The sequence below is a fragment of the Proteus sp. PR00224 genome, assembly GCF_016238105.1.
Taxonomy (GTDB): Bacteria; Pseudomonadota; Gammaproteobacteria; order Enterobacterales; family Enterobacteriaceae; genus Proteus.
Genome location: NZ_JAEHQU010000007.1, coordinates 173015 through 228485, shown reverse-complemented (window position 1 = coordinate 228485; position 55471 = coordinate 173015). Strand labels below are relative to the sequence as shown.

The window sequence follows — 55471 nt, the reverse complement described above, 5'->3', positions numbered from 1 at the left end:
TATTTAGGGGCGTAGTTCAATTGGTAGAGCACCGGTCTCCAAAACCGGGTGTTGGGAGTTCGAGCCTCTCCGCCCCTGCCAGTTACCAATTAAGTAATAACAAAATTTATACTTCTTTGTAGCCCAGTTAATTAACTGGGCTTTTTGTTATCTATATATTCTCAATACTTACTGCACTAAATTCCCACCGACTAACCTGCCAATGAGCTTCTTTTACCAATATCTATTAGTAATATTCCCTGTTATATGTAATAAAAATTCTAGAGATGAAGCTTAAACCCAAGAGTGATTCGTTAATATCATGAATAACTATAGCGTGGATTTAAGCTTTATTGATGATTTATTGGCTGTTTTAATAGCTGTTGTATCAATACTTGTTGATCACTCGTATTTAGCCAAACCGCAAATAAAGGTTTTTGAATAATTTCTGTTGAGGCAGGGGCTAGATCTGAATAGAGATCTAGCCAATGCGTAGGTAAAAATGCAACTGCTTGTGTTGTTTTCATTAACTGATAAGCAATCATTGCGGAGTTAGTGGTTAAAATAGGATCAATTTTTTGCACTGCACCATTAGAAAGAAAAGACTGAAAATCAGCACTCCATTCAATTTTGATAAATTGTGCTATCTCTTCGGTTTTATTTGATGCGATTTTCATCAACTGAAAAGTAATATCACCAATAATTTTACTTTCTAATTCATCCATCTTTGGTGCTTCAGTCGTAAAAAGAAGATCGAGCTCTCTTGCATGAAGTTGTTTTACAAGAGATTGCCTTGTAGAGACTCTAGATTCGATTCTGAGCTCTTCTCTTTCTAGATAAGATTCCTGCAACCAAGATGTCAGATATGCTTCCCAGAGTGATGCTGTGGCGCCAATTGATAGCTCTGAATGTTGAGAAGCATGGCTAATCTCTTTTTTAGCGAGAAGCCATGTATTCATTAACGATTCAGCATAAGGGATCAGCCTTTCACCTGCGACAGTTAGACGAATATTATTACGATGGCGAGTAAATAGATTTGTGCCTAATTGTGTTTCCAGTTGTCGTATTCTAAAACTAACCGCAGACTGAGTTAAATAAAGAGATTCAGCGGCTCGCCCAAAGTGTCTAGTCTTACTGACTTCCAAAAAGGTTTTCAGTAATTCGGTATCCACATATATCTCCAAAAAAATTTGTCGTTACGATTTAAATATTTTGTTTTACAGAACCGCATGACTATCTAATACTCCGCGCCATAAGTATGATGATAGAGAATTAGGAGTGTGTCAGATGGCAGAAAGTTTTATCACGACTAATCGTTTTTTTGACAATAAACATTATCCGCGTGGTTTTTCTCGTCATGGCGATTTCACTATCAAGGAATCCCAGATATTGGAACGTCATGGTCAAGCCTTTAACGAGCTTGATTTAGGTAAACGAGAGCCTACAACTGAAGCGGAAAAATTATTTGTTGCCATGTGTCGTGGCGAACGAGAAGCAGCAACGGTTGAAGAAAAAATTTGGAAGAAATATACGAGTCGTATAAGTCGTCCAAAACGTTTTCATACATTATCGGGTGGAAAGCCGCAGCTCGATCCATCTGATGACTATACCGACTCTGATGATTAATATCATTAGTTTTAGTCAAAAGGAGCGTTTTTTCGCTCCTTTTTATTACCCATCTAGTTGTTTTTGTAAATAGATCATTAATCTATCCATTGCACGAAAGCTTAATGCTTCAATTAAATGATTTCTCTGTATTTTCTCTTCATTTGCAAGATCTGCAATAGTCCTCGATACTCTTAAAATTTTATGCCAAGCTCGTATCGATAATCCTAATTTATTAAGCGTATCTTCAAGAAAAGTTGCATCACTGGTATTCAATGAGCAATAGCATTCAATCTCTTTTCCAGTTAAATAAGTATTTACTTTTCCACATCGTGCAAATTGTCTTTCTCTTGCCTTTAGAACACGTTCTCTAATTGTCGTACTATTTTCTGTAGTAAATGTAGGATGAATAAGCGCGCCTTGGGGAAGAAGTGGCATTTCGACAGATAAATCAAACCTATCTAAAAAAGGTCCAGAAACCTTGCTTAAATAGCGTAGGATTTGCTTTATTGGTACTCGGTTGTGATTACCTTGATAATGTCCTGTTGGGCTTGGATTTAATGCACCGACCAATAATACATTGGCAGGGTAGCTTATTTTGGCTTTTGCGCGTGAAATAGTAATTTCCCTAGCATCTAGAGGTTCACGTAATGCATCGAGTACTCGGCGCTCGAATTCTGGTAATTCATCTAAAAATAAAATACCGTGATGTGCTAATGTAATTTCTCCAGGTTTAGGAAGAGAGCCTCCTCCCGTTAAAGCAACAGCAGAGGAAGTATGATGTGGAGCTCTAAATGGTCTTGTAGGCCACTTTCTTTCATCAAATGTCACTCCTCTTAAGCTACTAATGATTAATACATCAAGTGCTTCTTTAGCAGTTAAAGGCGGAAGAAGCGTACTTATTCTTTGCGCTAACATTGTTTTGCCTGTTCCTGGTGGCCCAAGAAATAAAATGTTGTGATTTCCTGCGGCTGTGATTTCTGCTGCCCTTTTTGCATTATTTTGACCAATTATATCGCTCATATCTTTATTATTTTGATTTTCAATTTCATCATTAATAATAAAACTTTCTGTTTCAATTAATGGCGTATTATTTTCTAGATGATGACAAATCTCTAAAAGATGAGAGGCTAATAAAGCCGATTTATTGGGTAATAATGAAACTTCAGTTTGATGTTCTGTTGATACAATACATATTCGATGATCTTTTGATGCACTAAGAATTGATGGAATAACCGCATTAACTCGTTGTAATTTTCCAGAAAGTGCAAGTTCTCCAATAAACTCATAACACTCTAATTTATTTGATATTAATTGTTCTGATGCAATGAGTATTGCTAGTGCAATAGGTAAATCATAACGCGCACCTTCTTTGGGTAAATCGGCAGGTGAAAGATTAATCGTTATTCTTTTTGCAGGATAAGTATATCCGCTATTAATTAATGCACTCCTTACTCTATCTTTTGCTTCTTTTACGACAGTTTCAGGTAATCCAACTAATGTTAATCCAGGTAATCCCTGACTAATATGAGCCTCGATAGTAATAAGCGGAGCTGATATTCCTAAAGAGGCACGCGTATATATTATTGCTAATGCCATTTTTTATTCTCCATTATTTTTTTCTTTTTAAATTATTTTTTCTTTTGTGTTAAATGAAGAGTTAAATAAATGCGAGATATCTCGAAAATAATATAACATATTGAAATATAATGATTAATTTTTTAAATAATTAATTTAATAAATTAATATAAATATAATGAAAATTATCATTGTTTTTTAACTTGGAATAATAAAATGCAATAGCAGAAAAAACAAAATAACGCGTTCTTTCTTGGTATTAATAACTGAAAAATAAATATTTTATAGATGAATATTCTAATTGGTGTTTGCGCTATAAAAAACATATAAAATTCATCATGTTATAATTATTTTTAAAATAAACATTGTCAATTCTAAAATATCATGATAACTCTAAAAGGACAGAGTGAAAGAAAACACAACACAACATTACAAACATACATTTTAAATAAGAAAAGAAGTTATAAAACTATGAATACTATCGTCCTAGTGATTAGCCTAATTATTGTCAGCGTGGTGGTGATTATTAACCCACCGTGCGGGGCTGCACTAGGACGAAGAAAGGCTAACTAAACTAGCCGGATCTCTTAAAAACCCCCGCACCGAAAGGCGCGGGGGTTTTTTTTGAGCCTGAGTTTGAAAAAAAGATTAAATAGAAAATAAATTCAAATTAAACAAGAAGTTAAGATGGCATGGTGAAAGAATGAATGGAGCACAGTGGTTAGTACAGGCATTACGAAAACATCAAGTCGAAACAGTCTTTGGTTATCCTGGCGGTGCTATCATGCCTGTTTACGATGCCCTTTATGATGGTGGTGTTGAACATGTTTTATGTCGCCATGAACAAGGTGCTGCAATTGCTGCTATTGGTTTTGCTCGCTCTACGGGTACGACAGGTATTTGTATCGCGACATCAGGCCCAGGCGCTACTAATGTCATCACTGGACTTGCTGATGCATTGTTAGATTCTGTGCCTGTTGTTGCTATCACTGGGCAAGTTGCTTCCAATTTAATTGGTACTGATGCATTCCAAGAAATTGACGTTTTAGGTCTTTCATTGGCGTGTACGAAACATAGTTTTTTAGTTTCGACGGTTGATGAATTACCAAGAGTGTTATCAGAGGCATTCTCTATCGCATCTCAAGGTCGCCCTGGCCCTGTTTTAATTGATATTCCTAAAGATGTTCAATTGGCGGATGCTTCTCATTTATCAAGCTATGAATTACCAGAAGAGCAAGAATTTTCTTATCCAACACAAGAGTTAAATCAAGCTAAGCAGATGTTAGCGAAGGCACAAAAACCGATTTTGTATGTAGGTGGTGGTGTTGCCATGAGCAATGCAGTGGAAACGTTAAGAGCATTTGTGAAGCAAACAGAAATGCCCGTTGTTTCCACTTTAAAAGGGTTAGGCTGTGCCGATGCATTAGATGCTAACTATTTAGGCATGTTAGGTATGCATGGCACTAAAGCGGCAAATTATGCTGTTCAGCGTAGTGATTTATTAATCGCTGTTGGTGCTCGTTTTGATGATCGCGTTACTGGGCGATTAAATACTTTTGCACCTAATGCCAAGGTTATCCATATCGATATCGACCATGCAGAATTAAATAAATTGAAACAAGCGCATGTGGCGTTATTAGGTGATGCGAAAGTGTTGTTACCTGCTTTGTCTCAGCCATTATCTATCGCTGCTTGGCAACAAGAAATACAAGAATTAAAAGCCGAACACGCGTGGCGTTACGATCATCCAGGCTCCGCAATTTATGCCCCATTATTATTAAAACAATTATCAGATGCGAAACCTGAAAATACGATTGTGACAACAGATGTAGGCCAACATCAAATGTGGTCGGCACAACATATGACATTTGATGCACCTGAAAACTTTATCACCTCAAGTGGTTTAGGCACCATGGGATTTGGTATCCCAGCAGCAGTGGGCGCTCAAATTGCTAGACCTGATGCATGTGTTATCTGTGTGTCTGGTGATGGCTCTTTTATGATGAATGTACAGGAATTGGGCACAATTAAGCGTAAGCAATTACCTATCAAATTGGTGCTATTAGATAACCAACGTCTTGGTATGGTTCGTCAATGGCAAGAGTTGTTTTTTGAACAACGTTATAGCGAAACGATTTTAACAGATAATCCAGACTTTGTTGCCTTGGCAAAAGCTTTTGATATCCCTGGGCAACGCATCACAGAAAAAGCACAGGTTGCTGATGCAATAAAATGTTTATTAGAGAGCGATGGTCCTTACTTATTACAGGTATCTATCGATGACGCAGAAAATGTCTGGCCTTTAGTCCCGCCGGGCGCAAGTAATGATGAGATGATGGAGAAATCAAAATGAACCAACACAATATCACAATTGAAGCCCGTTTTTGTCCAGAGATCTTAGAACGTATCCTGAGAGTTATTCGTCATCGTGGTTTTCATATATGCTCAATGAATATGAATATCACTGAAAGTAATAATATCAATTTAAGCCTGACGGTGAGTAGTCAGCGGCCATTAGAACTTCTGTGCAGCCAGTTAACAAAATTAGCTGATGTTGCAGGTATTCAAGTATCACATCAACAGAAAGAAAAATTACGATTCATGAATGCACTAAGTGCCATGTAAGGATAAAAGAATGACAAAGCAAGCTGATTATATTTGGTTTAACGGTGAAATGGTTCCTTGGGCTGAGGCAAAGGTTCATGTTATGTCTCATGCATTACATTATGGAACCTCTGTGTTTGAAGGTGTGCGTTGTTATGATTCTCATAAAGGCCCTGTGGTCTTTCGCCATCGTGAACACATGCAACGTTTACATGATTCAGCAAAAATTTATCGTATGCCTGTTGAGCAAAGTGTTGATGAGTTAATGGAAGCCTGTCGTGAGACCTTACGTAAAAATAAATTAGTCAGTGCTTATATTCGCCCATTAGTTTTTATTGGTGATGTCGGTATGGGTGTTAATCCACCAGCTGGTTATAAAACAGATGTGATCATTGCTGCATTTCCATGGGGAGCTTACCTCGGTGAAGAAGCGTTAGATAAAGGTATTGATGCAATGGTTTCTTCTTGGCATCGTGCTGCACCAAATACTATTCCAACAGCAGCAAAAGCGGGTGGTAACTATTTATCTTCACTATTAGTGGGAAGCGAAGCTCGCCGTCATGGTTATCAAGAAGGGATTGCATTAGATGTGCATGGCTATTTATCAGAAGGTGCAGGTGAAAACCTATTTGAAGTAAAAGACGGTGTTATTTTTACACCTCCATTTACTTCATCAGCACTGCCGGGGATCACGCGTGATGCCATTATCAAATTAGCAAAAGATCTCGGTTATGAAGTGCGTGAACAAGTCCTTTCTCGTGAATCACTTTATCTTGCAGATGAAGTCTTTATGTCAGGTACAGCCGCAGAGATAACCCCAGTACGTAGTGTTGATGGTATTCAAGTCGGTATTGGACGTTGTGGCCCTGTGACCAAAGCAATTCAAAAGGCGTTCTTTGGTCTGTTCACAGGTGAGACAGAAGATAAATACGGCTGGTTAGATCCAATCAATTCATAAACATAATCAAATAAATTTGTTTAGCGGGTAGCTCGTTCCCTACTCGCTTTCTTTATCGCAGGAGTGTGAAAAATGCCTAAATACCGTTCAGCGACAACGACACACGGTCGTAATATGGCGGGAGCCCGTGCCTTATGGCGCGCAACGGGAATGACTGATGCTGATTTTGGTAAACCCATTATCGCTGTTGTGAACTCATTTACGCAATTTGTACCGGGTCATGTGCATCTGCGGGATTTAGGAAAACTGGTTGCTGAGCAAATTGAAGCCGCTGGTGGTGTCGCTAAAGAATTTAATACTATTGCGGTTGATGACGGTATCGCAATGGGGCACGGTGGCATGCTTTATTCTTTGCCATCGCGTGAACTTATCGCAGACTCTGTTGAATATATGGTTAATGCGCACTGTGCTGATGCGATGGTGTGTATCTCAAACTGCGACAAGATCACCCCAGGAATGTTAATGGCGTCTTTACGCTTAAATATTCCTGTTATTTTTGTTTCGGGTGGTCCTATGGAAGCAGGTAAAACGAAGCTTTCAGATCAACTGATCAAATTGGATCTGGTTGATGCCATGATCCAAGGAGCAAATCCCAATGTTAGCGATGCGGATAGTGAGCAAATTGAACGATCTGCTTGTCCGACTTGCGGATCGTGTTCAGGTATGTTTACCGCAAACTCCATGAACTGTTTAACCGAAGCTCTGGGATTATCTCAACCCGGAAATGGCTCATTATTAGCAACACACGCAGATCGTGAAACGCTGTTTATCAACGCAGGTAAGCGAATTGTTGAATTAACCAAGCGTTATTATGAAAAAGATGATGAGTCCGCATTACCGCGCAATATCGCTAAAAAAGAAGCCTTTGAAAATGCGATGATCTTAGATATTGCAATGGGTGGCTCGACAAATACGGTTCTGCATTTATTAGCTGCTGCACAAGAAGGTGAAGTTGACTTCACCATGGAAGATATCGACAGGCTTTCTCGCCAAGTCCCTCATTTATGTAAAGTGGCACCAAGTACACAAAAATATCATATGGAAGATGTTCACCGTGCAGGTGGAGTTATGGGTATTTTAGGTGAATTAGACAGAGCCGGATTACTTAACCGTAATGTGGATAATATCTTAGGGCTAAGCTTGCCAGAAACATTAGCGCAATATGACGTGATGTTAACGCAAGATGAGCAAGTAAAATCGATGTTCCAAGCAGGTCCTGCGGGTATTCGTACCACGAAGGCATTCTCTCAAAATTGCCGTTGGCCAACCTTAGATACCGATCGTGAAAACGGGTGTATCCGCAGTAAAGAACATGCTTATAGCCAAGATGGTGGATTGGCCGTGTTATCAGGTAACTTAGCAGAAGATGGCTGTATTGTTAAAACTGCGGGCGTTGATGAAGATAACTTGATTTTTAGCGGTCCTGCAAAAGTATATGAAAGCCAAGATGATGCTGTTGAGGCCATCTTAGGTGGAAAAGTAGTGGCAGGCGATGTGGTCATTATTCGCTATGAAGGTCCTAAAGGTGGGCCAGGTATGCAAGAGATGCTGTATCCAACCTCATATTTAAAATCAATGGGATTAGGTAAAGCTTGCGCACTTATCACTGACGGACGTTTCTCTGGGGGAACATCTGGCTTATCTATCGGGCATGTTTCACCTGAAGCAGCAAGTGGTGGTGTAATTGGTTTAGTGGAAGAAGGTGATATTGTCTCTATCAATATTCCAACTCGTGAGATCTCATTAAAGGTAGATGATAAAACGTTATCTGCACGTCGTGATGCACAAAATGCTCGTGGTGATAAAGCGTGGACACCACAAGACAGACAGCGCCAAGTCTCTTTTGCCTTACGTGCTTACGCCTCTTTAGCAACCAGTGCTGATAAAGGTGCTGTGCGCGATAAATCTAAATTAGGGGGCTAAGAAATGGCTGCCTTTAGACCTTTAAATTCAGCACCAAGTAGCGCTGAATATTTAAAAGCGGCGCTGAGCGCACCTGTTTATGAAGCGGCAATTGTCACGCCACTTCAAGAGATGACAAAAATCTCTGAACGCTTAGAAAATACGATTTTAGTTAAGCGTGAAGATAGACAACCTGTTCATAGTTTTAAATTACGTGGTGCTTACACCATGATTGCAGGGTTGACTCCTGAGCAAAAAGCGAAAGGCGTTGTAACTGCTTCGGCGGGTAACCACGCCCAAGGCGTTGCGTTGTCAGCGAATCGAATGGGTGTAAAGGCATTAATCGTGATGCCAGTGGCAACAGCGGATATCAAAGTCGATGCGGTTCGCCAATTTGGTGGAGAAGCATTGCTTTATGGTGCCAACTTTGATGAAGCAAAAGCGAAAGCTATCGCACTATCTGAAGAGATGGGATACACCTTTGTTCCGCCTTTTGATCACCCCGCTGTGATTGCAGGGCAGGCAACATTAGCAATGGAATTATTGCAACAAGATGTTCATCTTGATCGTATTTTCGTACCTGTAGGTGGTGGAGGTTTAATTGCTGGAGTGGCTGTATTAATCAAACAGCTTATGCCAGAAATTAAAATTATCGGCGTTGAAGCAGAAGATGCAGCATGTTTAAAAGCAGCATTAAAGGCAGGACACCCTGTTGAATTAGCTCGCGTAGGCTTATTTGCAGAAGGTGTTGCCGTTAAGCGTATTGGTGATGAAACTTTTCGTTTATGCCAGAAGTATGTCGATGATGTGATTACTGTTGATAGTGATGAAATTTGCGCTGCTGTAAAAGATTTATTTGAAGATGTGCGTGCGATTGCTGAGCCTTCGGGCGCATTGGCATTAGCTGGGCTTAAAAAATACGTAGAAGAGCACCAGATCAAAGGTGAGCGTCTAGCGCATATACTTTCTGGTGCAAATGTGAATTTTCATGGCTTACGTTATGTTTCTGAACGCTGTGAACTAGGCGAAAAACGTGAAGCGCTATTCGCTGTGACTATTCCTGAGCAAAAAGGCAGTTTTTTACGTTTTTGCCAAATCCTAGGTCAACGTGTGGTCACTGAATTTAATTATCGTTATAGCGATGCTGATCCTGAAAATGCACGTATTTTCGTGGGCGTACGTTTAAGTCAAGGACTTATAGAGCGTAAAGAAATTTTGCGGGAGCTTACGACTGCAGGTTATCAAGTTGCTGATCTTTCTGACGATGAAATGGCAAAACTGCATGTGCGTTATATGGTCGGTGGTCGTCCTAATAAGCCGCTTAAAGAGCGTCTATTTAGTTTCGAGTTTCCAGAATCACCGGGTGCTTTAATGAAGTTTTTAAAAACGTTAGGCACTTATTGGAATATCACACTATTCCATTATCGCAGTCATGGTACTGATTATGGTCGAGTGCTGGTGGCATTTGAATTGCCCGAAACAGAAGGGCGTTTCGAGCGACATTTAGATGCATTAGGCTATGAATATCATGATGAGACAGGAAATCCTTCTTTTCAGCTATTTCTGTCACCACAAACGACAAGCTTAGTCGTGGAGTAATCGCCAAAAAGCACTGATCACAGGCTCTTGAAGGCGTTTGTGTAATCCGCAAACGCCTAATTCGAAAGGTTCTACCATTGAAATATTATCCAATGAAGAGATGCGATTACGCACAGGCTCTGGACAATTATCAACGACGACCTGTGGAATAAGCGCGATACCACAACCTAACGCAACCATTGAGACAATCGCTTCATGCCCTGAAACAGTCGCATAAATTAAGGGATTATGGATACGGTGGCGCTTAAACCATAATGCAATTCGTTGTCGCGATGGGCCATGTTCAGGAATGATAAATGGAATATTGAGCCAATCGGGTTTCTCTTGTGTTGCAAGATGACGAACATTACAAGGCAGAGCGGGCGCAATCAGTACTAATGGAATTTCGCCTATTTTTTCAAAACAGATATTTTCAGGAAGCTTTTCAGGTTTTCCTGCAATACCTAAATCGGCCTCATCAGATTGCACTTTATCGACTGCATCAGCTGCATCTCCTGTGGTGAGTTTTATTTCAACTAATGGGTGTTCAGCACGAAAGCGATCAAGAATAGAGGGTAAATGGCTGTAAGCCGCTGTTACAGAACAAAATAGGCGTAATTCGCCAGAAAGGCTTGGGCTATTTTGATTTAACGTGTGCTTAAGTTGCTTATATTGCAATAAGGTTTGTTGAGCATAGCGTTTTAACTGCTCGCCAGCATCGGTGAGAGTCACTTGTCTGTTATCACGTAAAAACAGAGGATGACCTAAGCTTTCTTCAAGGCGTTGAATTTGACGAGAGAGCGTTGAAGGGCTGACGTGCATTGCCTGCGCTGTCTTGGTGAAGTGGCAACTTTCAGCTAAATGCAGGAAGAGTTTGAGATCACGAATATCCATTGTCAGCCACCCATTGTGATAAAAAAGTACGTTGCATTTTTTGCAACACTATCTTGTAAATATATCAATTTAAGCAATGGCTTTCATCCCATATAGTAAAGTCATGCAACACCTCACTGAGAGTGAGGATAATAACAGCAAACACATACACAACGATTTTGGAGTCTTCTATGGCAAATTATTTTAATACATTGAATCTGCGTCAGCAGTTGTCGCAATTAGGTAAATGTCGCTTTATGTCACGCGAAGAATTTGCTGATGAAGCAAATTACCTGAAAGGCAAAAAAGTCGTTATCGTTGGTTGTGGCGCTCAAGGTCTTAACCAAGGTTTAAATATGCGTGATTCAGGTTTGAATATTGCGTATGCCTTACGCCAAGAAGCGATTGATGAGAAACGTGCATCATGGCGTCGCGCGACCGAAAACGGCTTTGAAGTTGGCACCTATGAAGCGTTGATCCCTCAGGCAGATTTAGTGGTTAACTTAACGCCAGACAAACAGCACTCTGCTGTTGTTCAAGCTGTTCAACCACTGATGAAATCAGGTGCAGCATTAGGCTATTCTCATGGTTTTAATATCGTTGAAGTTGGCGAAAAAATTCGTGATGACATCACTGTTGTGATGGTTGCACCAAAATGCCCAGGTACAGAAGTTCGCGAAGAATATAAGCGTGGTTTTGGTGTTCCAACACTGATTGCTGTTCACCCTGAAAATGATGCGAAAGGCGAAGGAATGGCTATTGCTAAAGCATGGGCAGCGGCAACAGGTGGTCATCGCGCTGGTGTTTTAGAATCTTCTTTTGTTGCTGAAGTCAAATCTGACTTAATGGGTGAGCAAACCATTCTGTGCGGTATGTTACAAGCAGGCTCATTGTTATGTTATGACAAAATGGTTGCCGATGGTGTTGAACCAGGCTATGCAGGTAAGTTGATTCAGTTTGGTTGGGAAACCATTACAGAAGCACTGAAACAAGGTGGTATCACCTTAATGATGGACAGATTATCTAACCCTGCGAAAATGCGTGCATATGCATTATCAGAGCAACTGAAAGAGATCATGGCTCCACTGTTTGCGAAACATATGGATGATATCATTTCAGGTAAATTCTCTGAAACTATGATGGCAGATTGGGCAAATGATGATAAAAACTTGCTGACATGGCGTGAAGAGACTGGAGCAAGCGCATTTGAAAATTACCCTGAATATGAGGGTAAAATCAGTGAGCAAGAGTACTTTGATCACGGTGTATTAATGGTTGCAATGGTTAAAGCTGGTGTTGAATTAGCGTTTGATACCATGATTGAAGCAGGGATCTTTGCAGAGTCAGCTTATTATGAATCACTGCATGAGTTACCATTAATCGCGAATACCATCGCTCGTAAGCGTTTGTATGAAATGAATGTGGTTATCTCTGATACGGCAGAATACGGCAACTATTTGTTCTCATTTGCGGTTGTGCCGATGTTGAAAGAATTTATGACAACATTGCAAAGTGGCGATTTAGCGAAGAAAGTTCAAGATAATGGAACAGATAATGCGCAATTGCGTGATATCAATGAAGCAATTCGTCAGCACCCAATTGAAGCCGTAGGTAAAACCTTGCGCGGGTATATGACGGATATGAAGAAAATTGCTGTAGGCAACTAATTTTCCGATTTTTCGTCGCTCTTTACGCGATAAGTGCGTTGGCTATGCTCGGTTATCCTAGTCACATACTAATTTTTCGTCGCCCTTTACGCGATAAGTGCGTTGGCTACACTCGGTTACCCAAGTCACATACTCATGTATGCTCCTTGGGATAACCTCCTTTGCCGCCTTCTTCTCTCGCAAATAGCTTAGAAAAATAAGCGTAAGATTCAATTTGTTGAAAACCGTGTTTCTTAATGAAATACGGTTTTTTGTTTTTTGGTCTAAATATCTAAGTTTTTGAATAAATTATTAGCGCCATCAATATGAAAAATATCAATATTTTTATCTGTTTTTATAAAAGTGATTAATGTCTTTGGATTAGGTTCAAACTTATTCTTCTTTATGTATTTATTAATATTTTTTTGTTTTCTGTTCATCTTGTTATGTTCAAATTGATTTATGTCTGCAATATATTCCTATTTCGTTGAAATAGTATACAAAGTTTAAACTATATAAATTTAATTTTCTTATCGAAAATGATCTCCAAATCCTAAAACCGAACCATCTTTCTATGCACTTTCTGCTACAATTATCCCCCGTTATGTTCTTGGTTAATGAAGTTTGGAAAAAGTATGCGATTAAATCCCGGTCAGCAAAAAGCAGTGGAATATGTGTCAGGCCCTTGTTTGGTCTTGGCAGGTGCGGGATCGGGTAAAACACGGGTTATTACCAATAAAATTGCACATCTTATTCGTCAATGCCAATACCCAGCAAAGCAGATTGCGGCGGTTACGTTTACTAATAAAGCCGCGCGTGAAATGAAAGAGCGTGTTGCTCAAACCTTAGGTCGCCAAGAAGCGAAAGGATTAATGATCTCAACGTTCCATACCTTGGGATTAGAAATTATTAAACGTGAATATAAAGCACTAGGTATTAAAGCTAAATTTTCATTGTTTGATGATCAAGACCAATCTGCATTACTTAAAGAATTAACGGCTGATTTATTAGAAGAAGATAAAGATTTGCTGTCTCAGTTAAAGAGCCAAATCTCTAACTGGAAAAATGACATGCTCACGCCAGAGCAAGCAATAGGAATAGCGAGATCGCAACAAGATCATACTTTTGCCGAATGTTTTCGACGTTATGAACAACATCTGCGTAGTTGTAATGTGCTCGATTTTGATGACTTAATTAGTCGACCAACTATGTTATTGCGCACGAATGAAGAAGTGAGAGAGCGCTGGCAAAGACGCATCCGTTATTTGCTGGTGGATGAATATCAAGACACCAATACCAGCCAATATGAATTAGTGAAATGGTTGGTGGGTGAAAGAGCGCGTTTTACCGTTGTGGGCGATGATGACCAATCTATTTATTCATGGCGTGGTGCTCGCCCTCAAAATTTAGTGTTGTTACAAAAAGATTTCCCTCAACTTAATGTCATTAAACTTGAGCAAAATTATCGATCTTCGGGACGTATTTTAAAATCTGCCAATATCTTGATTGAAAATAATCCCCATGTTTTTGAAAAACGCTTATTTTCAGAGTTAGGTTATGGTGATGAACTTCGTGTTTTAACGGCAAATAATGAAGAGCACGAAGCAGAGCGTGTCGCGGGCGAATTAATTGCGCATCACTTTATTAATAAAACCAATTATAAGGATTACGCGATACTTTATCGTGGTAATCACCAGTCACGTATTTTTGAAAAATACTTGATGCAAAATCGCATTCCTTATCGTATTTCGGGTGAAACCTCCTTTTTTTCACGAGAAGAGATAAAAGATATCCTTGCCTATTTACGAGTCATTACTAATCCTGATGATGATGCGGCATTTTTACGTATTGTGAATAAGCCTCGTCGTGAAATCGGCCCTATGACAATTCAAAAATTAGGTGAGTGGGCAAAAGTTCGAGATAAAAGCTTATACAATGCCTGTTTTGATTTGGGGCTAAGCCAAACATTAACAGGTCGAGGTTTGAATTCATTACAAGCATTTTCGCAATGGATGTCGCGTATAGTACAAAAATCAGAGCGAGAACCACTGTTAGCTGTACGTGATTTATTGCATGAAATGGATTATGAAAGTTGGTTATATGAAACCTCAAGTAGCGCAAAAGCGGCTGAAATGAGGATGAAAAATATTAATCAGCTATTTTTATGGATGAGTGAAATGCTTGAAGGTGATGAATTGCATGAACCGATGACGCTTTCTCAAGTCGTTAATCGTTTTACCTTGCGCGATATGATGGAGCGAGGAGAAACAGAAGAAGAGTTAGATCAAGTTCAGTTAATGACATTACATGCCTCTAAAGGTCTTGAGTTCCCTCATGTGTTTTTAGTGGGAATGGAAGAGGGCATATTGCCACACCAAAGCAGTATTGATGAAGATAATGTAGACGAAGAAAGACGTCTTGCTTATGTGGGCATTACTCGAGCACAAAAAACACTCACGTTTACGTTATGTAAGGAAAGGCGCCAATACGGTGAATTAATCAAACCTGAACCGAGCCGTTTTCTTTATGAATTACCTCAAGATGATTTGAATTGGGATACCAATAAAAAGAAAGTGTTAAGTGCTGAGGAAAAACAAGAGAAAGGGCAAAAAGGTGTTGCAGGATTAAGAGCTATGTTGGCAAGGCATAAACCTGAATAGCATAGAGAGTTGTCGATAAAACTAACCCCTTGGCATATTGATGTCCAAGGGGTTTTATTTTTGTATAAATAAAAAAGTTAACTTATACGAGAGCTATTTTGTTCTTCAATCATTAAAGACCAATGGACATAACTCTGAAGTTGGATCTCTTCTTGGAGATTTTCAGCACGTAACGGATGCTCATTAAGCCATTGATATGGCAGTGTAATAATGAGCTTCTCATCTTCAGTGCGTAATCGTAATGCAGGAAGCGTATCATCACGGCGACGGCTAGCAAAAATGATGGCTAATCGCAGTAAACGCACCAGTCGATTGGCTTGAGTTATCGGTAGGGCATTTTGATGATTAAGAGGTGCAAGATCGATGATCCCTGTTTGGTTTTTTAGCAAAGAAGCTAATAAACGTCGTTGCGCCGGTGTATATCCTGGTAAATCAAGATGAGAGATCAGATAGCTTGCATGTGAAGGTGCTTGGCGGAAATCAACACTTAGGCCAATTTCATGTAATGCACTAGCGCTATTAAGCAACTCGCGGCAACGATTATCTAACTGCCAACTCTTGCTGACTTGGATAAAAAAGTGTTCTGCAAGTTGTTGAACTCGGTGTGCTTGCTCAATATCAATCTGAAACCGACGCTGGACATTACGAAGAGTACGTTGGCGAATATCTTGCTCAATAGGAAGATGCAACATTCCATAGACTAAGCCTTCTCGTAATGCACCACCTGCTAAGATCATATTGTCGATATGCAGTGTTTCAAATATGGCGATTAAGATAGCAAGCCCACTCGGAAACACTAAGGCTCGTTCAAAAGTAAGCCCTTCAATTTCCAATTCTTCCAGTTTTCCACATTCAATGGCTTTGTGTTTGAGCCGCTCAAGCTTAGGTAAGGTGATTAATTCATCCATACCTTGAGCAATCATGATCTCTTGCAACGCCTGTACAGTACCAGAGGCGCCCACACACACTTGCCAGCCTTGCTCAATTAATTTATCCGCCACTGGGGCGAGTATCGCTTTGGCTGCGTCTTGCGCTTTAGCAAAATTTTCTTGAGTTAAAGAGCGATCAGTAAAATAGCGCTCTAACCAAGTTACACAGCCCATACTTAAGCTCATTAATTGTGTCGTTTTAGCACCAGTACCTGTAACCAGCTCTGTGCTGCCACCACCAATATCGACAACTAAACGTTGCTCTGCACCACCAGTGGTATGTGCAACGCCACGATAGATAAGGCGTGCTTCTTCCTCACCACTAATAACATGAACAGTATTGCCCAATATTTCAGACGCTTTTGCGACAAAAATATCTGCATTTTTAGCAATACGTAATGTGGCTGTTGCTACGACTCTGATTTGTTCAGTCGGAATATCACGTAGATATTCAGAAAAAAGTCGTAAACATTGCCAACCGCGTTCCATTGCCTGCTCTGACAATTCATTTTCACTGTTTAGGCCAGCAGCGAGTCGAACTTTACGTTTCACGCGGGAAAGAACTTGTATAGAGCCCGCGATTTCTCGAACGACTAACATATGAAAACTGTTAGAACCTAAATCAATAGCAGCATAAAGTGATGAGGATTTCAGCATAATTTATGGATGACTCGGGCGTTTATTTCGGTTGTTACGTTGAGTATTATTTCCTCTATTATTTCGCACTGGCGCATTATTGCGACGAGGCTGACCTTGGCGAGGACGGTGACGGCGTTTAGGCTCAGGAAGATCAGCTAATAACGCATCACTATTATATTTACTCACAGGAATAGCATGTTGAATATAAGTCTCAATTGCAGGTAAATTCAGTGCATATTCTTCACATGCAAGACTGATTGAGTTACCACTATTTCCAGCACGCCCTGTTCTACCAATACGGTGAACATAATCTTCACAATCATCAGGTAAATCATAGTTAAAAACATGCGTTACTGATGGAATATGAAGACCTCTAGCAGCAACGTCAGTGGCAACCAGAATATCAATATTACCTTGGGTAAAATCTTCTAAAATGCGTAGACGTTTTTTCTGAGGAACATCACCTGTTAATAAACCAACGCGGTGTCCATCTGCGGCAAGGTGTGCCCAAATGTCATCACAACGATGTTTTGTATTGGCGAAAATGATACAGCGATCTGGCCATTCTTCTTCAATTAATGTTTGAAGAAGACGCATTTTCTCTTCATTTGAAGGATAAAAGAGTTCTTCTTTTATGCTAAAACCTGTTTTTTGTTCAGGTTCAACTTCAACATATTCAGGGTTATTCATCTGCTCAAAAGCCAGTTCTCTGACGCGGTAAGAAAGCGTTGCAGAAAACAGCATATTCATACGCTCAGCTGCAACTGGCATACGACGGAAAATCCAACGAATATCTTTAATAAAGCCGAGATCGTACATTCTGTCAGCTTCATCAAGTACCACAACTTGGATTGCGCTAAGGTTAATATGGCCTTGTTTAACGTAATCAATTAAACGACCTGTTGTGCCAATAACAATATCGACACCATTACTTAATACTTTGAGTTGTTCGTCATAGCCATCGCCACCGTAGGCGAGACCCATTTTAATCCCTGTATTTTGCGCAAGCTCTTTAGCATCAGAATAAATCTGCACGGCTAATTCGCGTGTTGGCGCCATAATAAGTGCACGAGGTTGATTGGTTTCATGCCCTTCTTTAGCAGGGTGTGTTAAAAGATAATGAAACGTTGAGGTTAAAAACGCCAACGTTTTGCCTGTTCCTGTTTGGGCTTGCCCGGCAATGTCTTGACCTTTCACAGTGATAGGTAACGTCAATGCCTGAATTTGTGTACAATTAGAGAACCCTTTTTTCTCAAGGGCTTCTATCACTTTTGGATGCAAGGCGAAGTCGGAAAACTTCTTTTCTGTCAAATATGTTTTGCTCATAATGTAATAGAATATCAGTTATGGGTTGCATTACAAAAGTTTATCCGCTGAAATGCAGACAGACTTTTGTTATTTAATGTTACACTGGTACGGTCAATATTATTCTTTGGAGTAGAACAATGAGCGATAAAATCCTTCACTTATCTGACAGCAAATTCGATGCTGATGTATTAAATGCAACCGGCCCTGTGCTCGTTGATTTCTGGGCTGAATGGTGTGGCCCATGTAAAATGATTGCTCCTATTCTAGATGAAGTTGCAACAGAATACGCTGGTAAATTAACAGTTGCTAAGCTAAACATCGATCAAAACCCGCTGACAGCACCAAAATACGGTATTCGCGGTATTCCTACACTGATTTTATTCAAAAACGGTGCAGTTGCTGCGACTAAAGTAGGCGCATTGTCAAAAACTCAACTGAAAGAGTTTTTAGACGAAAATATCTAATTTGATTTAGATATCAAAAATAAAAGTAGGACGTTTAGACCTTGTCAGTATTTCTGTTATTGACAGCTAGACGTCCGCTTCGAAGCATGATAAGTTAGCGCCACTTACTTACATAATATATCGGATCTACTTGTCAATATGATTAGACACGATTAAATAAGTCTGAGATATTGAATATCAAGCGTGCAAAGTAATAGAATTGAATAACATGATATGATATTTAATCTAATATGATATTTAATATAAGTAATCTGAATTCATCTAACCAGTCAAGTTGCCTTAGAATAATCTATAGTATTCAGGGAATATAAATTTTTCCAAAGTATGTTCCTAACCCATAAGTTGAAAGTACACTCATACATCGCGAAAATGAATGTCACTTTTCTGGGATAAAGCAGACTGGTCTAATAGTATTAACACTCTCTAACATTATCATTTTAGTTATACCCTTATGTTAGAAAGTTATAATCTGTAATTTTACACATGACGAAACTGACAGCGATTCGCTGTTATACTATTCACGTTCATAGTTCGAGAGTTACCCCGAGTTATTAAGAACCCACCATTATGAATCTTACCGAATTAAAAAATACGCCGGTATCAGAACTGATAGCACTTGGCGAAAATATGGGGCTAGAGAATCTGGCTCGAATGAGAAAGCAAGACATTATTTTCTCTATCTTGAAGCAACACGCGAAAAGTGGAGAAGATATTTTCGGTGACGGTGTGCTGGAAATATTGCAGGATGGCTTCGGCTTCCTACGTTCCGCAGACAGTTCCTACCTTGCTGGTCCCGATGATATCTACGTTTCTCCAAGTCAAATTCGCCGTTTTAACCTTCGCACTGGTGACACCATCGCAGGGAAAATTCGTCCTCCTAAAGAAGGTGAACGCTATTTTGCCCTCCTAAAAGTTAATGAAGTTAACTTTGATAAGCCAGAAAATGCCCGCAGTAAAATCCTCTTTGAAAACTTAACACCTTTACATGCTAATAATCGTTTACGCATGGAACGTGGTAATGGTTCAACAGAAGACTTAACCGCGCGTGTTCTTGACTTAGCGGCACCAATTGGCCGTGGTCAACGTGGTCTTATCGTTGCTCCACCAAAAGCGGGTAAAACCATGTTGCTGCAAAACATTGCAGCAAATATTGCTCATAACTACCCAGATTGCGTATTAATGGTACTTCTGATTGATGAACGTCCAGAAGAAGTGACAGAAATGCAACGCTTAGTAAAAGGGGAAGTTATTGCTTCAACCTTTGACGAGCCAGCTTCTCGCCACGTACAAGTTGCAGAAATGGTGATTGAAAAAGCGAAGCGTTTAGTTGAGCATAAAAAAGACGTTATCATCCTGTTAGACTCCATCACACGTTTAGCGCGTGCTTATAACACAGTTGTTCCTTCATCAGGTAAAGTGTTAACAGGTGGTGTGGATGCAAACGCATTACATCGTCCTAAACGTTTCTTCGGTGCGGCTCGTAATGTTGAAGAAGGTGGTAGCTTGACTATCATTGCAACAGCATTAGTCGATACGGGTTCTAAGATGGACGAAGTTATCTACGAAGAATTTAAGGGTACAGGTAATATGGAATTACACCTGTCTCGTAAAATTGCTGAGAAACGTGTTTTCCCTGCGATTGATTACAATCGTTCTGGTACACGTAAAGAAGAGTTACTGACGTCTCAAGATGAGCTACAAAAAATGTGGATCCTGCGTAAAATTATTCATCCAATGGGTGAAATTGACGCAATGGAATTCCTCATTAACAAGTTAGCAATGACTAAGACAAATGAAGAATTCTTCGACTTTATGAAACGTTCATAAAGGGTATTAGCAAAGTGATTGAGCTGAGAATAGGATATAAAATATTAAAATAGTGTGCTCTGTTACAGAATAAGTAATATCACCTCAATTTATATGCTGTTAAGCTCATTTACTTTGTAAGAATGACGATATGATGAAAACGCCACAATAGTTGTGGCGTTTTTTTGTTTTTTATGGATGTAATTCAATTTTAGATTGCAATATTTTAGCGCGATGTTGGTATATATATTGCATGTTTTGGTAATTGATAAAAATAGCGATGGCATCAATAAAAATAGTTAAGGAAAACTTATAATTGATGAAGGGTGGTGGGTTTTGAATGAACTCGTCGTGGTGAGGCTGGAAAAAAGAATAAAAACACATGGAAGCGTAAAATAACCAGCTATATTTATTATAGAGAACAAGTACTGTGGATATACTAAAAATGAGCACAAGCATTTTTTATGTGTTCTTATTTTCTTTCGCTTTTTTATTTTTGGCTCGTAAAATTGCAAAGAAAATTGGACTCGTGGATAAACCGAATTATCGTAAAAAACATCATGGATTGATCCCCTTAGTTGGCGGAATATCAGTCTATTTTGGTATTGTTTTCGCATTTTATATTGCAGATATCTATATTCCTCATAAGGAACTGTATCTGGCTTGTGCGGGACTTCTTGTTTTTATCGGTGCTTTAGATGATCGCTTTGATATTAGTGTCAAAATTAGAGCTACAATTCAGGCTTTTGTTGGGATCGTAATGATGGTGGGTGCAGGGTTAAAACTTGACACTCTGGGTCATGCTTTTGGTCCTTGGGAAATGCATTTAGGGCCTTTCGGCTATATTGTTACACTTTTCGCTGTTTGGGCAGCAATCAATGCCTTTAATATGGTTGATGGTATTGATGGGTTATTAGGTGGTCTTTCTTGTGTCTCTTTTGGCGCGCTTGGTATTTTATTATATCAAAGTGGCAATTCAGCTCTTGCATTCTGGTGCTTCTCATTTATCGCGGCAATTCTACCTTATATCCTTTTAAACTTAGGGTTATGCGGTAAAAAATTCAAAGTCTTTATGGGAGATGCGGGAAGCACACTGATTGGATTTACCATTATTTGGTTATTGGTCGCATCAACACAAACTCAACCTCGCCCTGTTAAAGCGGTAACCGCATTATGGATAATTGCTATCCCTCTTATGGATATGGTGGCAATTATGTACCGTCGTTTACGCAAAGGGATGAGCCCTTTCTCACCAGACCGTCAACATATCCACCACTTGATTATGCGTGCAGGGTTTACCTCTCGCCAAGCCTTTATTTTAATTACGTTGGCGGCAGCTTTATTAGCCGCAATTGGTATTATCGGTCAAAACCTATCATTTGTACCTGAATGGTTTATGTTGGCATTATTCTTGCTTGCATTTGTTATGTATGGTTATTGTATTAAACGCGCGTGGCGAGTCGCTCGTTTTATTAAACGACATAAGCGTCGCTTACGTAGAGCAACACAACAGCATTAATATAAGCAGAGGTTTTTTAACGTGATGAACTCGGAAAATAACGCCTCCCGACAGGGTGAACAGCCAGATAATGAACTCGATATTCGAGGTCTTTTTTGTGCACTTTGGTCAGGAAAAAGCTGGATTATAGGGTTCGCTCTGCTTTTTGCAGTGATTGCACTCGGTGCATCTTATTTGATGCAACCTAAATGGAGTGCAATTGCAATGACAGAGAAACCAACGATTAATAACTTAGGCAGTTATTATTCGCAATCTCAGTTTTTGCGCAATCTTGATACACAGATTAATCCTGCTGCACAAACCTCAGCTTTAACTATTTCAGATGAAGCTTATCAAGAGTTTATTACTCAAATCGCGGCGTTTGATACACGTCGTGAATTTTGGTTGCAAACGGATTATTTTAAACAGCGCAAAGAGAGTGATGAACAGGCTAATGCTGCGTTATTGGATGAGTTAATTAACAATATTCAATTTACGCCTGCCGATGAGAAAAAATTAGTTAATGATCAACTAAAACTTATTGCGGAAACATCAAAAGAAGCGAGCCAATTATTAAATGAGTATATTGCTTTTGCTAATAAGAGAGCAGCTACCCATCTTAATGATGAAGTGATAACAGCTTGGGCAACTAGAACTCAATCAATGAAAGCGCTAGTTAAACGTCAAGAAATGGCGGCTCAATCTGCGTATCAACGCCAAATTAACTTATTAGAGCAATCAATCAAAGTGGCTGAGAAACAAGGTATTTCTCAAAAACAAACCTCGATTGCGATTGATGAGTTACCAGATTCTAAACTGTTTTTGTTAGGTGTCCCGCTGTTGCAATCACAGCTAGAAACTTTAGTTGCAACAGGTGCTGATTTTGATAGTGATTATGATCAAAATACGGCAATGTTAGCGACCCTTGCTGTGGGCGCCAAATTACAAGACAGCTTCCAAACTTACCGTTTTCTACGTACCCCTGAAGATCCTGTGAAACGTGATAGTCCTCGCCGTGCCTTTATGATGGTACTTTGGGGCGCTATTGGTATTTTAGCGGGTGCAGGTGTTGCATTAGTAAGACGCAGTTCATTAAAAAAATAATAATTAAATTTTGTCATTGATGACAATAACGAGACATCAGGTGTTTCGGCACTTGATGTATTGAGAATAAGGGCATATTGCTTTCCCAAAAATAAGCGATATAACAATGAAAAAAAAGAGAGCCACTGTGAAAGTGTTGACTGTTTTTGGCACACGCCCTGAAGCGATAAAAATGGCACCTTTAGTGCACGCTTTAGCAAATGATGATTCGTTTGAAGCGAAGGTATGTGTTACGGCCCAACATCGAGAAATGCTTGATCAGGTATTAAATCTTTTTGAGATCAAACCAGATTACGATCTCAATATTATGAAACCAGGACAAGATTTAACGGATATTACCTGTCGTATTTTAGAAGGGTTAAAACCGGTATTAGCGTCATTTCAACCTGATGTTGTTTTGGTACATGGTGATACAACAACGACCATGGCAGCAAGTTTAGCCGCATTTTATCAACGAATTCCCGTTGGTCATGTGGAGGCTGGGCTACGTACTGGCAATCTTTACTCCCCTTGGCCTGAAGAGGCAAACCGTACTATTGCAGGTCATCTTGCAATGTATCATTTCGCACCAACAGAAACTGCAAAATTAAATTTGGTACGAGAAGCGGTTGCGGATAAAAATATTTTTGTCACGGGGAATACGGTAATTGATGCGTTGTTTTGGGTAAGTGACAGAGTGATGGGCAATCAAACACTCTTAAATGAGCTTGCTGTAAACTATCCATTTATTCAGCCTGATAAGAAAATGATCTTGGTAACAGGACATCGTCGAGAAAGCTTTGGTGGTGGTTTTGAACGTATCTGCCAAGCTTTAGCTGAAATTGCATTAGCACACCCTGATGTAGAAGTTGTTTATCCTGTTCACTTAAATCCTAATGTGAGTGAGCCTGTTCAACGGATCCTTCATGGTATTGATAATATTAAGCTGATCCAGCCACAAGATTATCTCCCATTCGTTTACTTAATGAACCATGCTTACCTTATTTTGACCGACTCTGGTGGAATTCAAGAAGAAGCTCCTTCATTAGGTAAGCCTGTTCTTGTAATGCGAGACACAACAGAACGCCCAGAAGCTGTTGAGGCGGGCTCTGTTCGTTTAGTCGGAACAGATACTAAACGTATTGTTAGCGAAGTAACTTCTTTATTGACAGACGAAAACGCGTATCACCAAATGAGTAAGGCGACAAACCCTTACGGTGATGGTCATGCCTGCCAACGTATTCTTGAAGCATTGAAAAAAAATCAGGTGACATTATGAGTTTTGAAACTATTTCTGTTATCGGCCTCGGCTACATTGGTTTACCTACAGCGGCAGCTTTTGCCTCTCGTAAAAAAAGCGTCATCGGTGTTGATGTTAATCAGCATGCAGTTGATACGATTAATAAAGGTCAAATTCACATTGTTGAGCCTGATCTTGATAAAGTCGTTAAACAAGCGGTTGAAGAAGGTCATTTAAAAGCCTATACCACGCCACAACCAGCAGATGCTTACCTTATTGCTGTACCTACACCATTTAAAGGTGAGCATGAGCCTGATTTGGCTTATGTTGAAGCAGCTGCCCGCTCTATCGCACCTGTACTGAAGAAAGGTGATCTTATTATTCTAGAATCAACCTCACCAGTTGGTTCTACTGAAAAAATGGCAGAGTGGTTAGCAGAAGCTCGCCCAGATTTAACTTTCCCTCATCAACAAGGTGAAGATGCTGATATCGATGTTGCTTACTGCCCTGAGCGTGTATTACCGGGTCAAGTGATGATTGAACTTATCCGCAATGACCGTGTTGTCGGTGGGATGAACCGTAAATCTTCAGAACGTGCGAGTGAGTTGTACAAAATTTTCCTTGAAGGTGAATGTGTTATCACCAATGCACGTACCGCAGAAATGTGTAAGCTGACTGAAAATAGCTTCCGTGATGTTAATATTGCGTTTGCTAATGAATTATCACTGATCTGCGCTGACCAAGATATTAATGTGTGGGAGCTAATTAGCTTGGCGAACCGCCATCCTCGCGTCAATATTTTACAACCAGGTCCAGGCGTTGGCGGACACTGTATCGCTGTTGACCCTTGGTTTATCGTGTCACAAAATCCAAAACAATCTCGTTTAATTCACACTGCGCGTTTAGTCAATGATGGCAAACCAGTGTGGGTTATCGATCAAGTTAAAGCCGCTGTTGCAGATTGCCTTACTGAAACAGGTAAACGTGCAAACGAAATTAAAATTGCCTGCTTTGGTTTAGCCTTTAAGCCTAATATCGATGACTTACGTGAAAGCCCAGCAATGAATATCACTAAACAAGTTGCTGATTGGCACAGTGGTACTACGTTGGCGGTTGAACCTAATATTCATGAATTACCAACAAAACTGAAAGGGATCACAGAGTTAGTATCAACAGAACAAGCTCTGAAAGACGCTGATATTGTCTTAATGTTAGTTGATCACCAACAATTTAAAGCGATCCCTGGTAGTAAAATCACTCAAAAATGGATTGTAGATACTAAAGGAGTATGGCGTTGAAACGCATTCTAGTGACAGGCGGAGCCGGTTTTATCGGCTCTGCTGTTGTTCGACATATTATTGAAAACACCAATGACAGCGTTGTTGTGGTGGATAAACTAACTTATGCCGGTAATTTAGAGTCATTAGCAACTGTAGCCGACAGTGAACGTTATGCTTTTGAGCAAGTCGATATCTGTGATAGAGCCGAGCTTGACCGCTTATTTGCTCAATATCAGCCAGATGTTGTGATGCACTTAGCGGCAGAAAGCCATGTTGACCGCTCTATTGATGGTCCTGCTGCGTTTATTGAAACCAATATTGTTGGCACTTACACCTTATTGGAAGCAGCTCGCCACTTTTGGCAAGTTTTACCACAAGAAAAGAAAACGGCATTTCGGTTCCACCATATCTCAACAGATGAAGTGTATGGCGATTTAGAAGGTACAGACGACTTCTTCACTGAAACAACGCCTTATGCACCAAGTAGCCCATATTCTGCTTCTAAGGCCTCAAGTGACCACTTAGTGCGTGCTTGGTTACGGACTTATGGCTTACCAACTGTAATTACCAATTGCTCAAATAACTATGGTCCTTACCATTTTCCTGAAAAATTAATCCCATTAATTATCTTAAATGCGATTTCAGGAAAACCATTACCTGTTTATGGTAAAGGTGAACAGATCCGTGATTGGCTCTATGTTGAAGATCATGCTCGTGCGCTTTATTTAGTCGCAACAACGGCAACACCGGGTAAAACCTACAATATTGGCGGTCATAATGAGCGTCGTAATATTGATGTTGTGAAAACAATTTGTGCGTTACTTGAAGAGCTATACCCGAACAAACCCGCAGGCGTTGCTCAATATGTTGATTTAATCACGTATGTGAAAGACAGACCGGGTCATGATCTACGTTACGCCATTGATGCAGCGAAAATTGAAGCTGAATTAGGTTGGAAACCAGAAGAGACATTTGAATCAGGCATTCGTAAAACCGTGTTGTGGTATTTAAATAACGAAACTTGGTGGAAACGTGTGCTTGATGGCTCTTATGCAGGTGAACGTCTAGGGCTTGGGAACTGATTAAGTAAAGAAGGATAAATGATGAAAGGTATTATTTTAGCGGGTGGTTCTGGTACACGATTGCATCCGATAACCAAAGGGGTATCGAAGCAGTTATTGCCTATCTATGATAAGCCCATGATCTATTATCCGCTTTCAGTTCTGATGCTTGCTGGCATTCGAGATATTTTGATCATCACAACACCAGATGATATGACCTCATTTCAGCGCTTATTGGGTGATGGTTCTGCATTTGGTGTTCGTCTTCAATATAAAATTCAGCCATCTCCTGATGGCTTAGCCCAAGCCTTTATTTTGGGCGAGGAATTTATTGGTGATGACCATTGCTGTTTAGTTTTAGGCGATAATATCTATTTTGGTCAAGGGTTTAGTCCAAAACTGAAACAAGTTGCACAACGTGAACGTGGTGCAACTGTGTTTGGTTATCAAGTGATGGATCCTGAGCGATTTGGTGTCGTTGAATTTGACGATGATTTCAAAGTGTTATCCATTGAAGAGAAACCAGAACAGCCTAAGTCTAATTGGGCGGTGACAGGGCTTTATTTCTACGATAACCGTGTGGTTGATTTTGCCAAACGAGTCAAACCTTCGATTCGTGGTGAATTAGAAATTACGTCGATTAATCAGATGTATCTTGAATGTGGTGAGCTTAACGTTGAACTACTGGGACGTGGTTTTGCGTGGTTAGATACCGGAACTCACGATAGTTTAATTGAAGCCAGTACCTTTGTTCAAACCGTTGAAAAACGCCAAGGATTTAAAGTGGCGTGTCTTGAAGAGATTGCTTGGCGCAATGGTTGGCTCAGTGATGACCAAGTAAGAGAAAGCGCAAAATCACTGTCTAAAACAGGTTATGGCCGCTATCTATTGGATTTATTACATGTCCGTCCTCGCCAATATTAATTATCTTGAGTGGGAAAGTGAGTATTTCTCCCTCAAAACAGGGCGCCTTGAGTTTGATACACAAGCGCCCGTGTTAACAGACGAACAACTTGACGCTTTTGCTGTAGTTCAAGCTAAAGTCGCATCTCATGAGCTTTCTCTCATCGATAAACTCAGCCAATTAGGTTTTCAATTTGCGGAAGGTGAAATTGATTTTAAACTTTCAATTGGCACAGAAAATGCTTGTAAGAAAGCGACGGAATATTGTTTTAGAAAAGCCAATGAAGATGACATCGATTTATTGATGGCAACGGCTTCAGAAGCTTTTGTACAAAGTCGTTTTAGAACACCTTGGTATCAAGAAGGCGATAGCAGTCGTTTTTATGCATTATGGGTTAAAAAAGCAGTGTTAGGTACGTTCGATGATATCTGTTTACTGACTTGTGATGCTGAAAATAACGTGAGTGGTTTTGTCACTTTACGTCAAATATCTGAAAGTGAAGCAAGAGTGGGATTACTCGCAGTAATGCCCAACAGAATAGGACAAGGCATTGGTAAACAACTGATGTCGGTCGCGAAGTTTTGGTGTCAACAACAAAGTATTTCAACCTTATATGTTGCAACACAGATCAGCAATATTGCAGCTTCGCGTTTATACACACACAGTGGGGGCTTAATAGAGAGCACCACTTATTGGTTATACAGGGGATAATATGATTCCGTTTAATAAACCACCCGTTGTCGGCACAGAATTAGAATATATGAAACAGGCTATGGAAAGTGGCAAGCTCTGTGGTGATGGCAATTTCACAAAGAAATGTGAAAAGTGGTTAGAAGAACAATTTCATTGTCATAAAACGCTGTTAACGCCTTCTTGTACAGCATCGCTTGAAATGGCTGCCATCTTATTAGATATCAAGCCTGGCGATGAAGTTATCATGCCAAGTTTTACCTTTGTTTCGACCTCTAATGCGTTTGTATTACGTGGCGCAACGATTGTTTTCGTTGATATTCGTCCAGATACTATGAATATTGATGAAACAAAAATTGAAGCAGCAATCACAAATAAAACGCGCGCGATAGTGCCTGTTCATTACGCAGGTGTTGCGTGTGAAATGGATACCATTATGGCGATTGCGAAAAGACATAATCTATTCGTGATTGAAGATGCTGCACAAGGTGTCATGTCAACTTACAAGGGCAAAGCGCTTGGCACGATTGGTCATATTGGTTGTTATAGCTTCCATGAGACTAAAAACTACTCATCAGGTGGTGAGGGTGGTGCAACGTTAATTAACGATCCTGATTTAATCAATCGCGCAGAAGTTATCCGTGAAAAAGGCACTAACCGCAGCCAATTTTTCCGTGGTCAGGTAGATAAATATACTTGGCGAGATATTGGTTCTAGCTATTTAATGTCAGACTTACAAGCAGCTTATCTGTGGGCTCAACTTGAAGAAGCTGAAAAAATTAATGAGCGTCGTTTAGCATTTTGGCAGATTTACTATGATGCATTGACACCATTAGCAGAAAAAGGCTTATTGGCGCTTCCAATCGTTCCTGAAGGGTTAGAACACAATGCACATATGTTCTATATCAAACTGAAAGATATCGAGCAACGTACCGCGTTTAATGACTACATGAAAGAGCATGGTGTCTTAACGGTATTCCACTATGTGTCATTACATACCAGCCCAGCAGGTATGAAGTTTGGTCGCTTTGACGGTGAAGATATTTTCACAACGCGAGAAAGTGAGCGTTTAGTGCGTTTACCTATGTTCTACAACATGACAGAAGAAGAGCAACAGACTGTTATTGGTCATATTCGCGACTTTTTTGCTTAATTATGTCATTAGCCAAAGCATCAATTTGGACAGCCGGATCAACCCTGATAAAAATCGGGGCTGGTCTGCTTGTCGTTAAGTTACTTGCTGTCTCTTTTGGTCCAACAGGAGTCGGATTAGCGGGTAACTTTCGTCAATTAATCACCGTACTAGGCGTCTTGTCTGGTGCGGGTATTTTTAATGGTGTGACGAAATTAATCGCACAATATCAAGATGATGATATTCAACGCAAAAAAGTGTTGGGTACTTCATCATCCATGATTTTGCTGTTTTCCACACTATTAGCTATTTTATTTCTTCTTTTTTCTGCCCCCATTAGCCAAGTGTTATTTGGTGATGATTATCATCAATATCAGGATATTGTAAGAGCTGTTGCTTTTATTCAAATGGGAATTGCATATAGCAATTATTTTCTTGCCATATTAAAAGGTTATCGTGATGCGGCAGGTAATGCCTTATCAGTGATTGCAGGTAGCATTATTGGTGTTGTTGCTTATTATTTATGCTATTTATTTGCGGGTTATCACGGTGCATTAATTGGACTAGCATTAGTGCCTGCACTTATTTTATTTCCTGCTACATTTTTAGTAGTAAAGCGTAAACGCTTCGCGTTGAGTGAGCTGAAACCCCACTGGGATAAAGCGATTGCCAGCCATCTTGGCAAATTTACTATTATGGCTATTTTGACCTCTATTACGCTCCCAGTCGCTTATATCATGATGCGTAATCTATTGGCTAAACATTATAGCTGGGATGAGGTTGGGATTTGGCAAGGCGTGAGTAGCATTTCAGATGCTTACTTACAATTTATTACGGCATCTTTCTCTGTTTATTTACTGCCAACCCTCTCTCGATTAACACAAAAGAGTGATATCACTAAAGAGATAGTAAAGTCGCTGAAGTTTGTATTACCTGCGGTTGCTGTTGCCAGCTTTATGGTGTGGTTATTACGTGATTTTGCGATTTGGTTACTGTTTTCAGATAAATTTGTCGCTATGCGTGATTTATTTGCATGGCAACTTGTCGGTGATGTTTTAAAAGTAGGCGCCTATGTCTTTGGCTATCTTGTCATTGCAAAAGCGGCACTACGTTTTTATATCCTTACAGAAGTAAGCCAGTTTGCCTTATTAACGCTATTTTCGCGTTGGCTTATTCCTGAGCATGGCGCACTGGGTGCAGCTCAAGCCTATATGGCAACGTATATTATTTACTTCCTTCTCTGTAGTTCTGTTTTCGTGATTTATTGCAGGCGCAAATGACAACTTTGATTTACGTACTAGGTTCAGACATTGTGCATCATAACAACACAATGTTACGGTTTTTTAACGACCACCTCGTGACTGAGGCGGGGTTAACGTATAAACCTCGTTTTATCGTTGCCAGTAAAAATACTTCACTGCAAGAAAGCTATCCAGCTTTAGATATTGAGTGTTTAGCTGATAAAAAGCAGGTTGCACAGAGAGTGGTTACATTGGCAAAAGCCGATACTCACCAACGATTCCTTTTTTTAGGTCAGTTTAATGCGCCTATTTGGCTGGCATTATTGACTGGCAAGATTAAACGTCATCAATTTTGGTGGCATATTTGGGGTGCTGATTTATATCAGGATTCTAAACAGCTAAAATTTAGACTCTTTTATCTTCTTCGTAAACTTGCTCAAAAGCGTGTGGGGCGAGTATTTGGTACACGAGGTGATCTAAATTACTTCGCGCAATTTAACGTTAATATTCCAGCCAGTTTGCTCTATTTTCCAACAAGAATGGATCCTACGCTGACGGTAACAGAAAAAGCGCCTATTGATGAAAAACAAATCACCATTATTGTGGGTAATTCAGGGGATAGATCGAATCGTCATATTGAAGCTTTACAGGCGATTGCAGAGCAATATGGAACACGCGCAAAAGTGATTATTCCAATGGGATATCCTGAAAATAATCACGTTTATATTGATGAAGTAACCCAAGCAGCTGGCCAGTTGCTTCCATATAATCAGGTTGAAATATTACGTGATAAATTGGCATTTGATGATTATCTTACGTTATTGAAAACATGTGATTTAGGCTATTTTATTTTCCATCGTCAACAAGGTATCGGCACGCTTTGTCTGCTTATTCAATTTGCGATCCCTTTTGTTATTAGTCGTCAAAACCCATTTTGGCAGGATTTAACTGAGCAAAATGTTCCTGTTTTTTTCTCGGGTGATAAATTAGATGTTGCGCTAATTGAAGAGGCTAAACGTCAATTACTGATGCTTGATCGCCAAAATATTGCCTTCTTTGCGCCTAATTTTACGGACGGATGGAAAGAGCTAATTGAGATGAGTACAGGAGAGCCGCAATGACATTGGCGGAACTGGGTGGCTTAGCACTTGTTTATTTTATCTCTTTAAGTTTTATTTTATTGCTGACTTATCAAGAATTTCGTCGAGTTCGCTTTAATTTTAATGTTTTTTTCTCAATGCTCTATCTGCTGACCTTTTATTTTGGTTTTCCACTGACTTGTATGTTGGTATTCCAATTTGATGTCGCAGTTGTACCGGTTGATTCATTATTATACGCGCTATTAGCTTCTACCTGCTTCTATGCCATTTATTATGTCACTTATAAGGTAAGGTTGAGAAAACCGGTTAGCGGCCCTTCTAGGTCGTTATTTACCATGAATAGAGTAGAAACCAACCTCACTTGGATTTTATTGGCATTAATCGCATTTGTAACCGTCGGAATTTTCTTTCTGCAAAATGGCTTTTTACTCTTTAAGCTCAAAACGTATAGCCAAATTTTTTCAAGCCAAGTGTCAGGTGTCGCGCTTAAGCGCTTTTTCTATTTCTTTATTCCCGCAATGCTGGTGGTTTATTTCTTAAAACCAACGCAACAACGCTGGATTTTCTTCCTTTGTGCGACGGTAGGTTTTGGGATCTTAACTTACATTATCGTGGGTGGAACGCGCGCCAATATCATCATCGCTTTTGCGCTGTTTTTGTTTATCGGTATTGTTCGTGGCTGGATAACCTTGTGGATGCTGGTTGCAGCGGGGGTTATGAGTATCGTTGGAATGTTCTGGTTGGCATTAAAACGCTATGGTCTTGATGTGAGTGGTGCCGAGGCATTCTATACTTTCTTGTACCTTACTCGTGATACGTTCTCTCCTTGGGAAAACTTAGCGTTGTTACTTGATAACTATGACAAGATTGAGTTCCAAGGACTTGCTCCGATAATTCGTGATTTTTATGTTTTTATTCCTTCTTGGGTTTGGCCTGAACGCCCAGATGTTGTACTGAACTCTGCAAATTACTTTACGTGGGAAGTGCTTAATTACCATGCGGGTCTTGCTATTTCGCCAACCTTAATTGGCTCGTTGGTTGTGATGGGGGGCGTTGTCTTTATCCCATTAGGTGCCATCGTAGTCGGGTTGATTATTAAATGGTTTGATTGGCTATACCAGCAAGGGTTGAGTGAGAGCAATCGCTATAAGTCCGCTATCTTACAAGCTTTTTGCTTTGGGGCGATTTTTAATATGATTGTTTTAGCACGAGAAGGGGTCGATTCGTTCGTCTCTCGTGTTGTGTTCTTCTGTTTAGTTTTTGGTTTATGTTTAGTGGTCGCAAAACTGCTTTATTGGTTATTTGAAAGTGCGGGATTGGTACGCAATTACGTGACTCGTCAACTACAAAGTGAACCTCGTTTAGAGAAAAAGGAAAAGTAATGGGATCCAATTCAATTCCGAAGTATTCAATCCGTGGACATAATATCTGGGGATTTCGCGATATGGCTCATTTTCTGGATTATCTCTATGAAGGAGCACAAATAAAAAGTGGCTCTTTGATTGCCATTAACGCAGAAAAAATTCTCACAGCAGAAACAGACTCAGCACTCAATGAGCTACTCAATGAAGCTGATTATCTTTATGCAGATGGTATCAGTGTTGTGCGAGGTATTCGTCGTAAATATCCTGATGCAAATGTTTCTCGTATTGCTGGTGCGGATTTATGGGAAGCGTTAATGGAAAGAGCAGGTAAAGAGGGAACACCTGTCTTTCTTGTCGGTGGTAAACCTGAAATTCTTTCGCAAACCGAAGATAAGCTTAAAGCACAGTGGAACGTAAACATTGTGGGTAGCCAGAACGGTTACTTCACACCACAAGATAGAGAGGCGTTATTTGAGCGTATAAAGGCCTCTGGTGCGAAGATAGTGACTATAGCCATGGGATCACCTAAGCAAGAGTTGTTTATTCGTGCATGTCGTGAAATTTATCCTGATGCATTATATATGGGTGTCGGTGGGACTTATGATGTGTTTACGGGTCATGTTAAGAGAGCACCAAAAGCATGGCAAAATCTTGGATTAGAGTGGTTATATCGTTTGTTATCACAACCAAGTCGAATTAAGCGTCAATTTAAGCTGTTAAAATTCGTTGGGTATTATTATTCCAATAAATTGTAATAGTAATAGCGTCTTTTTTGTTAGGTGGGGCTGATTAAATGATTTATTCATGCATTTATCTAGCATCTTACTTGTTTAATTATTATACTGACGGGGCGTTTAGCGTGTAAAAACGCTCCATTTATCGACGAAATGCACAAACTATCGTCAAACAAACTTTTTTTTTCAAAAAGCACTAGACAGACAGAGCGTAAATCCGTACTATCCTCTCCCGCAACGGCGTGAAGCGCCCGTAGCTCAGCTGGATAGAGCGCTGCCCTCCGGAGGCAGAGGTCTCAGGTTCGAATCCTGTCGGGCGCGCCATTAAAGCGTGCTAAGAGTTACGGTGAAGAGCGTTGTTGTAAGAAGTAATAAGATAGCTGTTATGGTGGCTATAGCTCAGTTGGTAGAGCCCTGGATTGTGATTCCAGTTGTCGTGGGTTCGAGTCCCATTAGCCACCCCATCTTATCTTAGTTATTGTTTATGCGAGGGTGGCGGAATTGGTAGACGCGCTAGCTTCAGGTGTTAGTGTTCTAACGGACGTGGGGGTTCAAGTCCCCCCCTTCGCACCAATAAACAAGATAAGAGCAGTGATGCAGACGGCGAGTAGCGCAGCCTGGTAGCGCAACTGGTTTGGGACCAGTGGGTCGGAGGTTCGAATCCTCTCTCGCCGACCAATAAGAAAAAGCCTCGATTATATCGAGGCTTTTTCGTATCTACGATTTACTTTTTAAAAACCGCTATACCATATCTACTTCTACTTCTACTTCTACTTCTACTTCTATAAGTCGTTACTCTTATCCATATTTTTTATTTCTTGTTATGTGTTCCAGATAAGAAAACCAAAATGATGTTTTTAACGGAAATGTCATCCTTGTCACTTAAGGGTTATTAATAATTTAATTTATTACCGAATTTTAATCTTCATAAAAAGATGAGTTAAATACGTAAAATAATTGATTTTAACTATATGAAATATAAGTCTTTTGTTTTATTTGTCGGTAAATGCCAACACTCGCTATTTTTGATGTCTCCAATAGGAGACATTTAACATATTGATTTTAAATAATTAAATAATCAGTGTGTTTTTCTTGTCGTGAAAAAGAGACGTATATCAGACCCTATATTTTCTTTTCTATTTAGCAATAGCATGGTGAAAGCACAAACCATAGCATCTTTATCATTGAAAATGAGTAAAGCCAGAAAGGAAAACCAAAATTCAATAAGTTATCTTATACTTTTTAGCGATAGGGGATATTTTTAATAAAAAATGAAAAATTGGCACGCTAAATGCAATACGTATATTGTAGATGCTCATTCCACTCCTTATGACAGCATATGGCTTCATAAACCTAGGAATGATGCAGAGCCGATTATTCGGTGCCTACGTCCACGTTAACGATGAACATCATTCATCATCAACAGGACGAAACGTTGAGTGAGGCACCATCCGTCTGTAGACCTGATTGTATATTTATACGCCTGTATAGTTTTATACAGGCGTTTTTTTATATATCAACCACTCATCCATTTTGTATTCACCGCATTATCACGCTATTATCCAGCGCAAGGGTAGATTGGAGATAGCATCAATATGATAAATAAACAAAAAGCATATCTTGCACAAGAAAAACTCTTTCTTATAGAGAAGTTTGGCCCATTATTGTTCTTTTTGATCCCTCTTATCATGCTTATTATTGGTGGAAAATCATGGGCTAAATATGTGGCTTTTCTTTGTCAGGGGATCGCACTGATTTATATCGTCGTGTTTTATCAAGCGAGAAAACATTATCTGTCATTTAAGCAAGAAAATGAGAAGGGAATACCCACTCGCTTCTATCGAATTGCTTGGGTGTATGTGTTTTTGACTTTATGTGTGGAAGTGGTGTTGTTATTTCAACGTGTCTTTTAAATCACATAAAAAAACCCTCAATAATTAATAAAGAGGGTTTTTAGATCAGGTGATTAAACGATTTATGATCACGTTCTTATCGAATAAGCTTATTTACTTTTTTTAGGCTCTTCAAAAATGACAGAATCCTTTTTCAGTGTCATTAATAAAGCATCTTTACGCACTTTCGCCGACTCTTCAGATTTTTTCTGTTTATCTAATGCATCAGCAAGCCACGCAAAGTCATGAACATCAGGGCGTTGCTTTAATGCATTACGAAAAGCCTCTTCAGCTTGAGCCCATTTCCCTTGTTGCATCGCTATCTGACCTAATGTGCTATTGAGTAATGGCGTTGGCCCATGTTGTTTAATTAATGTATTAAGCACTTTCATAATAACATTGGCATCTGTATTTTTTAAACGAGGCAATAGTAAGATCAAGCGTTCATCATATTGGCGTTTAATACCGTCTAAGATGATCGTTTGAGCGGTATCAGGATCGTTACACTCAATAAGGTGTTCAGCCAAAACGACACGCAATGCATTATCATTATGTACTTTACGCGGTTGTGCTTTCCACCAATTTTTCAGTCCATCACAGCCATTTTCGGACATCTTCTGTCCCATAATACCGATATAGGCTTTTTGGCGTAATTGCTCTAGTTCATCATCTGTGTGTAATGCAATTTTTTGCATGGAAGGAATGATATCAAGCAGTGCTTGCCAAGCTGCTGTTCGTGTATAAGCGACTTCTGCAAGACGTAACACTTCTGGGTGACGTGGTACTTGATTTAATAACTCATCAACCCCAGTACGCGCAGCGTGATTTTCGTTTTGTGCTAATAAAATACGCACTCGAGTGATATCAACAGGAAGCTGATTGGTATCGGCAAGCTCAGCTGCACGTTCGAGGTGTTGTTGAACTCGGAATTCATCACCACGTTGTTGTGCGGCTTCAGCGGCTAACAGGTAGTTTACAACAGGCTGCTCTGCATAATCTGCATTACGGCTCATTAGTTTTTCAACTTCTTTAAAATCACCTTCCGCTAATTTCATTAATGCCATGCTGGTTTGTTTGCGTGCGCGATTACGTTTACGGAAAGAAAACCAACTATATGCTTTTGAGCCTGTACCAATGAAACGGCGATAACTCCAACCAATCAGTAACAATGCTAATTGTAGTAAAACAAACATAATGACAAGGCTGGTTACACTGGTTTCAATATCCCAATCATCAGTTTGTATAAGTACATAACCTTGATGGCCTGCCAATAGTGGGCCAAAAATGATGCCCGCAATAAGCACCACAAAAAGGAGCAGTATTTTTAACATAAGCTTATTCTCCTTGTTGTGTTACTGGTGCATCAACAGTTGTACTATCAGCTGCAGCATCTTGTACGCTTTCTGATGCATTATGTTCAGCTTCTACGGCTTGGGCATCTTGGGCTTCAACAGCTTGTGCTCCAGCAACTTGTGGTTCTGCATACTCATTTTGTGCCAGTAAATTGCGAATTTGTTTTTCTACACGTTTTTCTAGCAATGTCGGGCTCTTCAATTCTGATGGCATTGCAAGCGTAATAGGCTGTTTCTCTAATTCAGAAACCGTATCTAAAAATGCAGTTGTACTTGGATCAGAGGTATCAAAATAAGCACGTACCCAAGTGGATACCGCTTCCAGTGATTGCTGATAAGTTTCAGTTTGGTGACGAGGCACGGCTTGAGAAGCAATTAATAAACGTGAACGGATATTCTCACGTAAATAGACATCTTGATTCGGTGCTAATAAAGGAACGGCTGCGGTATCACGGCGACGAATGGTAATAAAATCATCCATAAAGCTTTTCCAGCTTTTGCTTAGATTCTGTTTCCAATCAGAAAGTGAACCTGAAATGGTTTCATCGTTTTTATCCATTGGTGAGCCATTACGCTCAAGATCAGCTAAACGGAGATTATCAACCTGATTCGCTAACTGGTTTAATTGTAAGATGATGCCATCATTATCAATTTTGGTGAGAGCAGCTAAACTGCTGATATCTTCATTAATAGCACGACGGATCTCAAGTAAACTCGGATCGTTCATTTCCGCTAAGCTACTATCAGCACCTTTTAGTAAACTCACGGCGGTCACAACATCTTGATCATTCCATAACTTACGACCAGCCATTTTCACCATAAAATCGGCTTGTGCTAATAGCCAACTTTTGACATCTGCACTAGAAATAGCGGCAAAGCGTGTTTGTAGATCTTGAATTTGGCGCTCTGTTGTTTGGCGTTCGTTTTGTAATTTATCGATAGTCTGTTTTTGTGAGTCAAACATACTATCAATATTGTCAAAGCGTTGTTGATACGTATTTTGGAGTTGTTGTAATTGGGTAAGCTCAGATTTGAGTGATTGATTTTCTACACTCAGCTTTGATGCTTGTTGATTGGTGTAATAGTAAAGGCTACCACCGATTGCCAAAATAACAAGGATAGCAACAGCACTTCCAATTAGACCTGAGCGCTTGTTATTAACAGGTTTGACTTCCTGATAGCGGACATTCTCATCAGCTTTAGCTGCATCTTTTGGCAAGTCATTATCATTTGTATTTTTCTGTTCCGTCATATCGGCGTCTCATTTAGGTTCTATATTAATGCATGAAATAAAGCATCATTATTGGCACTTTCAGCAACGGTGACAGTTTCCCACCCTAATGTTTTTGCTATTGTTGCTAATCGTTCACTGACCACAAGTAAATGGCAGTTTAACAGCCATGCTTTTTTAGATTCAGCGACCAGATCAAAGAGTTGTTGTAACATTTCACCGCTAGTGACAACAAGCGTATCAACCTGTGCTTTTTCCCATTGAAGCGCAAAGTCTTCAGGGGAATAATGAATAAATAGGCGTTGGTAACATTCGCATTCATCAACGATTGCGCCTCGTTGGCTCAATGTTGTTGCGAGTAAGTCACGACCACCGTTACCTCTAAGCAGTAATATTTGCTTGTTTTTCACCTGATTAAGCTCAGGAAGGTCAAGAAGATCTTCGCTGGTTTCTCCTTGCTCAGGGTAGCAAATTGGAAGACTGCTTAAATGTTGGAAATCTTTCGCTGTGCTTTGACCTATTCCATAATAGGATAGCGTATCTGGCCATGATTGTTGTAATTGATTTAGCTGCCAGTTTGCGTATGACACCGCATTTTTAGAAAGTAAAAATACACAATCACCCGCCCTTAATCCTTTTAGTTTAGCATCTAATAAAGGGAGCTCACGACCTGCGGTGATCTCTATTAAAGGTGCTTGAAAGGCTGTTTTTCCCGCATCAATTAAACGTTGGGTTAATGCCTTTCCTGCTGGGTTGGGGCGAGTAACTAAAATACTCATGCAGGTGTGCTGCCTTGATACACTGCCGTTAAAATGGCTCGTGCACCTTTATCTAAAAGCTCTTCAGCCAATGAGATACCCGCAGTTTCAGCGTCTTCTGGAGACACTAAGCGCTCACCACGCAAAATAGTTTCGCCATCAGGAGAACCGACTAAAGCACGTAACCAAATTTTGTCATTTTGCCAAATGGCATAGCTTCCAATCGGAACTTGGCAACCGCCTTCAAGACGAGTATTCATTGCACGCTCTGCTTTAACGCAAATTGCAGTGCGAGAATGGTTTAGTGCATCTAATAACTGACGAGTTTCATTATCATCTAAGCGACACTCAATTCCCACTGCACCTTGCCCAACCGCAGGTAAAGATTGCTCAGCAGATAATGGTGTACGAACACGTTCGTTAAGACCTAGGCGTTTTAAGCCAGCAACGGCAAGAATAATGGCATCATAATCACCATTATCTAGTTTCCCTAAACGAGTACCGACATTACCACGTAAATCACGAATAATCAGGTCAGGGCGCTGTGCTTTTAATTGGCATTGGCGACGTAAACTGGATGTGCCTATAATACTACCCGCAGGAAGTTGTTCTAAAGAATCATAATGATTAGAGACAAAGGCATCACGAGGATCTTCGCGTTCACAAATAGTCACTAACCCTAAGCCTTCTGGGAAATCAATAGGAACATCTTTCATAGAGTGAACGGCAATATCTGCGCGTGATTCAAGTAGGGCAAGTTCTAACTCTTTTACAAATAGCCCTTTGCCACCTACTTTAGCTAAAGGTGTATCTAAAATGATGTCACCTTTAGTGACCATCGGTATTAATTCGACGACTAAACCTGGATGAGCAAGTTGTAGTTGTTCTTTCACATAGAGCGCCTGCCACATAGCAAGAGGGCTTTGGCGGGTAGCAATACGGATGGTACTTTTTGACATAATAGTATTATCTCTTCCGAGCGATTAGCGATATTTTTGTTTAGAAATAAGGCATTGTTTTAACACTTTAAAGCTCAATTTTCCAGTTAAGGCGCTTTGAGTCGTAATAACAATGAAAGAAATGAGGCCATCTTCGAAAAAGAAAAAAAGAAAGAGGAAATAAAAAATAAGTAAATTATTAATGGATACTATCGGGTTTAGTTATTTTTAGAATTTTATTCTTTTTATATCTATATAAAAAGTGTGGTTATTTACAAAATCAAAACATTGAGTTAATTTTGTTAACATTTAGTGGGTGAGAAGTGAGACAAATATTATGTTTAATCTGAACACATTGATAAAACAACTATTATTTTAAATTTACTTATTTTTCTTATTATTTTTCAATATATAAAAATACTATAAATTTTAACAAAATTATTATTAAATAAAAGAAAGAGAAATAATAAGAATAGAGAAAAGAATTTATTCTTAAATTAAATAATTAATTAATAAAAATTAAATATTATTTTAAATATTATTATCGCAACATTAAAAATAGAATTCTTATTTTAAGTGTAAAAATAAAAAATAATCAAAAATTAAAAATAATTCATGATTATCAATCGGTTGCTTTTATTTTTACTTTTTTATCTATTTTTTACGTTTTGTCAAAATTTATTTTCAGTTTCATCATTAAGTAAACAGGGGTTTTTGTGGGGTAAAGGGAGGATTGAGATATTTTTTTATCATTTTTTCTATAAATAAAACAATTTATCTTCATGATTATAAAGATATTTATTTGATGGCTTTACACGATTAAGCGCTTAAATATCACTTTTAGATCTTGGTGCTATATTTTGAGTTCCTCTTTACGCCTTGCGCTCAAGGTGTTAAATTGATCACGTTTCCGAGATTTTGTTAGTAAAGTTTTATCTATTAATATTCCCTAACTCAACCTTGGTCACTTATAAACTCAGATTCTACTATCTTCTTAGTATTGTTCAGGCGAAACTCTTGTATCTTTATATTGAAACACTGAAGCAACGGCTGGATGCGATTAATCAACTCAGACTGGAACGAGCATTTGCATCGATGTGTGATGTTTTTAAACAGGTCTATGGTTTAATTCCTGTTTTATTGCATTACCACCATCCTGAGTTGCCCGGCTACATACAAGGAAATGTTCCTCACGGCACATGTTTCTTTGAACCCGATGACATGCAACGTCAATGGGCGAATAAGCTGGTTAACGCATTATGTGATGATCCGATGGATGGATACGCCAATGGAGAGTTGCCAATTACTGGCATCTATTCAATGGGGAGTACCTCTTCTATTGGTCAAAGTCACTGCTCCGATATTGATATTTGGGTCTGCCATCAATCATGGCTGGATCAAGATGAACGTGCACTTTTACAACGCAAATGCCAATTGATTGAACAATGGGCTGGCGAACTAGGTATTGATGTTACGTTTTTCTTAATTGATGAAAATAGATTTCGTCACCATGCAAGTGGTAGCTTAGGTGGAGAAGATTGCGGCTCTACCCAACATATTCTTTTACTTGATGAATTTTATCGCACAGCAGTACGCCTAGCAGGTAAACGCTTGCTATGGGCGATGGTGCCTATTGAAGAAGAACATCATTATGATGAATATGTTAACTCCCTTTATGCTCAAGGTGTATTAACGCCAAATGAGTGGTTAGATCTCGGGGGATTAGGTGAACTTTCTGCTGAAGAGTACTTTGGCGCAAGTTTATGGCAACTCTATAAAAGTGTCGATTCACCTTATAAAGCCGTACTAAAAAGTATTTTATTAGAAGCCTATTCAGCAGACTATCCTAATGGGAAGTTGCTGGCATTAGAAATGAAACAACATCTACACCGTGGCGAAATCGTTAATTACGGTTTAGATGCTTATTGTATGATGCTTGAGCGTGTCACTCGCTATTTGGTTTCTATTAATGATTTAACTCGCCTTGATCTTATCCGTCGCTGTTTCTACCTGAAAGTGTGTGAAAAATTATCTAACGAAAAAACACAAAACGAACCTGAAGGTTGGAGACGACAAGTCTTATCGCAATTGGTCACTCAATGGCAATGGGATAATGAGCGCTTAACAGTACTCGATACACGTGATAGCTGGAAAATCGAGCGTGTGCGTGATGCACACAATGAGTTATTAGATACGATGATGCAAAGCTATCGTAATCTTATTCGTTTTGCGCGTCGTAATAATTTAAGTGTCAGTGCAAGCCCACAAGATATCGGTGTCTTAACACGTAAGCTTTACGCTGCGTTTGAAGCATTACCGGGTAAAATCACACTGGTTAATCCACAAATATCACCTGATTTATCAGAGTCACATCTAACCTTTATTTATGTACCACAAGGTCGAGCAAATCGTAGCGGATGGTATTTATATAATCGTGCCCCTGATTTTGAAAATATCGTTGGACACCAACCATTAGAATATAACCGCTATTTAAATAAATTAGTGGCATGGTCTTATTTTAATGGGCTGTTAACAAAAGAGTCTCGAGTTTATATTCATCAAGGAGAATCTTCTTGTGATGAAATTAAACTGCATGAATTAGTCAGGGATATGTCGAGCCATTTCCCAATTCGTTTACCTGCACCAACACCGAAAGCACTGTATAGCCCTTGTGAAATTAGACATCTAGCGATTATTGTCAATTTAGAAACTGATCCAACAGAAAGTTTTTCTGATCACGTGGTTCACTTTGATTTTAGAAAACTCGATGTGTTTAGTTTCGGTGAAAAAGAGCAGTGTCTTATTGGTAGTATTGATTTGTTGTACCGTAACTCTTGGAATGAAGTTAGAACCCTTCATTTCAGTGGCACACAATCTATGTTGGAATCGTTAAAAACGATATTGGGTAAAATGCACCAAGATGCGGCTCCACCTGCCTCTGTGGAAGTGTTTTGTTATAGCCAACATTTGCGTGGTTTAATCCGCACTCGTGTTCAGCAGTTAGTCTCAGAATGTATTGAATTGCGATTATCAACGAATCGTTTAGAGCCAGGTCGTTTTAAAGCTTTACGCATTGCTGGGCAAACGTGGGGATTGTTCTTTGAACGCCTCAATGTGTCGGTACAAAAATTAGAAAATGCTATCGAGTTTTATGGCGCAATTTCGTATAACAAGCTTCATGGGTTGCCAGTTAAATTAGATAAGGACGCCCGCTATTTACCTGCGGTGATTGATGGTTTTGCTTGTGAAGGGATTATTCAATTCTTCTTCGAAACCACAGAAGATAGTAATGTCTTTAATATCTATATATTAGATGAAGCAAATCGCGTTGAAATCTATTCCCATTGTGAAGGAAGTAAAGAAGAGTTAGTGAAAGATGTTAGTCGTTTCTACTCTTCATCTCATGATCGATTCACATACGGATCAAGCTTTATTAATTTTAATCTGCCGCAGTTTTATCAAATTGTGAAAGTGGAAGGATCAACTCAAGTGTTACCTTTTGCTGGTGGATCCTTTGGTAAATTATCCGATCTGGGTAGTAAAGAAACGCAACCTGAAATGAATGTTGTTGCCCACGGATTTACAGATTATAAAGCGGTACAGCATTCTTAATTAAGTACAAGCCAATAAACACAAATGGGAGCTTTGATAGCTCCCATTATTGTTGTTAATTGCGCTTATTAGAAAGAAAACGCTTCCCCACTTTGTTCTGTTATTGCTTGTGCCAGCATGGTTAAAAATTCACCACCACTTCTATCACAAATCCATTGTTCGTCTTTCCAATCAAAGTGATAGCCACCAGAGCGTGTCGCTAACCAAACTTGATGAAACGCTTCTTGGCGATTAATAATAATTTTACTATTATTTTCAAAGGTTAATGTCATTACACCGCCATTGATTTCACAATCAATATCTGCGTCACCTTCATAATTATCAATAGTTTGTTCTATTTCTGACAAGAGTTCATCAGCTAATTGGTGAAATTCACTGTCGTTCATCTTCATTTCCTATTTGCTTTTCGAGATCTAACTGCGATTATAGAGGATATTAACCAAATAAATGACAGGCAGATTTCGAATGAAAACGTATTTACGTTGCACTCTTGCTATAATAACACTGATTTCTCTTTCTGGTTGTGGCTTGAAAGGCCCTCTTTATTTCCCTCCTGAAGATACTCAGGCAAAAATGACACAGTCATCCCAGCCAACCCAGCAAGTTGAGAGCGACTCAACTCAGACCAATTAGTCAATCTTAGAAACGGTAATTTCGTTTCAGGCAGGGGCAAGATGCAATTTTCAAAAATGCATGGTCTTGGCAACGACTTTATGGTGGTCGATGCTGTGACTCAAAATGTTTATTTTTCACCAGAGTTAATATGTCGATTAGCGAATCGCCATACTGGTGTTGGGTTTGATCAATTATTGGTAGTTGAAGCACCTTATGATCCTGAACTCGATTTCCATTATCGCATTTTTAATGCTGATGGAAGTGAGGTTGCACAGTGTGGTAATGGTGCTCGTTGCTTTGCTCGATTTGTGAGATTAAAAGGACTTACAAACAAAAGAGAGATAAAAGTCAGTACGCAGTCTGGCAGAATGACCTTGCATGTTATGGACAATGATGATGTGTGCGTCAATATGGGCGAGCCCGAATTTGAACCTCAAAAAGTCCCTTTCCGTGCACAAAAGGCAGAAAAGACCTATATTATCAGGGCAATGGAACGCACTGTGTTATGCGGTGTAGTTTCAATGGGAAATCCTCATTGCGTTATTCAGGTTGAAGACATTAAAACAGCAGAAGTTGAGTTGTTAGGGCCTGTGTTAGAGCAACATGAACGTTTTCCTGAACGTGCTAATATTGGTTTTATGCAAATCGTAGACAGAAGTAATCTTCATTTGCGGGTATTTGAACGTGGTGCAGGTGAAACAAATGCCTGTGGTAGCGGGGCTTGTGCAGCTGTCGCAATTGGTATTTCACAAGGCTTATTAGATAAACGTGTGAAAGTCACCTTACCGGGTGGATCATTGCTAATTGAATGGAAAGGAGAGGGTAACTCTCTTTATATGACTGGGCCTGCGACACATATTTATGATGGGATCATTCAGCTATAATATTATTTTTTGAGAGGCTATCTGTATGACGGATAAAAATGAGCAGTTCTGTTGCCCTGAAACCAACGAACTTAATGATCAACAAGTGATCCGTTATCTCAGGGAACATCCTGGTTTTTTTATCCGTAATGCAAGCTATATTGAGCAAATGCAAGTTCCTCATCCCGTCAGAGGAACCGTTTCTTTAGTCGAATGGATAATGTCACGCCAACGTAACCGCATCCATTATCTTGAAGAAGATATGCGTTTGTTGATAGAACAAGCCTCTGAAAATGAAGCACTGTTTAGCCAACTATTATTATTAATTTCTGAACTATCCAACAGTGCTTCTCTTCACGAAATGCTAGAACGATTAAACCTTTGGGCTAAGGAATTAGGGCTTTATTCAGTTCAATTACGTCTATTTACCGATCGCTGGCAATTACAGCCACCTTTAGATGCACAAGATCTCCCATTATCTCGCCAAGCATTTGAACATTTTCGCATTCAACGTATGGGTGATGATAACCACTATTTAGGTCCATTAAATGGGCAAGAGATAATGCTATTGATGCCTAATGTACGACGCTCTGGTTCCGTTGCGCTTTCATTGTTAGGGCATTATGGGGATTTGGGCGTGATTATTTTTAATAGCCGAGATAACCAACATTTTCAGGAAGGGATGGGAACAGTCATGCTGGATAAGCTTGCCCATATTTTACCAGAATTGTTACTTCGTTGGATTGCAAGGCAATGAATCAACCAATAGATATTCCAGAAACACTCTCTACCACTATTGAACAATTCCTGCGTTATATTCAAGTTGAACGCCGATTAAGCCCTGTCACAGTAGAAAATTATCATCGCCAACTGACTGCATTAGCGCAAATGATGGTGGCAATGAATATCTGCGAATGGAAATCACTGGAAAGCCAACATGTGCGCATGTTATTGGCGAAAAGTCACCGTAGTGGATTACAACCCACCAGCCTTGCTTTGCGCTTTTCGGCGTTACGTAGCTTTCTTGATTGGCAAGTGGCACAAGGAATGTTAGACGTTAATCCAGCAAAAGGCATTCGCACACCTAAATCCGGTCGTCACCTTCCTAAAAATATGGATGTCGATGAAGTTAGCCAATTAATGAATATTGACTTAAAAGATCCTCTTTCTGTTAGAGATAGAACCATGCTGGAAGTGATGTATGGTGCAGGATTACGTCTATCAGAATTGACTAACTTAAATATTAGCGATATTGACATGAATGAAGGTGAAGTTCGTGTATTAGGTAAAGGAAGTAAAGAGCGAAAAGTTCCGCTAGGAAGAAAAGCGCTAGAGTGGTTACAAAATTGGTTTCCGATGCGAGAGCTCTATGCCCCTGAGGATAAAGCTGTCTTTATCTCAACCCAAAGTGGTAAGCGTTTATCGGTACGTAGCGTGCAAAAACGTTTTGAACTTTGGGGTATTAAACAAGGACTAAGTAGCCATGTGAATCCTCATAAATTACGCCACTCGTTTGCCACTCATTTATTGGAATCCAGTGGTGATTTACGTGCTGTACAAGAGTTATTAGGGCACGCTAATTTATCGACCACACAAGTTTATACCCACTTAGATTTTCAGCATTTAGCGAAAGTCTATGATGCTGCTCATCCGAGAGCTAAGAGAGAAAAATCATAATGCGCTTTTATAGAACTCTGACGCCAATTGCAGCGATGACTTTTGATTTAGATGACACGCTGTATGACAATGTGCCAGTAATGGATAAAACTGAAAAAGAGACGCTGGCCTTTATTCGTCAATATGATGAGCGTTTTAACCAATTCACAGAAAAAGATGTGAATGCCTATAAAAAGCCACTTCTAGAGAACAATCCTGATATTTTTCATGATATTACAAAATGGCGTTGGCTTGCGGCTAGAAACATGTTGTTAGATTATGGTTACAATGAAGCCAAAGCACAGCAAGGTGCTGATGAAATTATGGCGCACTTTGCTTATTGGCGTAGCCACATTAATGTGCCTAAAAATACTCATCAAGTTCTCACCGAATTGGCACAGAAAATCCCATTAATTGCGATCACAAATGGTAATGCAAACCCATTAAGTTGTGGTTTGGGACAGTATTTCTCACATATTTTAAAAGCCGGTCCCGATGGTCGCTCTAAGCCTTATCCTGATATGTTTGATAAAGCCTCCTCACTGTTAAATCTTCCACATGAGAAAATCCTACATGTGGGTGATCACCTTGTAACAGATGTTGAGGGTGCCGTTAATAGTGGATTACAAGCGTGCTGGATTAACCTTGATAACCGTAGCTTGTTTGAAGAAGGTGAAACCAGAGTAATGCCACATATTGAAATTACAGATTTAAGCAAACTGATAGAATTGGTTTAATGTGATGTTCGGTAAGAATGGCACAGATAACCGAGGCTAAAAAAGGCTTTATTTTGCATAGTGCGTAAATTCCTGTTAGTTTGTTGCTTACTCTCTATTTCTGTATATATCCACAGTATTTTTCTTCACTAAATGATTGGTAATTATGGACGTCTCATATCTGCTAGAAGGCCTTAACGATAAACAGCGCGAAGCTGTAGCCGCACCTCGTATTAATATGCTGGTGTTAGCTGGCGCAGGCAGTGGTAAAACACGGGTACTGGTACATCGTATCGCTTGGTTATTATCTGTTGAACAAGCTTCACCTTTTTCGATTATGGCAGTGACGTTTACCAATAAAGCCGCCGCAGAGATGCGCCATCGTATTGAAGACTTAATTGGTACAAGCCAAGGTGGCATGTGGATTGGTACTTTCCATAGCCTGGCTCATCGTTTATTGCGAGCGCATTATCTTGATGCGAATTTGCCACAAGACTTCCAAATTATTGACAGTGATGATCAATATCGCCTTATTCGTCGTATTGTTAAGTCAATGAATCTTGATGATAAACAGTGGCCTGCGCGTCAAGGTATGTGGTATATCAACGGTAAAAAAGATGAAGGTTTACGTCCTCAACATATTCAAACCTATGGCAATCCTGTTGAAACCACTTGGCTGAAAGTATACCAAGCTTATCAAGAGGCGTGCGATCGCGCAGGGCTTGTGGACTTTGCAGAGCTTTTATTACGTGCTCATGAACTTTGGTTAAACAAACCGCAAATTTTGGAGCACTACCAAAACCGTTTTACCAATATTTTAGTGGATGAGTTTCAAGATACTAACCGCATTCAATATGCGTGGATAAGAATGTTGGCAGGTCAATCTGGTAAAGTCATGATTGTGGGTGATGATGATCAATCCATCTATGGTTGGCGCGGTGCGCAAGTTGAGAATATTCAAAATTTCTTAAATGAATTTCCTGGTGCAGAAACCATTCGATTAGAGCAAAACTATCGTTCGACAAGCAATATTTTAAAAGCGGCGAATGCGTTAATTGCAAATAACAGTGACAGATTAGGTAAAAATCTGTGGACTGAGGGTGCCGAAGGTGAGCCTATCTCGCTTTATTGCGCCTTTAATGATTTGGATGAAGCCCGCTATGTGGTTGGGCGGATCAAGCGTTGGCAAGAAGAAGGTGGCGCGCTAACAGATTGCGCCATTCTTTATCGTAGTAATGCGCAATCTCGTGTGATGGAAGAGGCGTTATTACAAGCCGCAATGCCATACCGTATTTATGGTGGTCAACGATTTTTTGAACGCCAAGAAATCAAAGATGCACTTTCTTATATGCGATTAACAGCTAATCGCCATGATGATGCTTCTTTTGAGCGTGTTGTGAATACACCAACCCGAGGCATTGGTGATAGAACCTTAGATATTGTTCGTCAAGTGGCAAGAGATAACCAGATTACCTTATGGGAAAGTGCATTGCAGGTTATCGAGCATAAAATGCTGGCAGGGCGTGCAACCGCGGCCATTCAGCGGTTCTTAGAATTAATTGAGACGTTAGCTTCTGAAACGGCTGATATGCCACTACATGTGCAAACAGACCGAATTATTCGTGATTCAGGCTTAAAAGCGATGTATGAGCAAGAAAAAGGTGAAAAAGCTCAAGCTCGTATTGAAAACTTGGAAGAGTTGGTTACGGCAACTCGCCAATTTAGTTATCAAGATGAAGACGAAGATTTAATGCCACTGCAAGCGTTTCTTTCACATGCCGCATTAGAATCAGGCGAAAGCCAAGCTGATGCATATCAAGATGCCGTACAGTTAATGACACTTCACTCCGCTAAAGGGCTCGAGTTTTCACAAGTCTTTATTGTGGGTGTAGAAGAGGGTATGTTCCCAAGTCAAATGTCGTTGGATGAAGGTGGTCGCTTGGAAGAAGAGCGTCGCTTGGCGTATGTTGGCGTTACCCGAGCAATGAAAAAGTTAACGCTCACTTACGCTGAAAACCGCCGTTTATATGGAAAAGAAGTCAGTCATCGTCCTTCTCGTTTTATTGGTGAGTTACCGAAAGAGTGTGTCGAAGAAGTCCGTTTACGCGCAACAGTTTCACGCCCTGTTAATCATAGTCGTTTAGGGACTCCGATTATCAGCAATGATACGGGCTATTCACTTGGACAACGAGTGAAGCACCCTAAATTTGGTGACGGTACTATCATTAATATCGAAGGCAGTGGTGAACATTGCCGATTACAAATTGCCTTTAATGGTGAAGGTATTAAATGGCTGGTGGCAGCATTTGCTCGACTGGAATAAACCTCAATTAGAGTGAATTAGCATTACCTCAATATAAAAAACACCCTTACTTATTTAATAGATTAAGCTGGGGTGTTTTTTTTAAGGGAAGTTCAAGTTGGTTACTTAATAATCTCGTTATCTATTCTTACTTAACGGGATTAATTGATGAAAATCTCTAGCGTATTTTTTCATGCCTACTCTTTTGTCGCACCTTGCACGCGAACGTCTTCTGTCTCTTTTTCTAGTAATGAATTGTTGATCGAAAATACTGAGGAAGTCCTTTGTGATACCTATTATCCTAGCGAACCTATCAATGAATTTGAAGAAGATCTCTATTGTAAATTGCTGAGGCATCAGCGTGATTTTGTTCCTCGAATCAATCTCTATCCTTGGATTGTGATTAACCGTATTCAAGTGATTAATAACTCAATATCAGCACTGTTTAGGCGCTCGTGTCGGTATGTGGAAGAGATAGCGAAGAATGCACATCTATTAAAGAAAAATCAGAAGAAAAAATGCTCTTCCGCTTTTACTCAAATTGGTAATTTAGCGGAAGAGTGAGTATGTACTAACTACGTCTTAAACGGCGTTGAGTATAGAGCGCATCAAGTGTAAAGAGGATCAGCGCAACCCAAATAAAGCCAAAGGTCACTAATCGTTCTGCATCAATTTGTTCGCCATATACCATTGTGGCAAGAATAAACATCAAGGTTGGACCAATATATTGGAAAAAGCCCAAGGTTGATAAACGCAGATGATGCGCCGCTTCTGTAAATAGCAATAATGGTACGGTTGTAATGATACCAGCTGCGATTAACAGGGTATTTAACGACCAACTGTTTTCAAGCATATTGCTTGTCGGTGAATGTGTGAAAAATAAGATATAAACTAATGCAACAGGGAATAGCCATAATGTTTCTACCAACATACCTGTTTGTGCATCGACACCCAATTTTTTGCGCAGTAAGCCATAAAGACCAAAAGTCACGGCGAGGCTTAATCCAATCACGGGGACTGAACCAAAGTGCCAGAGTTGAATAAATACACCAGTAAATGCTAACCCTACCGCGACCCATTGCATACGGCGGAAGCGCTCGCTCAAGAAAAGCATGCCAAACAGTACATTAACCAGTGGGTTAATAAAGTAACCAAGGCTGGCTTCTAGCATATAGCCGTGGTTAACCGCCCATATATAGGTAAGCCAGTTAGTTGCGATAATGACGGCAGTCAGTGCTAAAAGAAGAATTTTTTTAGGTTGACGTATTAATTGGCGCAAATAAGGCCAATGACGGCTGATAGTCATTAAAATCAACATAAAAAAGAACGACCATAAAATGCGGTGCGTTAAGATCTCTTCTGCGGGCACTTCTTGAATGCTTTTAAAATAAACAGGGGCAATACCCCAGATCAAATAGGCGCCTAAGGCACATAAAACGCCTTTCATCGTGTTTTTCTGGCTCATGCTATCTCTGGAATTGATGGAAAGGAAAAGTGTGACGGGGTTATCATACCCAATGACATTATCTAATGTGTCATTAGGCATGTATTTTTACAAGTAATTAATATCAATCTAAGCATCATAGAGCGCAATGAATCTTAACAAAGGCTTAACCTACGATATAGGTTGCTGTCCCGCTCGCAATATGAACTTGTTTTTCATTATGTAATTCAACACGAGCAACAGACACTTTATTACCACTGCGTAAAATATGGCTACTTGCAGTAAAACATTCTCCACGTCCTGGTCTTAAATAATCAACACGTAAATCAATTGTGCCCATGTTAGCAAGTTTCTGTTCGAGTTGCTCTTGGGATATTGGTGCTAAACGTGTTAATGCGTTACCGACACAAACTAATCCCGCACTAACATCAAGTACAGAAGCAATAAGTCCGCCATGTAAGATACGTTGAGCAATATTACCAACAAGTTTATCTTGATACCGAAATTGAATTTCAGAGTAGTCTTGTTCAAAGCGAACTAGCTCTAAGCCGATTAATTGATTAAAGGGCATCTTATAAACAAAAACATGACCAATAAGTGCTTGAGCCTCTTCTAATGTTAACTGTTTTTCCATTTTTAGAACCCCTGACATCACGTTATTAAGTTGATACTATGTTAATAATACATGACAAAATCGTAATTGCACATTTGTGCTATAAATATAATGGTATAAAAATATACGAGATTTAATGGCGATTACGTGTAAAATATGGGCGCTAAAGTGTAATAAAGCACATATATAAGAACTAATTCTAAAGTAAGTACTAACTTTTTATATTATTCAATAATGAGACAGGATAATTAACTATGCGTTACATCCGTTCTTTACTCGCGGTGGCTTTATTCTATCCAGCATGGGGATTTGCATCCGAAATACCAGCATCATCATCTCCTGCACCGCTTGTTCAGGGCAGTATTATTTCTGGTTTATTACAAGAATACGATTCACCTTTTGTTCTTTATCCTTATGAATCCAATTATATTATTTATACGAAAACCTCTGATATGAATAAAGAGGCTATTCAAAGTTATGATTGGGGGAATAAGGCTAAAAAAGATGAGGTGAAATTTCAACTCAGTCTTGCCTTCCCTTTATGGCGCGGTATTGCAGGTGAAAACTCTGTTTTAGCAGCATCTTATACCCAACGCTCTTGGTGGCAATTAAGCAATAAGAAAGAATCTGCCCCTTTCCGTGAGACAAACTATGAACCTCAATTCTTTTTAGGTTGGGCAACAGACTATAAATTTGCGGGTTGGACACTACGTGAAATAGAAACGGGTTTTAACCACGAATCGAATGGGCGCTCTGACCCCACATCTCGTAGTTGGAACCGTGCTTATGCACGTTTTATGGCGCAAAAAGGCAATTTGCAACTGGATTTAAAACCTTGGTATCGCTTTAGTGAAAGTGCTCAACGTGATGATAATCCAGAAATTAATCGCTATATGGGCTATTACCGTTTAAAAGCAGGCTATCGCTTAGGCGATAGTGTGATCACTGCGACAGGGCGTTATAACTGGAACAGTGGCTATGGGGCGGCTGAATTAGGCTGGAGCTACCCAATTACTAAGCATGTACGCTTTTATACCCAAGTATTTAGTGGTTATGGCGAATCAATGATTGATTATAATTTTCGCCAGACACGGGTCGGTGTTGGCGTGATGCTTAATGATATGCTGTAATTTTCCCCGTTCTGGGTTAGCATAGCGCTATAAATGATGATGGCACCTTCACATTGGTGCCTTTTCTTTTACTCCTCATCATAGTTTTTATCAGCAGCTTTTCAGAGGAACGGCGTGTCCACAGCAGAAGTTCTTAATTCAATGCCATCAGCACAGGCTATTTTGCGAGAAACCTTTGGTTATCAGCAATTTCGCCCTGGTCAGCAAGAAATCATCCATACCATTACAACTGGGAGAGATTGTCTAGTTGTGATGCCGACAGGGGGTGGTAAATCCCTTTGTTATCAAATTCCCGCATTATTGCTTGATGGGCTGACTGTGGTTATTTCGCCACTCATCTCACTGATGAAAGATCAGGTTGATCAACTTTGCCTTCATGGTATTGAAGCGGCTTATTTAAATTCAACTCAAACGCGTGAAGAGCAGTTTGATGTTCAAATACGTTGTCAAAAGGGGGAAATAAAACTGCTGTATATTGCCCCTGAACGTTTAATGATGGAGAGTTTTCTTCATCAATTAGTGCAATGGAAACCTGCATTATTAGCGGTTGATGAAGCGCATTGTATTTCACAATGGGGTCATGATTTTCGTCCTGAATATCGCGGTATAGGATTATTAAGACAATATCTTCCTGATGTGCCGATTATTGCACTGACGGCAACGGCGGATAATACAACACGTTTCGATATTATTAATCAGCTAGTGTTACGTGACCCTCTGATTCATATCAGCAGTTTCGATAGACCGAATATCCGCTACACTTTAGTAGAGAAATACAAACCGCTTGATCAACTTTGGCTATTTATTCGCGGTCAGAAAGGAAAATCTGGCATTATTTACTGTAACAGTCGCAGTAAAGTCGAAGAAACCGCCGAGCGCCTGAGTAAACGAGGATTAAGCATTGCGGGTTATCATGCAGGAATGGAAATAGCACAGCGTGCTAAAGTACAAGAAGCTTTCCAGCGAGATGATTTGCAAATTGTGGTTGCCACTGTTGCATTTGGTATGGGTATCAATAAACCCAATGTACGTTTTGTGGTTCACTTTGATATTCCTCGTAATATTGAATCCTATTACCAAGAAACAGGGCGTGCAGGGCGAGATGGATTGCCTGCTGAAGCGGTATTATTTTATGATCCTGCCGATATGGCGTGGTTGCGTCGTTGTTTAGATGAAAAGCCAGAAAGTGACCAAAAAGCGATTGAAATGCATAAGCTTAATGCGATGGGTGCATTCGCAGAAGCACAAACGTGCCGACGCTTAGTGTTACTTAATTACTTCGATGAACATCGACAAAATGCCTGCGGTAACTGTGATATTTGCCTTGATCCCCCTAAACAATATGATGGTTTAGTGGATGCCCAAAAAGCCTTATCCTGTATTTATCGCACAGGTCAGCACTTTGGTATCGGTTATATTGTTGAAATATTAAGAGGCGCGAATAATCAGCGAATTCGTGATTCTGGACACGATACATTACCTGTTTATGGTATTGGTAAAGCGCAAAGCCATGAACATTGGGTGAGTGTGATCCGCCAGCTTATTCATTTAGGTATGGTGACACAAAATATTGTCCATCGCTCTGCATTACAACTGACAGAGATGGCTAGACCAATCTTGCGTGGTGAAGTGCCATTACAATTAGCCGTACCTAGATTATTAAGCCCGACAAAAAGCCGTAATCAACAAACAAAAAATACCCATAGACAGTACGATAGAAAATTGTTTGCGAAACTACGTAAATTACGTAAGTCTATTGCTGATGAAGAAAACATTCCGCCATTTGTCGTTTTTAATGATGTCACATTGATAGAAATGGCAGAGCAGTGCCCCGTTTACCCTGATGAATTGTTATTAATAAACGGTGTTGGGCAACGAAAATTAGAACGATTTGGACCCGCGTTTATGACACTCATTCGTGACCATATTGAGGGCTTTGAATAACGCCAATAAGGAGAGCCAATGACAACCACCCTATTTAAATATTCGTGGTTATCTCGCGAAAAGCAGTTTTCTGCTTTTACGAACGGCGTCTTATTGGATTTTTGGAGCCAACGTGAAGAAGGTGAGTTTATTGGTGTTGATGGCGTCAAAATTCGTTATGTTCATTGGCGCTCACCATCGCACAATAAAGCACTGGTTATTGCTTCAGGTCGGAGTGAAAGCTATGTAAAGTATCCTGAAGTTGCGTTTGATTTCTTTCACTCAGGCTATGATGTTTTTCTTCTCGATCATCGAGGTCAAGGGCTTTCTGACCGACTTCTGGATGATACTCAAAAAGGGCATGTCGAAAAATTTAGTGATTATATTGATGATTTCTCAACTTTCGTCGATACGATTGTTTTGCCTTATCAATATAAACATTATTTTGCTTTAGCCCATTCAATGGGTGGCGCAATTTTAGCAGGCTATCTACTTCGGCAGCCTGATGTGTTTAAAGCGGCAGCGCTATGTGCGCCGATGTTTGGCATTAAATTACCTATACCTCGCTGG

Annotated in this window: 47 protein-coding genes and 5 tRNA genes (1 of these 52 only partly in view); 40 read left to right on the top strand and 12 right to left on the bottom strand. The window is 39.7% G+C overall.

Annotation, left to right across the window (positions count from 1 at the left end; genetic code table 11):
- Positions 1–5 precede the first annotated feature (5 nt).
- Positions 6–81, top strand: a tRNA-Trp gene (locus tag JEP71_RS13530).
- A gap of 248 nt (positions 82–329) precedes the next feature.
- On the opposite strand, the gene hdfR is transcribed toward JEP71_RS13530, so the two are convergent.
- Complete coding sequence (gene hdfR, locus JEP71_RS13525) at positions 330–1151, bottom strand: HTH-type transcriptional regulator HdfR (protein ID WP_198626380.1); 822 nt, start codon at positions 1149–1151, stop codon at positions 330–332.
- A gap of 115 nt (positions 1152–1266) precedes the next feature.
- Between hdfR and JEP71_RS13520 the strand changes: the two genes are divergently transcribed.
- On the top strand, positions 1267–1605 hold the full coding sequence (locus JEP71_RS13520; protein WP_036939631.1) for a DUF413 domain-containing protein: 339 nt from the start codon (positions 1267–1269) through the stop codon (positions 1603–1605).
- Between the two features lie 45 nt (positions 1606–1650).
- Here the strand turns inward: JEP71_RS13520 and JEP71_RS13515 are convergent, their stop codons facing one another.
- Positions 1651–3183, bottom strand: a complete 1533-nt coding sequence (locus tag JEP71_RS13515; RefSeq protein ID WP_109372754.1) for a YifB family Mg chelatase-like AAA ATPase — start codon at positions 3181–3183, stop codon at positions 1651–1653.
- A 450-nt stretch (positions 3184–3633) separates the two neighbouring features.
- Between JEP71_RS13515 and ilvL the strand changes: the two genes are divergently transcribed.
- The 6 genes from ilvL to ilvA all read left to right on the top strand — a co-directional run bounded on the left by ilvL (position 3634) and on the right by ilvA (position 10225).
- Positions 3634–3735: an ilv operon leader peptide gene (gene ilvL, locus JEP71_RS13510; RefSeq protein ID WP_071788577.1), complete on the top strand. Its 102-nt coding sequence runs from the start codon at positions 3634–3636 to the stop codon at positions 3733–3735.
- A 130-nt stretch (positions 3736–3865) separates the two neighbouring features.
- Positions 3866–5515, top strand: coding sequence for an acetolactate synthase 2 catalytic subunit (ilvG, locus tag JEP71_RS13505; protein ID WP_198626379.1), 1650 nt, complete (start codon positions 3866–3868; stop codon positions 5513–5515).
- Entirely contained in the window at positions 5512–5787 is a 276-nt protein-coding gene (gene ilvM, locus JEP71_RS13500) for an acetolactate synthase 2 small subunit (RefSeq protein ID WP_023583660.1), read from the top strand. Before ilvG ends, ilvM begins: the two co-directional genes overlap by 4 nt.
- Before the next feature lie 10 nt (positions 5788–5797).
- Entirely contained in the window at positions 5798–6724 is a 927-nt protein-coding gene (gene ilvE, locus JEP71_RS13495) for a branched-chain-amino-acid transaminase (RefSeq protein ID WP_069369927.1), read from the top strand.
- 72 nt (positions 6725–6796) lie between these two features.
- A complete protein-coding gene (gene ilvD / locus JEP71_RS13490; RefSeq protein WP_109372751.1) occupies positions 6797–8647 on the top strand; it encodes a dihydroxy-acid dehydratase in 1851 nt (616 codons plus the stop codon).
- A 3-nt stretch (positions 8648–8650) separates the two neighbouring features.
- The gene (gene ilvA, locus JEP71_RS13485) at positions 8651–10225 is read left to right on the top strand and encodes a threonine ammonia-lyase, biosynthetic (RefSeq protein ID WP_198626378.1); all 1575 of its coding nucleotides are present in this window, start codon (positions 8651–8653) and stop codon (positions 10223–10225) included.
- Here the strand turns inward: ilvA and ilvY are convergent.
- Entirely contained in the window at positions 10211–11098 is an 888-nt protein-coding gene (ilvY, locus tag JEP71_RS13480) for an HTH-type transcriptional activator IlvY (RefSeq protein WP_198626377.1), read from the bottom strand. The genes ilvA and ilvY overlap by 15 nt on opposite strands.
- 170 nt (positions 11099–11268) lie before the next feature.
- On the opposite strand from ilvY, the gene ilvC reads away from it, so the two are divergent.
- Both ilvC and rep read left to right on the top strand, forming a co-directional pair.
- Positions 11269–12744, top strand: coding sequence for a ketol-acid reductoisomerase (gene ilvC, locus JEP71_RS13475; RefSeq protein WP_109372748.1), 1476 nt, complete (start codon positions 11269–11271; stop codon positions 12742–12744).
- A gap of 614 nt (positions 12745–13358) precedes the next feature.
- Complete coding sequence (rep, locus tag JEP71_RS13470; RefSeq protein WP_196534380.1) at positions 13359–15383, top strand: DNA helicase Rep; 2025 nt, start codon at positions 13359–13361, stop codon at positions 15381–15383.
- Between the two features lie 77 nt (positions 15384–15460).
- Here rep and gppA read toward each other — a convergent pair whose 3' ends face one another.
- Both gppA and rhlB read right to left on the bottom strand, forming a co-directional pair.
- The gene (gene gppA / locus JEP71_RS13465; protein WP_109372744.1) at positions 15461–16969 is read right to left on the bottom strand and encodes a guanosine-5'-triphosphate,3'-diphosphate diphosphatase; all 1509 of its coding nucleotides are present in this window, start codon (positions 16967–16969) and stop codon (positions 15461–15463) included.
- Positions 16970–16972: 3 nt separating this feature from the next.
- Entirely contained in the window at positions 16973–18277 is a 1305-nt protein-coding gene (rhlB, locus tag JEP71_RS13460; protein ID WP_160229885.1) for an ATP-dependent RNA helicase RhlB, read from the bottom strand.
- A gap of 119 nt (positions 18278–18396) precedes the next feature.
- On the opposite strand from rhlB, the gene trxA reads away from it, so the two are divergent.
- The 19 genes from trxA to JEP71_RS13365 all read left to right on the top strand — a co-directional run bounded on the left by trxA (position 18397) and on the right by JEP71_RS13365 (position 35769).
- Positions 18397–18723 carry a thioredoxin TrxA gene (gene trxA, locus JEP71_RS13455; protein ID WP_006535838.1) on the top strand — a complete coding sequence of 109 codons (327 nt, stop codon included), beginning with the start codon at positions 18397–18399 and terminating at the stop codon, positions 18721–18723.
- Between the two features lie 567 nt (positions 18724–19290).
- Positions 19291–20550, top strand: a complete 1260-nt coding sequence (rho, locus tag JEP71_RS13450; RefSeq protein ID WP_023583649.1) for a transcription termination factor Rho — start codon at positions 19291–19293, stop codon at positions 20548–20550.
- 409 nt (positions 20551–20959) lie between these two features.
- Entirely contained in the window at positions 20960–22048 is a 1089-nt protein-coding gene (gene wecA / locus JEP71_RS13445) for a UDP-N-acetylglucosamine--undecaprenyl-phosphate N-acetylglucosaminephosphotransferase (RefSeq protein WP_198620254.1), read from the top strand.
- A 24-nt stretch (positions 22049–22072) separates the two neighbouring features.
- Complete coding sequence (gene wzzE / locus JEP71_RS13440) at positions 22073–23131, top strand: ECA polysaccharide chain length modulation protein (protein WP_109372741.1); 1059 nt, start codon at positions 22073–22075, stop codon at positions 23129–23131.
- Between the two features lie 127 nt (positions 23132–23258).
- Positions 23259–24389, top strand: coding sequence for a non-hydrolyzing UDP-N-acetylglucosamine 2-epimerase (gene wecB / locus JEP71_RS13435; RefSeq protein ID WP_069369918.1), 1131 nt, complete (start codon positions 23259–23261; stop codon positions 24387–24389).
- Positions 24386–25648, top strand: a complete 1263-nt coding sequence (wecC, locus tag JEP71_RS13430) for a UDP-N-acetyl-D-mannosamine dehydrogenase (protein ID WP_109372740.1) — start codon at positions 24386–24388, stop codon at positions 25646–25648. Before wecB ends, wecC begins: the two co-directional genes overlap by 4 nt.
- Positions 25645–26712: a dTDP-glucose 4,6-dehydratase gene (gene rffG, locus JEP71_RS13425; protein ID WP_109372763.1), complete on the top strand. Its 1068-nt coding sequence runs from the start codon at positions 25645–25647 to the stop codon at positions 26710–26712. Before wecC ends, rffG begins: the two co-directional genes overlap by 4 nt.
- 21 nt (positions 26713–26733) lie before the next feature.
- On the top strand, positions 26734–27615 hold the full coding sequence (gene rfbA, locus JEP71_RS13420; RefSeq protein ID WP_109372739.1) for a glucose-1-phosphate thymidylyltransferase RfbA: 882 nt from the start codon (positions 26734–26736) through the stop codon (positions 27613–27615).
- The gene (gene rffC, locus JEP71_RS13415) at positions 27593–28306 is read left to right on the top strand and encodes a dTDP-4-amino-4,6-dideoxy-D-galactose acyltransferase (RefSeq protein ID WP_198626376.1); all 714 of its coding nucleotides are present in this window, start codon (positions 27593–27595) and stop codon (positions 28304–28306) included. Before rfbA ends, rffC begins: the two co-directional genes overlap by 23 nt.
- Before the next feature lies 1 nt (position 28307).
- Positions 28308–29438: a dTDP-4-amino-4,6-dideoxygalactose transaminase gene (rffA, locus tag JEP71_RS13410; RefSeq protein ID WP_198620252.1), complete on the top strand. Its 1131-nt coding sequence runs from the start codon at positions 28308–28310 to the stop codon at positions 29436–29438.
- Positions 29439–29440: 2 nt separating this feature from the next.
- On the top strand, positions 29441–30697 hold the full coding sequence (wzxE, locus tag JEP71_RS13405) for a lipid III flippase WzxE (RefSeq protein WP_196534386.1): 1257 nt from the start codon (positions 29441–29443) through the stop codon (positions 30695–30697).
- Positions 30694–31779 carry a TDP-N-acetylfucosamine:lipid II N-acetylfucosaminyltransferase gene (locus tag JEP71_RS13400; RefSeq protein ID WP_198626375.1) on the top strand — a complete coding sequence of 362 codons (1086 nt, stop codon included), beginning with the start codon at positions 30694–30696 and terminating at the stop codon, positions 31777–31779. The genes wzxE and JEP71_RS13400 overlap by 4 nt, the downstream gene beginning before the upstream one ends.
- Positions 31776–33140, top strand: coding sequence for an ECA oligosaccharide polymerase (gene wzyE, locus JEP71_RS13395; RefSeq protein ID WP_198620249.1), 1365 nt, complete (start codon positions 31776–31778; stop codon positions 33138–33140). Before JEP71_RS13400 ends, wzyE begins: the two co-directional genes overlap by 4 nt.
- Entirely contained in the window at positions 33140–33877 is a 738-nt protein-coding gene (gene wecG / locus JEP71_RS13390) for a lipopolysaccharide N-acetylmannosaminouronosyltransferase (RefSeq protein WP_099076342.1), read from the top strand. The genes wzyE and wecG overlap by 1 nt, the downstream gene beginning before the upstream one ends.
- 226 nt (positions 33878–34103) lie before the next feature.
- Positions 34104–34180: transfer RNA gene (locus JEP71_RS13385), tRNA-Arg, on the top strand.
- Positions 34181–34244: 64 nt separating this feature from the next.
- Positions 34245–34320, top strand: a tRNA-His gene (locus JEP71_RS13380).
- 22 nt (positions 34321–34342) lie between these two features.
- Positions 34343–34429 (top strand) — tRNA-Leu (locus tag JEP71_RS13375).
- A gap of 28 nt (positions 34430–34457) precedes the next feature.
- A tRNA-Pro gene (locus JEP71_RS13370) sits at positions 34458–34534 on the top strand.
- A gap of 917 nt (positions 34535–35451) precedes the next feature.
- Positions 35452–35769 (top strand): hypothetical protein, encoded by a 318-nt coding sequence (locus tag JEP71_RS13365; protein WP_109372733.1) that lies wholly within the window; start codon positions 35452–35454, stop codon positions 35767–35769.
- A gap of 89 nt (positions 35770–35858) precedes the next feature.
- Here JEP71_RS13365 and hemY read toward each other — a convergent pair whose 3' ends face one another.
- From hemY to hemC, 4 genes are read right to left on the bottom strand one after another with little or no spacing between them, the layout of a single operon-like run.
- On the bottom strand, positions 35859–37079 hold the full coding sequence (gene hemY, locus JEP71_RS13360; RefSeq protein WP_198626374.1) for a protoheme IX biogenesis protein HemY: 1221 nt from the start codon (positions 37077–37079) through the stop codon (positions 35859–35861).
- A 4-nt stretch (positions 37080–37083) separates the two neighbouring features.
- Positions 37084–38352, bottom strand: a complete 1269-nt coding sequence (gene hemX / locus JEP71_RS13355; RefSeq protein ID WP_198620247.1) for a uroporphyrinogen-III C-methyltransferase — start codon at positions 38350–38352, stop codon at positions 37084–37086.
- 20 nt (positions 38353–38372) lie between these two features.
- Positions 38373–39110: a uroporphyrinogen-III synthase gene (gene hemD / locus JEP71_RS13350; RefSeq protein WP_196534392.1), complete on the bottom strand. Its 738-nt coding sequence runs from the start codon at positions 39108–39110 to the stop codon at positions 38373–38375.
- Positions 39107–40048: a hydroxymethylbilane synthase gene (gene hemC, locus JEP71_RS13345; protein ID WP_198626373.1), complete on the bottom strand. Its 942-nt coding sequence runs from the start codon at positions 40046–40048 to the stop codon at positions 39107–39109. The genes hemD and hemC overlap by 4 nt, the downstream gene beginning before the upstream one ends.
- Positions 40049–41044: 996 nt before the next feature.
- Between hemC and JEP71_RS13340 the strand changes: the two genes are divergently transcribed.
- On the top strand, positions 41045–43639 hold the full coding sequence (locus JEP71_RS13340) for a class I adenylate cyclase (RefSeq protein WP_198626372.1): 2595 nt from the start codon (positions 41045–41047) through the stop codon (positions 43637–43639).
- A gap of 68 nt (positions 43640–43707) precedes the next feature.
- On the opposite strand, the gene cyaY is transcribed toward JEP71_RS13340, so the two are convergent.
- Positions 43708–44025: an iron donor protein CyaY gene (gene cyaY, locus JEP71_RS13335; protein WP_088494024.1), complete on the bottom strand. Its 318-nt coding sequence runs from the start codon at positions 44023–44025 to the stop codon at positions 43708–43710.
- Positions 44026–44104: 79 nt separating this feature from the next.
- Between cyaY and lptM the strand changes: the two genes are divergently transcribed.
- The 7 genes from lptM to JEP71_RS13300 all read left to right on the top strand — a co-directional run bounded on the left by lptM (position 44105) and on the right by JEP71_RS13300 (position 50355).
- Positions 44105–44272, top strand: coding sequence for an LPS translocon maturation chaperone LptM (gene lptM, locus JEP71_RS13330; protein ID WP_151436666.1), 168 nt, complete (start codon positions 44105–44107; stop codon positions 44270–44272).
- A 41-nt stretch (positions 44273–44313) separates the two neighbouring features.
- Positions 44314–45138 (top strand): diaminopimelate epimerase, encoded by an 825-nt coding sequence (gene dapF, locus JEP71_RS13325; RefSeq protein ID WP_099076350.1) that lies wholly within the window; start codon positions 44314–44316, stop codon positions 45136–45138.
- Positions 45139–45163: 25 nt separating this feature from the next.
- The gene (locus JEP71_RS13320; protein WP_198626371.1) at positions 45164–45874 is read left to right on the top strand and encodes a DUF484 domain-containing protein; all 711 of its coding nucleotides are present in this window, start codon (positions 45164–45166) and stop codon (positions 45872–45874) included.
- Positions 45871–46794 carry a tyrosine recombinase XerC gene (xerC, locus tag JEP71_RS13315; protein ID WP_198626370.1) on the top strand — a complete coding sequence of 308 codons (924 nt, stop codon included), beginning with the start codon at positions 45871–45873 and terminating at the stop codon, positions 46792–46794. Before JEP71_RS13320 ends, xerC begins: the two co-directional genes overlap by 4 nt.
- On the top strand, positions 46794–47510 hold the full coding sequence (gene yigB, locus JEP71_RS13310) for a 5-amino-6-(5-phospho-D-ribitylamino)uracil phosphatase YigB (protein ID WP_198620242.1): 717 nt from the start codon (positions 46794–46796) through the stop codon (positions 47508–47510). The genes xerC and yigB overlap by 1 nt, the downstream gene beginning before the upstream one ends.
- Positions 47511–47655: 145 nt before the next feature.
- Positions 47656–49812, top strand: coding sequence for a DNA helicase II (uvrD, locus tag JEP71_RS13305; RefSeq protein WP_160229888.1), 2157 nt, complete (start codon positions 47656–47658; stop codon positions 49810–49812).
- Between the two features lie 147 nt (positions 49813–49959).
- Entirely contained in the window at positions 49960–50355 is a 396-nt protein-coding gene (locus tag JEP71_RS13300) for a hypothetical protein (RefSeq protein ID WP_198620241.1), read from the top strand.
- 7 nt (positions 50356–50362) lie between these two features.
- On the opposite strand, the gene rarD is transcribed toward JEP71_RS13300, so the two are convergent.
- On the bottom strand, positions 50363–51256 hold the full coding sequence (gene rarD, locus JEP71_RS13295) for an EamA family transporter RarD (RefSeq protein ID WP_099076355.1): 894 nt from the start codon (positions 51254–51256) through the stop codon (positions 50363–50365).
- A gap of 145 nt (positions 51257–51401) precedes the next feature.
- Entirely contained in the window at positions 51402–51869 is a 468-nt protein-coding gene (locus JEP71_RS13290) for a thioesterase family protein (protein WP_198626369.1), read from the bottom strand.
- A gap of 233 nt (positions 51870–52102) precedes the next feature.
- Between JEP71_RS13290 and pldA the strand changes: the two genes are divergently transcribed.
- The 3 genes from pldA to pldB form a co-directional block, all read left to right on the top strand.
- Entirely contained in the window at positions 52103–52978 is an 876-nt protein-coding gene (gene pldA / locus JEP71_RS13285) for a phospholipase A (RefSeq protein WP_198626368.1), read from the top strand.
- 114 nt (positions 52979–53092) lie between these two features.
- The gene (recQ, locus tag JEP71_RS13280) at positions 53093–54922 is read left to right on the top strand and encodes an ATP-dependent DNA helicase RecQ (RefSeq protein ID WP_198626367.1); all 1830 of its coding nucleotides are present in this window, start codon (positions 53093–53095) and stop codon (positions 54920–54922) included.
- Positions 54923–54940: 18 nt separating this feature from the next.
- A protein-coding gene (pldB, locus tag JEP71_RS13275) for a lysophospholipase L2 (protein WP_198620238.1) crosses the window boundary here: on the top strand, positions 54941–55471 show its 5' portion. 474 nt of this gene lie beyond the right edge of the window; 531 of the gene's 1005 nt are visible here — the first part of the coding sequence; it begins with the start codon at positions 54941–54943; its stop codon lies beyond the right edge, outside the window.

What these genes read in the sequence shown, in the direction of transcription:
- JEP71_RS13520 (WP_036939631.1), top strand. Translation starts at nt 1,267, where the DNA reads ATGGCAGAAAGTTTTATCACGACTAATCGTTTTTTTGACAATAAACAT.
- JEP71_RS13515 (WP_109372754.1), bottom strand. Translation starts at nt 3,183, where the DNA reads ATGGCATTAGCAATAATATATACGCGTGCCTCTTTAGGAATATCAGCT.
- ilvL (WP_071788577.1), top strand. Translation starts at nt 3,634, where the DNA reads ATGAATACTATCGTCCTAGTGATTAGCCTAATTATTGTCAGCGTGGTG.
- ilvG (WP_198626379.1), top strand. Translation starts at nt 3,866, where the DNA reads ATGAATGGAGCACAGTGGTTAGTACAGGCATTACGAAAACATCAAGTC.
- ilvM (WP_023583660.1), top strand. Translation starts at nt 5,512, where the DNA reads ATGAACCAACACAATATCACAATTGAAGCCCGTTTTTGTCCAGAGATC.
- ilvE (WP_069369927.1), top strand. Translation starts at nt 5,798, where the DNA reads ATGACAAAGCAAGCTGATTATATTTGGTTTAACGGTGAAATGGTTCCT.
- ilvD (WP_109372751.1), top strand. Translation starts at nt 6,797, where the DNA reads ATGCCTAAATACCGTTCAGCGACAACGACACACGGTCGTAATATGGCG.
- ilvA (WP_198626378.1), top strand. Translation starts at nt 8,651, where the DNA reads ATGGCTGCCTTTAGACCTTTAAATTCAGCACCAAGTAGCGCTGAATAT.
- ilvY (WP_198626377.1), bottom strand. Translation starts at nt 11,098, where the DNA reads ATGGATATTCGTGATCTCAAACTCTTCCTGCATTTAGCTGAAAGTTGC.
- ilvC (WP_109372748.1), top strand. Translation starts at nt 11,269, where the DNA reads ATGGCAAATTATTTTAATACATTGAATCTGCGTCAGCAGTTGTCGCAA.
- rep (WP_196534380.1), top strand. Translation starts at nt 13,359, where the DNA reads ATGCGATTAAATCCCGGTCAGCAAAAAGCAGTGGAATATGTGTCAGGC.
- gppA (WP_109372744.1), bottom strand. Translation starts at nt 16,969, where the DNA reads ATGCTGAAATCCTCATCACTTTATGCTGCTATTGATTTAGGTTCTAAC.
- rhlB (WP_160229885.1), bottom strand. Translation starts at nt 18,277, where the DNA reads ATGAGCAAAACATATTTGACAGAAAAGAAGTTTTCCGACTTCGCCTTG.
- trxA (WP_006535838.1), top strand. Translation starts at nt 18,397, where the DNA reads ATGAGCGATAAAATCCTTCACTTATCTGACAGCAAATTCGATGCTGAT.
- rho (WP_023583649.1), top strand. Translation starts at nt 19,291, where the DNA reads ATGAATCTTACCGAATTAAAAAATACGCCGGTATCAGAACTGATAGCA.
- wzzE (WP_109372741.1), top strand. Translation starts at nt 22,073, where the DNA reads ATGAACTCGGAAAATAACGCCTCCCGACAGGGTGAACAGCCAGATAAT.
- wecC (WP_109372740.1), top strand. Translation starts at nt 24,386, where the DNA reads ATGAGTTTTGAAACTATTTCTGTTATCGGCCTCGGCTACATTGGTTTA.
- rfbA (WP_109372739.1), top strand. Translation starts at nt 26,734, where the DNA reads ATGAAAGGTATTATTTTAGCGGGTGGTTCTGGTACACGATTGCATCCG.
- rffC (WP_198626376.1), top strand. Translation starts at nt 27,593, where the DNA reads ATGTCCGTCCTCGCCAATATTAATTATCTTGAGTGGGAAAGTGAGTAT.
- rffA (WP_198620252.1), top strand. Translation starts at nt 28,308, where the DNA reads ATGATTCCGTTTAATAAACCACCCGTTGTCGGCACAGAATTAGAATAT.
- wzxE (WP_196534386.1), top strand. Translation starts at nt 29,441, where the DNA reads ATGTCATTAGCCAAAGCATCAATTTGGACAGCCGGATCAACCCTGATA.
- JEP71_RS13400 (WP_198626375.1), top strand. Translation starts at nt 30,694, where the DNA reads ATGACAACTTTGATTTACGTACTAGGTTCAGACATTGTGCATCATAAC.
- wzyE (WP_198620249.1), top strand. Translation starts at nt 31,776, where the DNA reads ATGACATTGGCGGAACTGGGTGGCTTAGCACTTGTTTATTTTATCTCT.
- wecG (WP_099076342.1), top strand. Translation starts at nt 33,140, where the DNA reads ATGGGATCCAATTCAATTCCGAAGTATTCAATCCGTGGACATAATATC.
- JEP71_RS13365 (WP_109372733.1), top strand. Translation starts at nt 35,452, where the DNA reads ATGATAAATAAACAAAAAGCATATCTTGCACAAGAAAAACTCTTTCTT.
- hemY (WP_198626374.1), bottom strand. Translation starts at nt 37,079, where the DNA reads ATGTTAAAAATACTGCTCCTTTTTGTGGTGCTTATTGCGGGCATCATT.
- hemX (WP_198620247.1), bottom strand. Translation starts at nt 38,352, where the DNA reads ATGACGGAACAGAAAAATACAAATGATAATGACTTGCCAAAAGATGCA.
- hemD (WP_196534392.1), bottom strand. Translation starts at nt 39,110, where the DNA reads ATGAGTATTTTAGTTACTCGCCCCAACCCAGCAGGAAAGGCATTAACC.
- hemC (WP_198626373.1), bottom strand. Translation starts at nt 40,048, where the DNA reads ATGTCAAAAAGTACCATCCGTATTGCTACCCGCCAAAGCCCTCTTGCT.
- cyaY (WP_088494024.1), bottom strand. Translation starts at nt 44,025, where the DNA reads ATGAACGACAGTGAATTTCACCAATTAGCTGATGAACTCTTGTCAGAA.
- lptM (WP_151436666.1), top strand. Translation starts at nt 44,105, where the DNA reads ATGAAAACGTATTTACGTTGCACTCTTGCTATAATAACACTGATTTCT.
- dapF (WP_099076350.1), top strand. Translation starts at nt 44,314, where the DNA reads ATGCAATTTTCAAAAATGCATGGTCTTGGCAACGACTTTATGGTGGTC.
- JEP71_RS13320 (WP_198626371.1), top strand. Translation starts at nt 45,164, where the DNA reads ATGACGGATAAAAATGAGCAGTTCTGTTGCCCTGAAACCAACGAACTT.
- xerC (WP_198626370.1), top strand. Translation starts at nt 45,871, where the DNA reads ATGAATCAACCAATAGATATTCCAGAAACACTCTCTACCACTATTGAA.
- yigB (WP_198620242.1), top strand. Translation starts at nt 46,794, where the DNA reads ATGCGCTTTTATAGAACTCTGACGCCAATTGCAGCGATGACTTTTGAT.
- uvrD (WP_160229888.1), top strand. Translation starts at nt 47,656, where the DNA reads ATGGACGTCTCATATCTGCTAGAAGGCCTTAACGATAAACAGCGCGAA.
- JEP71_RS13300 (WP_198620241.1), top strand. Translation starts at nt 49,960, where the DNA reads ATGAAAATCTCTAGCGTATTTTTTCATGCCTACTCTTTTGTCGCACCT.
- rarD (WP_099076355.1), bottom strand. Translation starts at nt 51,256, where the DNA reads ATGAGCCAGAAAAACACGATGAAAGGCGTTTTATGTGCCTTAGGCGCC.
- JEP71_RS13290 (WP_198626369.1), bottom strand. Translation starts at nt 51,869, where the DNA reads ATGGAAAAACAGTTAACATTAGAAGAGGCTCAAGCACTTATTGGTCAT.
- pldA (WP_198626368.1), top strand. Translation starts at nt 52,103, where the DNA reads ATGCGTTACATCCGTTCTTTACTCGCGGTGGCTTTATTCTATCCAGCA.